Raw genomic sequence first — 56,436 nt, forward strand, 5'->3', positions numbered from 1 at the left:
GGACGCTGCCGCGCAGATCATCACACGAAGTGTGATGGCTACTTTGTCATGCCCATCTGCCAGAGGATGAAGGCGGCTTCCTCGGCGGCTTCGTGGAGGCGCTCGAAGCGGCCGGATTTGCCGCCGTGGCCAGCGCCCATGTTGGTCTTCAGGAGGAGGAGATTTTTGTCCGTCTTCAGGGCGCGCAGTTTGGCGACCATCTTGGCGGGTTCCCAGTAGGTCACGCGTGGATCATTCAGGCCGCAGGTGAAGAGCATGGGCGGATAGGCGCGGGCCTGGACGTTGTCATACGGGCTGTAGCTGCGGATGAAGTCGAAGGCGGCTTTGTCAGTGATGGGGTTGCCCCATTCGGGCCATTCGCCGGGAGTCAATGGCAATGAATCGTCCAGCATGGTGTTCAGCACGTCCACAAAGGGCACATGCGCGACGACGGCACCAAACAACTCGGGCGCTTGATTGACCACGGCGCCCATGAGCTCGCCACCGGCGCTGCCGCCGGAGGCGGTGATGCGACCCTTGGAGGTATAACCAAGTTCGATCAAAGCGCGGCCGGCATCGACGAAGTCATTGAAGGTGTTGGTGCGCTTCGTGAGCTTGCCATCAAGATACCATTGATGCCCCATGTCATCACCACCGCGGATGTGGGCAATGGCATAGGCGAAGCCACGATCCACAAGCGTCAGACGATTCGCATGAAAGTCAGGCGGCGTGGCCATGCCATAGGCACCGTAGGCGTAGAGATGCAGCGGATGACTGCCGTCCTTTTTGAAACCTTTTTTGGTTAGGATGGACACTGGGATCTGCACACCGTCACGCGCGGCAATCATGATGCGCTCGGTCTCATACTGGCTGGCATCATAACCGGAGGGGATCTGCTGTACCTTCAGGGTCTCGAGCTTCTTCTCCGCCACATGATAATCATACACGGTGCCCGGCGTGACCATGGACTCATAGTCAATGCGCAGCTTGCTGACGTGATACTCGGGATTGTTGCTGAGGTCGGCGGTGTAGCTGGGCTCGGGGAAAGCAATGCGCTCGGCCTTGGCAGGTTCGGAGTAGCTGCGGACCTCGATCTGATCCAGCCCCTCGATGCGGCCTTCGGTGACGAAGAAGTCCTGAAACAGCGTGAAACCGGTGAGGTAATGCTTGTCAGAGCCGGGGATGAGCGGCTTCCACTCACCAGGCTGATCCAACGACGCCGTGGCGATGCGGAAGTTCACATGCTCGTCATTCGTGTGGATAAAGAGCGTGCGGTCACGCACATCCACGGTGTATTCGCGGCCAGTTTTGCGCGCGCTGACGAGGATGGGTTTCGCGGTGGGATCACTGGCCGGGATCAGGCGGATCTCGCTGGTAACCTGGTCGCCGGTCTCGATGATGATCCAGTTTTCCTGCGCACTGAGATCCACATCACAGCTGAAGCCGATGTCAGGCTCTTTGTAGAGCAGCTTCGCCTTCTTCGGATCATCGCCGAGGTGATGAAAGTGAATGTTGTCTGTGCGCCAGTTTTCGTTGGCGAGACCATACACAAGGCCCTGGCTATCGGAGGTCCAGACGAGGCTGGAGAGGGTGCCGGGGATGATGTCTGGCAGGTCCTTGCCGGTTTCCAGATCACGGAAATGCACCTCAAAGCGCTCGGACCCATCATCGTCATAGGCATAGGCCATGAGCTTGCCGTTCGGGCTGATGACGAGGTCGCCGAGCTGGAAGTATTCTTTGCCTTCAGCGAGCTTGTTTTCATCGAGGATGAGGCGCTCATCACCACCGCTGACGGGCTTGCGATAGTGCAGCCGATACTGCAGGCCTTTGTCAAAGCGCGAGGAGTAGAGCCAGTCGCCGTCCTTTTGCGGCACGCTGCTGTCATCTTCCTTCACGCGACCCTTCATCTCCTGGAAAAGCTTTTCCACGAGTGGCTTCTGGTCCGCCATGTGCGCCTCATAGTAGCGGTTCTCCTCCTTCAGATAGGCAAGCACATCCTTGTCCGTGATCTTGGGATAGCCGGGGTCCTTCAGCCAATGCCAGGGATCACTGAGCGTGATGCCGTGATGAGTGGAGGTGTAAGGACGCTGGGCGGCGACCGGGGGCTGAAGAGAGGCGGGCATGGTGTCTGGGGCGCTTTTTCCTGAGTCGGCGGCCATCGCCGTGAGTGCGGTGAGCAGGAGCAGGCCTTGGATCGTAGCAGGGTTCATGGTGGAGACATCCGGAGGGATGAGCGGTCTCTGATAACCAGGGGCCGGAAGCTGCTCAATGCAAATGGCGTGAAAGGCAGTGAAGGTTTTTTGTCCGGAAAACCGGTTTCATGTGGAAAACGATGGACGCTATCCGCCGTCTTAGCTCAGCATCCTAGCCCAACCCTCCATCCATGATCATGAACCGCCGCACTCTTTTGTCTGCCCTCGCGCTCCTGCCGCTGGCCACCTGCCCTGCTGCTGATGACTTTCTCACCTACGAACCGAAGGGCGATGCCAAGGGCAAGCACGTGGTGCTGATCTCCGGTGATGAGGAGTACCGCAGCGAGGAAGCCATGCCTATGCTGGCGAAGATCCTGAGCGAGCGCCATGGCTTCAAGACCACGGTGCTCTTCTCCGTGGACAAGGATGGCCACATCGATTCCAACAATCAGGCCAGCATCACGAACTCCGCAGCGCTGGACAGCGCAGATGCGATCATCATGCTGATCCGCTTCCGTCACTGGCCGGACGAGGACATGAAGCACTTCCATGATGCCGTGCAGCGTGGCGTGCCGATCATCGGCCTGCGCACCGCCACGCATGCCTTTAACATGGACAAGGGCAGCAAGTATGGCGCCTGGGCCTGGAATAACCAAGAAGGTGGTTTCGGCCGCATCTTCCTCGGTGAAACCTGGGTCAGCCACTGGGGCAAGCATCGCGCCGAAGCCACGAAGGGTGTGATCGAACCTGCCGCGAAGGACAATGCGCTGCTGCGTGGTGTGACGGACATCTTTGGCACTACAGACGTGTATGAAGCCGCGCCTCCTGCGGACTCAGTGATCCTCGTGCGTGGTCAGGTGGTGGCAGGCATGGAGCCCGGCAGCGCACCTGCGAGCTACAAGAAGAAGAACAAGGCCGGCACCGAGCAGGATGTGAATGAGCCCATGATGCCTGTGGTTTGGAGCCGTGAGGTGAAGAACGAGTCTGGCAAGACCAACAAGGTGCTCTGCACCACCATGGGAGCCGCTTCCGACCTGGTGAATGAAAGCCTGCGCCGCCTGGTGGTGAATGGTGTCTACTGGGGCCTCGGCCTGGATGTGCCTGCCTCCGCCGACGTGGGCTATGTGGGCGAGTTCAAGCCGCTCATGTATGGCACGAAGGACGGCACTGATGAGAAGGATCCACATCGCTTCCGTGGCTTCAAGCGCGGCGTGAAGCCTGCGGATTTGAAGTGAGGTTCATCACATCTTGATTCACACGAAGGGCGGCAGCGATGCCGCCCTTTTTGTTGGGCGGACAGAATGATTCGCGAACGACTTACAATTCCGCACGCATTTTCTCCCACTGCATTTCGTGCTTGAGCAATGAAGGCTTTTACGATGATGTGCGCGCACCATGCCCACCACACGCCGCCGCTGGATTGCCATGACCGCTTCTGCTTCCACATTGCCCTTGGCCCGACTCGGAGCCGCTGATCTCGTTAATGCAGTCTGGCAGCCGAAGCTGGAGGCGATCCGTGCCAAGCACGACCTCCCGGCCATCGGCGCGGCTTTTGTGACCGTTGAGGGATTGCAAAGCGCAGCCGTGGCCGGTGTGCGCAAGAAGGGCGGCAAGATCGATGTCAAACTGGATGACTGCTGGCACCTGGGTTCAAACACGAAGGCGATGACCTCCACCCTGGCCGCCATCGCTGTGGACGAGGGCAAGGTGAAGTGGGACAGCACGCTGGGCGATGTGTTTCCAAACAACAAAGACCTCAAAGGCAAGCCGCTGGCAAAGGCCACGCTGACGCAACTGCTCAGCCATTGGTCAGGCCTGCCAGCCAATGCCATCTGGGGCCTGCTGGCGCTTTCAGGGAGCGATATGATCTCACAACGCGAAGCAGCACTCACGCTTGCCGCACGCACACCGGACCTGCCTGCGCCGGGTGAGAAGCATCTGTATTCAAACTGGGGTTATGCGCTGGCCGGTCACATGCTGGAAGAGGTGTGGAACGCACCCTGGGAGGAGCTGATGCAGAAGCGTCTGTTCAAGCCGCTGGGCATCAAGGACGCTGGCTTCGGCGGTCTCGGCACTCCTGGGAAAGTCGATCAACCCTGGCCTCATGTGGAGGATGGCAAGCCCGCCAACATGAACGGACCGGACATGGACAACAGCCCCGTCGTCGGACCGGCGGGCACGGTGCACATGCCGCTCAGTGATTGGGCCAAGTTCATCGCCGAGCATCTCGCGGGACCGGTGGGCAAGGGCAAGCTGCTGAAGACCAAGGAAGCGTATCAGCACCTGCACAAACCCACGCAGGCAGGCGAGAACTATGCCTTCGGATGGATCGCCTTGGAGCGCGGATGGGGCGGGCACGTGCTCTCTCACAATGGCAGCAACACCATGAACCACAGCGTGGCCTGGGTGGCGCCGGAGAAGGGTTATGCCATGATCGCCTGCACGAACAGCGGACAGGCTTCCGGGCCGAGAGCGCTGGATGACGCGGTGACGCTGGCCGTGTCGGAGAATGTGAAGAAGTAGCATTCCCGCATGATTGGTTAGACACGGCAGGGCGTTCGTGTTTAGCGGACTCTCATTGCGCACGCTGAAGCGTGAACAACGTACGGCAGCGGCGCGCTTACGGTCTGAAGCGCCGCATCACGCAGGCCCTTCCCACCTAACAAAAAGCGCGATCTCCTCACAGAGATCGCGCCTTGAGATACGGTGGAAGCACCGGTTGAACCCAGTGCCAAATTATTACAGACCGGCTTCGATCAGCTTCTCCAGCTTCACGATGTCCTTGCCGAAGTTGCGGATGCCTTCGGCCGTCTTCTCAGTGGCCATGGCGTCTTCGTTGAAGAGCCAGCGGAAGGTCTTCTCGTCACCGCTGATGCGCTCGATCTTCTGGGACTTGGCGGCGGCAGCATCCAGCTTCTTCGCCAGAGGCTCTTCAGAAGCTTGAAGCTCGGCGAGGAGACCGGGGGAGATGGTGAGGAGATCGCAACCCGCGAGCTCGGTGATCTCGCCCTTGTTACGGAAGCTGGCACCCATGACCTCGGTGTTGTAGCCGAAGTGCTTGTAGTAGTTGTAGATCTGGGTCACGGACACCACGCCTGGATCTTCCACGGCGCCGTATTCCTTGCCGGTGCTCTTCTTGTACCAGTCGAGGATACGACCGACGAAGGGGGAGATGAGCTTGATGCCACCCTCGGCACAGGCCACGGCCTGGGCCAAGCTGAAAAGGAGCGTGAGGTTGCAGTTGATGCCTTCTTTCTGAAGGATCTCGGCGGCCTTGATGCCTTCCCAGGTGGAGGCGATCTTGATCAGCACGCGCTCGCGGCCGATGCCAGCCTTCTCATACATGCCGATCAGGTGGCGGGCTTTGTCCAGATTGCCTTGAGTATCAAAGGACAAGCGGGCATCCACCTCTGTGGACACGCGGCCGGGGACAATTTTGAGGATCTCCAGACCGAAGAGGATCAAAATGCGGTCCATGATGGCTTCCACCTTGGCTGCGCCGCTCAGGGAGCCGCCCTTGTACTCGGCGATCGCCTGATCCACCAGGGACTTGTACTCCGCCTTCTGGGAGGCCTGGAGAATGAGGGAAGGGTTCGTGGTGGCGTCCTGAGGCTTGTAGGCCTTCATGGCCTCGAAGTCGCCTGTATCGGCCACGACGGTCGTGAATTGCTTGAGCTGGTCGAGCTGGGTCATATTCTTGGTTTTTAAGGGGCGCGAGAGTAAGGGCACCCCGGCCGGATGCAAGCGGCAGTCTGGCCCCGGGGCCCACCGGTGGATGATGTTTTCACATACTTCCCAGCAGCCGGATTCATGGGTCAGAGGGGGTCCCAGGCCCCTTTTTCTCCCCTGCGATGGCCTCCTTTTCCCCTTGCTAATCCGGGTTTTACCCCGACTTTCGCGGCCCTCTTGCCTCCCGGCCCTCTGGCCGTGCGGGGCGAAAGCCCGCCTCAGCCCTCAGGAATGGAAGGTTGTGCGCGGTTTCCCCAACACCGGCATTCCCAACCCTACATAGCTAATGAGCACCCAAACACTCGCGGAGATGATCGCAGGATCCTTCCGTGAACTCTCCGAAGGATCCATCGTCAAAGGTAAGATCCTCGAAATCAAGCCACAGGTCATCCTCGTGGACATCGGATACAAATCCGAAGGAGCCATCCCCTCCAACGAATTCGAAGACGAAGACATCCAGGTCGGTGACGAGGTCGAAGTCCTCCTCGAAAAACTGGAAAATGATGAAGGCATGGTCGTCCTCTCGAAGGAAAAGGCCGCCTACAAACAGAACTGGGACAAGATCGCTTCCGTCTTCCGCGACGGTGGTCTCGTCAAAGGCAAGATCAAGAGCGTGGTCAAAGGCGGTCTCACCGTCAACGTCGGCGTCGAAGCCTTCCTTCCTGCCAGCCAGATCGACATCATCCCGCCGAAGGATCTCAACGAATACGTCGGCAAGGTGTTCGAGTTCAAGATCGTCAAGATCAACGACGACCGCAAAAACATCGTCCTTTCCCGCCGCGAAGTCATCGAGGCAGAGCGTGCCGAGCAGCGCCAGAAGTTCCTCGACTCCGTCGCCCCTGGCGACAAAGTCACCGGCGTGGTCAAGAACATCACCGACTTCGGTGTGTTCGTCGACCTCAACGGCATGGACGGTCTCCTCCACATCACCGACATGTCCTGGGGCCGCCTCAACCATCCTACCGAACTGGTGGGCATCGGCCAGAAGCTCGATCTCCTCATCCTCGAGGTCAATCGCGAGAAGGAGCGTGTCTCCCTCGGCCTCAAGCAGCTCCAGAACAATCCTTGGGAAAACATCGAAGGCCGCTACCCAGTGGGTCAGCGCGTCCGCGGCAAGGTCACCAAGCTCGTCGCTTACGGTGCCTTCGTCGAAATCGAAGAAGGTGTGGAAGGTCTCGTCCACGTCTCCGAGCTCTCCTGGGTCAAGCGCATCGCTCGTCCTTCCGACGTGCTCAATGTCGGCCAGGAAATCGAAGCCGTCGTTCTTGGCATCAACAAGGACGAGCGCAAGATCAGCCTCGGCGTGCGTCAGCTCGACACCAATCCGTGGGATGACATCGACCTCCGCTACCCAGTGGGCACCCAGCTCAAGCGTCCGGTCCGCAACCTCACCGCTTACGGTGCCTTTGTGGAACTGGAAGAAGGCATCGATGGCATGATCCACGTGTCCGACCTCAGCTGGACACGCAAGGTCAACCATCCTTCCGAGATGCTCAAGAAGGGCCAGGAAGTCGACGCCGTCGTTCTCGGCATCGACAAGCCAAACCAGCGCATCAGCCTCGGCATGAAGCAGCTCGATACCGACCCATGGTCCATCATCGACAACCGCTTCAAAGTCGGCGACATCGTCAAGGGCAAGGTCGCGAAGATCGCCAGCTTCGGCGCCTTCGTCGAGCTCGATGGCGACATCGACGGCCTCATCCACATCTCCCAGCTCAGCGAAGATCATGTGGCCAAGGTCAAGGACGTCATCAATGTGGGCGACGAAGTCGAAGCCCGCGTCATCAAGGTCGACAAAGTCGAGCGCCGCATCGGTCTCTCCGTCAAGGCACTCAACTACAACGAAGCCGAGATCCAGAAGGAAAGCGCCGCTTTCGAAGCCCTCCGCCCAAGCACCGACCTCGTCGGTCTCGAGCAGGCCTTCAAGTTCGCCACCGAAGAATGGCGTCCAGGCGAGTAATCCTCGCCCCGCGACACATCTTATCTCAAAACTCTACTCGGAGAGGCACCGCAAGGTGCCTCTCTTTTTTGTGCCCCTCAGCGCCAGTCAAAGTCTCTTGGCCCATCACCAAGGACCTTCGCCCACCGCCATCCTTTCTGTCGTTTCTGTCCTTGGTGTCCTTCCTCCCAGCCCACGTTCCTCAAACCCAACCTTGATCCACCTGGATTAACCGAGATCTGGACCGTCTTCAGTCAACTCATCAGCGCCAACGGCGCGCCCCATACCAGCCTAGGGCGTCAAGCCCTAGGCTAGCGTGCCGACACAGCGCCAAGCGCTGAAAGCGCGTCCCATGATCGCCCAATTTCTCTCCTCCCCCTAACCCCGAGCAGGTCGGACCCGGTCTGATCGACTCGGATCCACTCCAAAGTGGCCAACTTTCTCCAAAAGTTGCGCCCGCCCTGCCATCTCGCTCTTCCTCATCCATCCAACCAACCTGGATCGGGTTGGATCCACTTGGATTCGCCTTGAGCACCCCGCAGCGAAGCGCGCCAGCAAAGTAGCCATCACACTCCGTGTGATGAGCCCACGACCCCGCAAACACGCTCACTTTCCGAATCTACCCAGCGGAGGTCGGATCCACTCGGATTGGCTCAGATCCCCCACGTAGCGGCAGGCGTCAGCCTGCCGTTCTCCGAACTCTGCCAAGCTCCCCCAACCTGGATCTACCTTGATCAGCCTGGATCGCCCTCTGCAAACTCCCCAGCGCCAACGTTCGCACCCCATACCAGCCTCGGGCGTCCAGCCCTAGGTCAGCGTGCCCGCCAAGCGCTGAAAGCGCGCCCCATGCTCACCCGATGCCTTTCTTCCCACGATCCCCCAACTCGGATCCAGTCGGATTCACTCGGATCGCCTTCTCTTCCCAAACCACCGTCAACAATCGTCAACCACTGTAAACGACCGTAAACACCTTCCATCTCCGCTCACACCACTGCCTTCGAAACCCAACGGGTTTCCGCATCATAGCTAAGGGTTGGCGAGCCCTAGCGAGCCTACCCTGGTAACCCTATCCACCAACCTCTCAATCAAAGAGGAACCCCAACGGCGGTTCCGTATCGGCTTCACGGAGAACCATCCGTGGATCACCCCGGACGTCAATCGCTCCATCCCTGGCCACCCTGGCAGCAAATAAAAGCACATTCATAGCCCCGCACCATCCACCACCCCACCCTCTCTCCAAAGTGACCCAAGCGGACCCATTGGACACCGCAACACTCCCTCAAATCTCGCTCCTTCCAGTCCCCCTCAAAGCACGCAACCCCTCCGCGTTCATTCCACACGCCGACGCCAATAGTCCGGCTCACGATGCAGATGCATCACGGCCACGATTTCAATCCAACCGGGTTCTGGCTCATGATAAAGAAGCCCATAAGGGAACTGTCTCAATAGCTTGCGTCGATAAGTCGCGTCGAGAGGTCTCCAGGCTTCGGGATGCAGCAGAATGTCATCTTCAGCAGCTTCAACCTGCTGCTTGAACTCTCGCCCAAGCTTCTGGGAACAGCCGCGATAGTACCTCGCCGCATCCACCAGCTCCATTCGAGCCTCAGCCGTGTAGGTCAGACGCATCAGCCGATGATGGCTTCCATTTCGGCACGCACTTCTTCCTGGCTATAAGAACGGGTTTCACCGCTCTGCCGACGCTGGACACGCGCATCCAGTTCAGCCCGCCAGGCAGGTGAAAGCTCGGCATCGTCCTCATCTAAACTCACAATCAGCTTTTCAGCGAGGTACGACCGCTCGGGACGTGGCAAGGATAGCACGTTCTGCAGGACACTATTGATGTCGATGGCCGCCGCATTCATGCCCTCAGTGTATCAGGGGCAGCCATGGTTTCAACCAGGGATCTATGCCCCAAACAGTCCTCTCCTATCCGTGTCTTCCGTAGGCCCTCATGCCGGAAACGTCCACCTCTCCTCTCACACCCCCCCCGCCCCCTCGGAAGATCCCCACCCACCCACCGTTACCTTCCCCCGCATGAAACCCCTCTTCGCCCTCGCCGCCGTTCTCCTTTCGTCATTCGTCATTCCGGCTTCCTCATTCAGCGCCGAAGGCGCCAACGCACGCCCCATCCTCTGCTGTGACTACGGCGGCGGCAAAATCACCATCCTCTCCGCCTCCGGCGAGATCGAATGGCAGGAAGAAGCCAAGAACCCGCAGGACTGCTGGAAGCTGCCAAACGGAAACATCCTCTTCGCCTACGTCGGCGGCGCCAAGGAAATCACGCGAGATCACAAGCTCGTCTGGGAATACAAAGCCCCCACCGATGTGAAGGTCGAATGCCACGCCTGCCAGCCCCTGCCGGATGGCAATGTCCTCATCGTCGAATGCGGCACCAGCCGCATCATCGAGGTCGACCGCGCTGGCAAGATCGCCAAGGAGATCAAGCTCGTCACCAAGGACACCGTCAAACTGCACAACCAGTTCCGCGGCACCCGCAAGACCAAGGATGGCCACTACCTCGTCTGCTTCAAAGGCGAGGGAAAAATCGTCGAGCTCGACACCACCGGCAAAGTCCTGCGCGAAGTCCCCGTCACTGGCGATCCCCATGAAGTCGTCCCCCTGCCTAACCAAAACCTTCTCATCACCTGCGGCGATGGCCACAAAGTCGTCGAGATCGACCCCGCCGGCAAAACCGTCTGGGAACTCAACGAGAACGACCTCCCCGGAAACACCCTCCGCCTCATGGCCGGCTGCCACCGCCTGCCGAATGGAAACACCCTCTTCGCCAACTACCTCGGCCACGGCCACCTCGGCGAACAACCCCAGTTCTTCGAGCTCACCCCCGACAAAAAGATCGTCTGGACCTTCGAAGACAAAGGCCGCTTCAAAACCATCAACCAGCTCATGGCCCTCGACGACACTGGTGACGTCACCAAAGGCGAGGTGCTGCGATGAACATTGAATTCATCGGTCTTGAGCAGGCACTTAAGTCTGCCGTCATACAGGCCATCAGTCTTGTGAAGCGAGATTCATTAGAATAGACGAAAACTTTGACCCTTGGCAGTTCTCCAAAGGTCGTTTGACGTCTGTTCCATTTCTTTTCACTTCTTTTTTGGAGTGGTCTGAGTGTTATCCCCAGCCGGAGGAGGGGTTGAATTTTGTTTTGTCTCCTGGGCCGATTTCTGTACCGCCGCGTGGTATCCAACACTCATCCACTGCGGCCTCGCATTAAAGGAATTAGCGGCTTCGGACAGGTTGCTCTTGAGCCAGTTACCTTGCAGTTTCATATAGTCTTAAGAAGTTTGGATTGAATAATTGAGTCGAGTAATACAGCGTTTGTTTCCTCCCTCTGAAGATAAGCCAAAGGGTCTTCACTAATTTTTGGCAAGCGGCCCTGGGCTATCCACTGGACGGCCGTTCCATCGCTCTTTCGAGGTTTATCCATTGAAAAAAGATCGAAGCATTGGCGACTAGAAACCCCAATAAACGGATCAAATCTAACACGCTTCTCAGAGCCCTTGGTTGAGTCTACCTCAATTGAATCACTGTGAAGGAATTTTGCGAAACTCTTCGGATAGGGTTCGACATAAACCACTCTGTTAATTCCGCTCGCAACGATATGTTTGGCGCAGTTATGGCAGGGGAAAGTTGTTGAATAAAGAACGGCACCTTTAAGAGCGATGCCACGCTTTGCCGCATCTGTAATCGCGGCCATCTCCGCATGCACAGCACGGCCATATTCGGTAATATCCATCAATTGGGACTTCCTAATCTGGGAGCTCTTTGACAAAGCTATCTTTAAAAGCTCTTTCTCAGAGAGGACTGATTTATCATTTGTTAACCAACCTTCGTTCTTCAAACATTTTAGAAGGTCCGCTAGCACCTGTTTTTTTATCATGTCGTTTGAGTCTTCTTCACGCACATGATCTCTATCATCACCGTCGTCACCATCCCAATAGAGCCCCCCTCCTGCCGTAGGAACATCGTTACAACCTGTCGAAATAAGATCGCCGTCATCAGTTAAGATCGCAGCGCCTACTTGCCTTGCAAGTGATGCAGACCGAATCCCCGCAGCGAACGCATGCAGCATGCCTATTTCATCACGTAACGGAGTGTGTCTAAAGTTGCCGAAAATTAGTTCGATCAATCGATCTATGGATCGCTTTGTCGAAGAATCGTCTGCACTTGCATCGACAAAGAAATCAGCGAGAGGAAACGCCTCGCGAAGGTTTTGACCTCCTTTTACTCCCTCAGCTTCCTGCTCATCACGTTCAACTAGCTTGACTGCACTTGCGACATGTTCAGCCTTTGCCTGGGACAGATTGTAGGATTTAGCGATGCGATGAGCAAATCGACGCTCTCTTTGCTCTTTTGAAGCAGAGGCAGCGATCACAAAAAAGCTTTTGCCGTACACTTCCCTTAACTTAGCTATTTCTTCAGGGGTTTTCAGAGAACGGAGAATGAATGCTTTATTATTTACAATGGTTTTTGGGGTGCCGTCTAATTGCTTTCTGCTTTCGCGGATTTGAGTTACCGCGAGCAATGCAATTGCATCATTTCTATCAATTGACTGCCTAAACTCGGTGCCTGCGGTCATCAATGCTGAAACCCGCTTGTCCAACGGTTCTAACGGGCAGTCTTTCCAGCGCTCGAATTGCACAACCGGATCAATGAGATGGAGAGGATATGAATCATATTGGACAGCTTTGAGTGATTGCTGAAGGTATTTCGAAACCTTTTCAAGATCTGTGCCAACAGCACCCAGCAGCCCAAAAACGATTTCTGCACCCTCAGATTTTTTTGTTTGCTCAAAAGTGCTTGTGGCAGCTTTAGCATCCTTTCCGGAGATTGAAGTCTCGCCCAACGGAGGTGGGGCCGCAGCTACGGTTGTGGAATCAACAGCGTCCATTTGTAAGGCACCGGGAAAGCAGTTTTAGAACCATACGGTTTTACAAAAGCACGGAATATTTGGCAAGACTAACGTTGGGAAGGGCAGGCGTAGGTGCCGGGAATTCAACGGCATCTCATTATCGTTTCACCGAACCGATACGCAATGAATTTGCTCCCCCTTACTATACAAACAGGCGTTTTGCCTGAGACAATCAGCGTCGGTGATACAGACTGAAGCCTTGGGACATCAATCAGCAATAACCGCGAATTGAGGATGGTCAAAACGAGTCCAAGTTGCACTAACTGGGTTTCCATGTCTTCAGAAAGCGCTCATTTTTGAGCGCTTTCTTCACCTCACCGCCCAAAGCACCTTCACCGCCTGCGCCGCCGCCTTGACGTTACGCACGCGGTAGATCTGCGCTCCACGCTGAACCCCGGCGCTGATGCACGCCAGCGTCCCCGCATCACGATCCGTCGCCTGCGGCAGGTCCAGCACTTGGCCGATCACCGGCATGAGCACCGGCTGCCCCCATTTCTGCAGGCGATCCGCATCCCAACAATTCGTTAGGTTGGTAACCATGGATCGCCCTGTCAATGCTCTTCATTGTCTCGGTGATTCCGCTCCAAAAGCTTGGCCCGTTCCTCTCGCAGTCGCTTGAGTGAATCATCCCGGCTCACAGAGGGAGCCTGAACCTCCACAACTCCCAGCTGCCACTCGACCTCGCGTCATTGAACGCTCAATAGATCCCGTGAACGCACCTTGGCACGCTCGCTACGAATCTGGCTCGAGGCACGAACCGCTGCCTTCAACTCCGTTTAGGCGAGTAAATCCTCACCCCGCGATACATCTCATCTCGAAGCTCTTCCTCGAGGAGGCACCGCAAGGGGCCTCTCTTTTTTGTGAGTAGCCGTCACCGTGTCCACTCAATGAACTTTTAAACTCAGCTCACGAGTCCCCCGCCTCCTTTGGCAGTAGGCCATCCATACAGCCACACCCAGCCTACCTTTCGATATGTTTTCGGAGGCCCGCCCACCGGCTTTCCAAACCGCAGTGTTGAGCTTCCTCCCGAGTTTTTATGACGTCCGCCCCGATCCCTGCCCCCATTGAACCCCAGTCAAACCGCTGCCCCATGGGCGTGGAGGGCCTGGACAACATCCTTCATGGCGGCCTGCCAAAGGATCGCCTGTATCTGATCCAGGGGGATCCTGGCGTCGGCAAGACCACCATGGCCATGCAGTTCCTCATGGCTGGCGCAGCCCAGGGGGAGAAGGGGCTTTACATTACCCTTTCAGAGACTCGGGAAGAGATCGACATCGTGGCGAACTCCCACGGCTGGAATCTTCACAACATCGAGTTCTACGAGCTCTCCGCCATTGAGGCGCAGATCCGCCATGATAGCACCAGCACGTTCTTCCATCCCTCCGAGGTGGAGCTGAGCAAGATGACCGATGCCCTGGTGGCCGAGGTGACGAGACTCAATCCGTCACGCGTCGTTTTTGACTCCCTTTCCGAGATGCGCATGCTCGCGGAGACCCCTCTGCGCTACCGCCGCCAGATCCTCCAGCTCAAGCAGTTCTTTGCCGGCAGAAAATGCACCGTCCTGCTGCTGGATGACCGCAGCTCCGGCCCGGGCGATCTCCAGGTGGAGAGCATCGCCCATGGCGTCCTGGCCTTTCAGCGCACCACGCCAGACTACGGCATCTCCCGCCGCCAGATGAGCGTGGTGAAGATCCGCGGTTCCCAGTTCCGGGAGGGCTACCATGATTTCATTCTGCGCAAAGGCGGCATGGAGATTTTCCCACGTCTCGTGGCAGGGGATCATCACCGTGATTTTGCCCGGGAAAACTTCGCCAGCGGCATCCCGCAACTGGACTCCCTCCTGGGCGGTGGCCTGGGGCGCGGCACCACGAACATGTTCATGGGCCCGCCTGGCACAGGGAAGTCCACCATGGCCGTCAAGTTTGCCGTCACGGCGGCAGAGCGCGGTGAAAAGGCGCGCCTGTTTGTGTTTGATGAGACCATCGGCACCCTCATGGACAGAGCCCGGCATCTGGGCATGGCCCTGGAGCCGCATGTGGCCAGCGGCATGATCACCATCGACCAGGTGGACCCGGCGGAAATCTCCCCCGGTGAAATGGCCCACCGCATCCGCAAGGCGGTGGAAAACGGTGCCCGCATGATCGTCCTGGACAGCATCAATGGCTACCTGAACACCATGCCCGTGGAGCGTGATCTCACCCTCCAGTTGCATGAGCTCCTGGCCTACCTGAACCAGCAGGGCGTCGTCTCCATCATGATCCTCGCCCAGCAGGGCCTTGTCGGCATGATGCAGTCCACCGTGGACCTCACCTACCTCGCAGACACCGTGGTGCTCATGCGCTTTTTTGAGGCCCGTGGCGTGGTCAAGCAGGCTATCTCCGTCATCAAAAAGCGTAACGGTGATCATGAGCGCGCCATTCGCGAGGTCACCGTCGGCAAAGACGGCATCATCCTGGGCGAGCCTCTCCGGGAACTGCAGGGCGTGCTTTCCGGCGTGCCTTCCTTCATGCACGCAGGCCAGGGCCACGAGGCTGAACCCGCCAACCTGGCAGTCCCATGTCCCCCAGTCACCCAGGCATGAACCCATTGGGTGAGAGCGCGTTCAGGGAAAACGAGTTTCGCATCCTCGTGCTCGCCCCTTACAGCAACGACAGCCGCCTCTCCGCCGAGTTTCTTCGCAAGGCCGGCCTCAGCGCCCTGGCCTGCCGGGACTGCGCTGAGATGTGCAGTCTCATCGCCACCGGCTGTGGCGGCCTGCTCCTCGCGGAGGAGGCCCTCGGTCAGGGAGCCGCCCAGCAGCTCACGGCAGTCCTGCAAAACCAGCCCTCATGGTCAGACATGCCCATGGTCGTCATCACTGGCAATGGGGATGCTGCCGTGCGGGACATCATCCTCGCCAGCCTGGGCACCGTGGGAAACGTCTCCCTCATCGAGCGGCCTTTCCGTCCCGCCACACTCGTCACCACCTTCGTTGCCGCGCTTGCTTCACGGCGGCGCCAGTATCAGGTCCGCTCACTTCTCGCCGAACGTGAAAACATGGTCGCCTCCCTGCATGAGGCCGACCACCGGAAGGACGAGTTTCTTGCCATGCTCGCCCATGAGCTGCGCAATCCCCTGGCCTCCATCGCCAATGCTACCAAGCTGCTGAAAACCGCCTCGGACATTGAGAGTCACACCTGGGCCACGTCAGTCATTGACCGGCAGGTCCGCCAGCTCGCCCATCTTATTGACGACCTGCTGGACGTCTCCCGCATCACCCAGGGGAAGATTCGTCTGCGCATGGCCGTGCTGGATGCCGCCACCATCCTTGATCGTGCCTGCGAGTCCGTGCGCCCGCTCATCGCCAAGCGCCACCACCGCCTCACCTGTGACTACTCTCAGGGCAGCCTTTGGCTGGAGGCAGACGCCACCCGGCTGGAGCAGATCATCAACAATCTTTTGACGAACGCCGCCAAGTACACACCCGATGGCGGCCACGTCATCCTCTCCGCCGTCCTTCAAGGCGCGGAAGTCGTCATCTGCGTGAAGGACAACGGCATGGGCATCCCTCCGCAGCGCCTGCCGGAAATGTTCCAGCTCTTCACCCAGGGAGAGCGCTCCATCGCCCGCAGTGAAGGCGGCCTCGGCATCGGCCTGACCATTGTCCAAAAACTCACCGAACTGCACCACGGCAGCATCGAAGCCCAGAGTGAAGGCGCCGACCTCGGCAGCACCTTCACCATCCGCCTCCCCGCTGCCAGCACGCCCCCTGCCCGTGAAGCCACCGCGCCCGTCACACCCGTGGCAGCGCCATTCGTGCCCCGGCGCATCCTCATCGTCGATGACAACGTCGACTCCGCTCATGGCCTGGGGAGATTGCTCGGCAGGGCAGGGCACCACATCACCCTCGCCCATGACGGGGCGGAGGCCCTCGCGCAGATGCAGACCCGCTCGCCCGAGTCCATCATCCTGGACATCGGCCTCCCCGGCATGGACGGTTATGAAGTCGCCCGCCGCATCCGCAATGACGAGCAGGGACACAAAGTGCAATTGATCGCCCTCACCGGCTACGGCCAGGAAGAAGACCGCCAGCACGCCCTGCGCGCCGGTTTTGATCATCACCTCATCAAGCCCGTCGACGTGGCCGAGCTCAAAAAGCTGCTCTCACTCCCCCATGCACAAGGCAGGGGGAAAGAATGATCAATGAGAAGAGCTCCAGAGTTCTCGCGAACCTTGGGACATCATGGATCAAAGCCTAACTAACGATCACGGAAAGTTCATCGCACTCATGAGGTGGCCATCGTCCCCTCTCGCGAACGGTAGCCTCTTTGAAAAGTATATAAATCCCTGCACTCACCTCACCGCCCAAAGCACCTTCACCGCCTGCGCCGCCGCCTTCACGTTGTGCACGCGGTAGATCTGCGCTCCACGCTGCATGCCAGCGCTGATGCAAGCCAGCGTCCCCGCATCACGATCCGTGGCCTGCGGCAGGTCCAGTACCTGGCCGATCACCGTCTTGCGCGACACCGGCATGAGCACGGGCCGCCCCCATTTCTGCAGGCGATCTGCATGACGATAGATCGTGAGGTTGTCCTCACGCTGCTTCGCGAAGTCGATGCCGGGATCCAGGATGAGATGTTCCGGAGACAGCCCTGACCTAACAGCAAGTGCGATCTTCTCGTCAAAGAAGGCTTCCAGCGTCTGCATGATGTCCTCATACTGCACATGCGTGTGCGGCACCTTCGGCTGGCCCACGCTGTGCATGATCAGCAGGCTGGCACCGTGGCGCGCGCAGAGTTTCGCGTTCGTGTCATTCGGCAGGGCGCTGATGTCGTTGATGATGTCCCCCCCATGCGGCAGCACGGCCTGGATCACCTCGCTGCGCCAGGTGTTGATGGAGAGCAGCGGCGGCCAGAGCTGCTGCGCATCCCACCGGGCCAGATCCAGGGACTCGACCACGCGCGGCCAGGCCTCGATGAACGGCAGCAGCCGCTGGATCTCCTCCTCCACCGTGATGGCACCGCGATTCGTCCGCGCGCTCTCCGCGCCGATATCGATGATATCTGCGCCATCACGGATCTGCTGCTCCGCCTGCGCCAGCGCCTGCTGCGGATCCAGCGTGCCGTCACCGCAGAAGGAGTCGTCGTTGATGTTCACAATCCCCATCACCAGAGGGCGACGGGGAAACTCGATGCGGTGTTGGCGGGCCTGCAAGATCATGGACGGAGGGGCTGAGGTCAACAGCACGGTCCCCGCGTGGTCAAGAAGGCACCGCAAAAGAGTTTACGATGACCGCCTCGAGTTCAGCTCGCTGATCTGCGTGTTCAGCGTGCAGAAATCATAGACCACGCCGATGAGGAGGAAGCCACCCGTGAGCAGATACAGGATGCCCGTGCCCCACTTGCCCATGTAAAAGCGGTGCACCCCCAGCACGCCCAGGAAGGTCAGAAGAATCCACGCCAGCGAATACTCCAGCTGCCCCGTGGCGAAGCGGCGGTCCGCCTCCCGGTCCATGGAAGGGATCAGGAAAAGGTCCACAATCCACCCGACGAGGAACAGGCCCCCGGTCAGAAACCAGAGAATGCCCGTCTTCGGCTTGCCGAAGTAGAAACGATGAGCGCCCGTGAATCCGAAGATCCAGAGGATGTAACCAATAAACTTGTTATGCGTGGAGGGAGCGAGTGTTGCCATAGCAACCCTACGCTGCAAAGCCCCCAACAAGATGCCATTCCAAGGTTGAGTCGAATTTGGAACGCCCTCGCCCGGCGCCTCAAAGCACCACACCTCTGACGAGCCGGAGGCTCGAAGGCCGGTAGCCGGTGGTGAAGCGAGGCTTGGCGAGCGAGAACCACCGGAACGAAACACACCTCTTTGAGTTCAGTCCCGCGTCCCGGAGGGATGCCGGAAGTCCCCGCCAACTCCAACCACTAGACACTTTGATTGTTAGGCCACGTCTCCGGCAGCGGCACCACCTTCTTCTGCCGCTTCTCAAACCGGATCGTCTCGGTATAACCAACACTGCGCACAAGCTCCAGCGCCTTGTTAAAATCCACACCGACATCCGTGGGCAGGTGCGCATCCGAATTGATCACGATCGGTACCTTCGCCGCAAAGGCCATCTCCAGCATCTCGCGCGCCGGATAGATCTCGCGCACATCCTTGCGCAAACCCGCCGTGCTCACCTCCAGCACACCGTTCGTGTCCACCAGCGCTTGAATCACCGGCGCGTAGTAAGGCCGCAGATCACCTTCCGGACGCAGCGCGAAACGCTTCGCCAGATCCGGATGCGCATAGAAATCAAACATCCGCGTGCGGATCATCTGCTCATAGAGCTTCCAATACATCCCCCACATGTGCTCGATGTCCGTCGCCGTCTGCCAGCGTGACACATGCTTCGGATCATCCACCGCGATGCCGTCATGGATGTAATGCACACTGCCGATGAGATAATCCCACTCCGTCATCTTCGCCGTCTCCTCGATCCACTTCTCACGACCTTCCAGATAGTCACACTCCAGCGCGATGCGGATGGGGAAATCCGGCAGCGCCTCACGAGCCTCCTGCACCAGCTCAAAGTAGCGCGGCAGATCACCGATGAGCATGCGCCAGTTGTCAAAATACTCCGGCATCGGGTTGTGATCCGAGAGTCCGATCTCCGCCAGCCCGATCTTCTGCGCGTGGCGGGCATAGTCGACCGGGTTTCCTTCCGCGTGCAGGCAGAGGGGCGTGTGCGTGTGGTAGTCCGTGAGCATGGGTGGGGGTGCCCCTTCCCTGCTCCACAACCAGCCCGGCGCAAGCAAGGTCTGGTGAAAAGGGTGAAGGAAAAGTACCTGCCACTTGATTCACCACAGAGCACACAGAGGGACACAGAGACAGAGATTCAGAACCTCTGTGCTCCTCAGTGTCCTCTGTGGTGAACAAGGATTTCCGTTTCCACTGGACGACTAAAGACGCGCCTCCACCCACGCCAGTTCCTCATCCGTCAGACGCGTCTCATTCTTCGCCGACTTTCGGCGCAGCAGAGCCATGATATGCGCCTTCTTGGCCCCACGCTGGTCAGAAGTAAAATTCTCCACCTCGTTGTCGATCCACACCAGCAGGTCCTGCTCGCGGCCGGACCACAGCACATTCCCCGGATGCGCGTCCACATTCAGGTAGCCGGAGTCCAGCATGTGCCTCATGTCATGCGCATACTTCTCCAGGAACTGCGTCTTGATCTCGGAGGTCGTGCCTTTGGTCAGGATGAACGCATCCCCGGGCTTCAAGTCCGGCACAAACTCCGCCACGAAGACCGAGTCCACCGTGGAAAAGGGATTCCAGTTTCGGAAGCTGGCCACCGGCGGTGCCACCTGCAGGCCGATGCCCTCCAGCTTTTGCGCGGCCGCATGCTCCAACCCTGCCTTGCTCGCGGTCAGGGAGGTGAAAAAGCGCAGGTAATCCCGTCCCTTGCGGCGGTTGATCACCTTCACCACCAGATCACCCGCCGTGGTGCCGTCCACCCGGTACACCTCGGCAGATTTGCGCTTCGTCAACTGACGCACCTGGGGCTGCGGTGGACTCGCAGGCGCCTCACCCGCTCCCTGGATCGTCGTGGCGGTCCGGGGATTGATGAAGGCCGAGGAAGTGGGCAGCAGTTGCAGCAGGGATCTAAAGGACAGCCAAGCCATGAAGAGAGACGAAATGTGACGATACTGTCACCTGGGAAAAGAGACAGAGAATCTCTCGGATGAGGTGGGAAATGAACCAAATTCGCCCAGACAACACGCCTGCCTAAAAAGGACCATGAGCCCTTTTGATCCTGACGGATCGCCCCTTGTAGCGGCTGGCATGAGCCTTCAGTTCCGTGGAGGTCGCCTACTCCCTCCCGCCACCGTGGTTCCACATCCCTCCGACTGCTGCGTGGACGGAACATTTCCTTGTCGACATTGAGGCTTGGTCCTGGGCATTCCCAAGATCCCCCGCGCTGTTTGTGCTAACCAGATCAGGACCCAAAGCGCCCGAAGTGAGCTCATCGAACAGCGTGAACGCCTAACCAATTTCATCACAATCCACCACTCCTGAGTCCCCCCTGAATCAGGACTCAGGAATCAAAGATCGGGAATCCCAATCACTGCTTCAATCTCAGCGGCACGTGCTCCATCGTTGCATCCTTCACCTTCAGCATCTGGGAGTGCCAGAAGGCATCCGGATCCGTCGCGCCCCAGGGCATGTGATGCACTCGCTGCAGCTCGGCGCTGCCCACATCCGGCAGCATTAGCTCCGGATTTTGCATTCGCAGCCGCTCGATGATTCTTTGCTCCCGCACCTCTGGCGGAAGCGGCTGTGCCAATCTCGTCGCTGGATTCGTCGCCGACCCGTTGGCTTCGTTTGAAACTGTGGTCACGACTTCCGCTGCATCATCCCGCTCCCGATAAGAAGGAGTGGGCCAAAACACCTCGATCAAGGCCGCCCCGCCGACGGCCGCTGCTAATAAAAGCAGAATACGGTTCATCGTTTTCATAGGCATAAGGTGTGTACATCCACCCTCCTGGCAAGCCCCAAAACATGGCCCCAAGCCTGCTACGAAGCCCTTCGTTTTGAACAAAGAGCGTCTTTCCACGACTCCACCCAGCCTCATTGAGCGCACTATAAAGCTGCTCAATTTCTGCCTTCCCATCCTGGCGCACCCATTTCTTCACTCAAGGTCTCCGAAATATTGACCCCATCCCTGACAGCCCATCAGGCCGCATCCTGAGAAATCTCGTTTACACCCGGCCCGTTAAAACGTAAGAACGTCACACCACCCACACATGAGCGCCCCCGAAGAGCCTACCAACAACCGGTTGAAGCAGGCGGAGAAAATCACCAGTCATCCCGAACAGTATAAAGTTTGTGAGGCCTGTGGTTCCATCGTGGTCACGCGCGCCGTGACCTGCCCGAGCTGCCATGGTTACCGCTTTGATGCCTCCTCCTTCCGCGTGGTCTCCCAGGCAAAGGATCTGGCCATGCGCGCCGCGCACTCCGTGCTGGCCTCGGACCTGATGTGAGCCGCGCCCCGGCTTCTCCGCATGTCTGCTCCTGCGCCCACCCTCGCCTGTCTCGGCCCGGACGGCAGTTTTTCCCATCTGCTCACGCAGATGCGCTTCCCGGACGCCAGCTTCCAGCTCCTGGCAAACATCGGCGAGGTCTTTGACTACCTCGCCTCCCACCCGGAAGCCCTCGGCCTCGTCCCCATCGAAAACAGCTCCGGCGGCTTCATCATTGACACCGTCGACCGCCTCGTGGATGAGCGCTGCCCGCTCAAGATCGTCGAAGAACTCACGCTCGATGTGAAGCTCGCCCTCCTCGGCCGCCCCGGCGTGGAGATCCAGACCATCCACAGCCACGCCATGCCCTTCTTCCACAGTGATGAATGGCTGAAGGCCAATTACCCGCACGCGAAGCGCATCATTGAGGCCAGCACCGCCAAGGCCGCCGAAAAGGCCGCCACCCAGCCCGGTGCCGCCGCCATCGGCCCCCGGCAGAATGCCGAGCGCCACAGCCTCTCGCTCCTGCACTTCCCCATCGCTGGCGAGGTGCCAAACATCACCCAGTTCTACGTCCTCAGCACCCGCGAGAACGCCCCCTCGACCGCGAACAACCGCACCGCCCTCGTCGTCGAGCTTCCAGACCGCCCCGGCAGCCTCTGCCGCTTCCTCACGCCTCTGAGCGATGCCAGCGTGAACCTCAAGCGCCTGGAATCCCGCCCCATCCGCGGCCAGCCAAATAAGTACCGCTTCTACATCGAGATCGAAGGCAGCCCCGCCGAGCCCCGCTTCCAGTCCGCCCTCGACCAGACCCGCGCCGACGGCGCCACCCTCCGTAGCATCGGCTCCTACCCCGCCGGCCGCCGCTTCGAGTCTTAAAGGACGTTCAACCCCATTCCAATGGGGTTGCGCTGAGGAGTCCTTTCGAGCCAGCATCCTCCCTTCACCCGCGAAAGCCACCTCCGGCCATCCGCGCCCTCTAAGGACGTACCACCCCATTCCAATGGGGTGGCGCTGAGGAGTCCTTTTGAGATGGCACCCGCCCACCACCCGCGAAAGCCACCTCCGGCCATCCGCGCCCTCTGCGTTGTCTGCGGTTAAAATCAGGGGTTTCTCCCCCCAAACCGCACCGAAGCATGTGACCGGGTCATTTGTCGATCAGGTGGGCACGGAACCTGCCCCGTATGACAAAGAGTGCGTCTCCACGGCGTATGTTTACCCCCCGTCTGTCAGCATGCGCCCTGTCCTCACGCATTTCCGAGCCCTCGTCCTCGGCGGTTTGACCGCCGGAGCAGCGGGCCATGTACTGGCCGCCGGCCCCGATGCCGCCGCCCTCGAGTTCTTCGAGAAAAAGGTCCGCCCCGTCCTCGTGGAGCGCTGCTTTGAGTGCCACTCCACCACCGCCAAGGTGAAAGGCGGCCTCTCCCTCGACACTCGCGAGGCCATCTTCACCGGTGGCGATAGCGGCCCTGCCCTCGTCGCAGGCAATCCGGACAAAAGCCTCCTCATCGAAGCCATCGGCTACAAGAACCAGGACATGCAGATGCCGCCGAAGAAGCAGCTCCCGGCCGCTGAGATGGAAGCCCTGGTCCAGTGGGTGAAAATGGGCGCTCCCGATCCGCGCACCGGAGCCGCCACCGCGAAAGCCGCCACAGGCATGGACCTGCAAACCGGCCGCGGCTTCTGGTCCTTCAAGCCTCTCGCCGCCCCTGCCACGCCTTCCGTCAAAAACACGGCCTGGGTCAAAACACCCATCGATGCCTTCCTGCTCTCGCAACTTGAAGCCAAAGGCGTCTCCCCGGCCCCGCCTGCGGACAAACGCACCCTCATCCGTCGCGCCACCCAGGATCTCACCGGCCTGCCCGCAACACCGGAGGAGGTCGAAGCCTTCCTCAAAGACGAGTCCACCGAAGCCTTCTCCAAGGTCATCGAGCGCCTGCTGAACTCCCCCGCCTATGGCGAGCGCTGGGGCCGTCACTGGCTGGATGTCGCGCGCTATGCCGACTCCAACGGCATGGACGAAAACGTCGCCTTCGGCCATGCCTGGCGCTATCGCGATTATGTTGTTCGCGCCTTCAACAACGACAAGCCCTACGACCAGTTCCTCATCGAGCAGGTCGCCGGAGATCTCCTGCCCGCGCAAGACACCGCCGACCGCAAAGAAGCCCTCGCCGCCACCGGCTTCCTGGCTCTCGGCGCCAAAGTTCTTGCCGAACCAGATGTTCAGAAATTTAAGTACGACACCATCGACGAGCAGCTCGATACTCTCGGCAAGGCCTTCGTTGGCATGACTTTTGGTTGCGCACGCTGCCACGATCACAAGTTCGATCCCGTCACCCAGGCAGACTACTTCGCGCTCGCGGCCATCTTCCAGAGCACCCGCTCCATCGCAGACGAAAAGCTTGGTGCCATCAAGTTCTGGTATGAGCACGCCCAGGCCACGCCGGAGCAGCTCGCCGCCAAAAAAGCCCACGAAGCCAAGGCCGCTGAGAAACGAAAAGTCGTCACCGCCTTCTCCACCAAGGCCCGCGCCGAACTCAAAGCCGAACTCCACGGCAACGCCGCCGAATACCTCACCGCAGCCGCACAGTTGCCCGATGATCCCGACTTCGCCGATGTCGAAAAACTCGCCAAGGCCAGCAAGCTTCGCCCGCGCTATCTTCTGACCTGCCGCCAGTATCTCACGCGAAAGAGTGATCATCCCTTCTTCGCCGAATGGCGCACCTCTACCACTGCCAAGAAGCCCGCCGAAGTGCGCACGCACTACGCGCCACTCTTTGCCGCTGCCTTGAAGATCGACCCCAAAGCCAAGGACGCTCCCAAACCCGCCGCCGAGGTCCCCGAAGCCCGCGCCGCGCTGGATGACCTCGCCGGCTTCCTGGCCATTCCAGATAAAGACGCAGATGCCTTTGATGCCGAGACGTTGGCGAAGGTCACCGTGATGATGGATGACCTCATGAGCGTGGAGGATGCCACGCCAGATCCACCCGCCTTCATGGGCGTGGCCGAGAGCACCGTCACGCGCACCATGCCCATCCACATCCGTGGCAGCTACCTGACCTTGGGCAAGGAAGTCGAGCGCGGCTTCCCGGAGGTGATGCGCACCTCCTTCAACAAGCCCGTTTTCCCTAACAAACAAAGCGGTCGCCTCGAGCTCGCGCGCTGGCTCGCCAGCAGTGATCATCCACTCACCGCTCGCGTCATGGTGAACCGCCTCTGGCGCTGGCATTTTGGCAAAGGCATCGTCACCTCCACGGACAATTTCGGCGTGCTGGGAGACAAGCCCTCGCATCCTGAATTGCTCGACTGGCTCGCCCGCGTGTTCATCGAAAACGGCTGGTCCGTGAAGGACATGCACCGCCTCATCATGAAGTCGAGTGCCTACCAGATGGCCTCCAGCCATCCGAGCTCCGGCACCGCCTCCTCCGCGCCAGATCCGGCCATGCTCGATCCCGAAAACCGCCTGCTCTGGCACTTCAACATCCAGCGTCTCGAGGCTGAGCAGATCCGCGATTCCCTGCTTCATGTCAGCGGCACGCTCAGCCAGGAGATCGGCGGCAAGACCATCCCGCTGCGCAACCGCGAGTTCGTCTTCAACCACACCTCGCGCGACCACACCACCTACGAGACCCCGCGCCGCGCGCTCTACCTGCCCATCATCCGCAATCATCTCTATGACATGCTGGAGCAGTTTGACTATCCAGATCCCACCATGCCCACCGGCAGCCGGAACGCCACCGTCGTGGCCCCGCAGGCCCTCATCATGCTGAATGCCCCGGTCGTGCTGGATGCCTCCGCGAACCTCTCCAAGCGCATCGCCCAAGACACGAAGGGCGGCACCATCGAAGCCCGCCTCCAGCGCGTGTATGCCCTGGCCTACAACCGCGAACCAACTTTGCGAGAAATTGATCGCGCGAAACATTTCATCCAGGACAGCCCGAACCAGGAAGAAGCCTGGAACCTCCTCTGCCAGTCCCTCCTGGCCGCGAACGAGTTCATGTACCTCCGCTAACGTACCACCCCATTCCAATGGGGTGGAGCCTCGCAATCTCCCCAGTCTCTCCTTCCATAGGCCGTCTACCCCCGCATTCTTCCGCCTAATCTATTGTGTTATTCACCCACCACCCCATTGGAATGGGGTGGTACGTTGCCCGCCCCATGAACCGGCTTTCAGAACCTTCCCGAGTTCCCCCGAAGCCTTCCTTCATCGGTGTGGAAGATGAGGATTGCTGGAACCCGCCGGGATACGTCCGCGGCCTGCCTCATTGGCGATTGATCGGAGCCACCTACTTCATCACCTTTCGTCAGGCAGACTCGCTACCCGAAGCTGTTCTCAAAGCCTGGGAACAAGAAGCCACCGCATGGCTTTGGTCTCACGGCATTGATGATCACTGGAAGAAATCAGACCCCGAGAAATTTAAATCCGCATTCCTGGCGCTTCCACGTGAAGTGCGTGAAGCCAGGCAGCGTGAGGAAGCAAAGCGGTTTCTCCACGAACTCGATCTTTGTCACGGTTCATGCCGCCTTCAAAAGCCCGAGGCGCAGGACATCGTTTCTGAAGCCTTGAACCACTTTCACAGCCAGCGTCTCTGGGTGGGTGATTGGGTGGTCATGCCCAATCATGTGCACGTCATTGCCCAGCCTTTTGAAGGAGTGAAAATCGAGGAGTGGCTCTATTCCGTAAAGCGTTACTCGGCCTCCACCTTGCACAGGGCTGGTCTTATCCAGGAAGCAGATTTCCGAGCCGGACACTTCTGGCAAAAAGAGTCCTTTGATCGGGTCACCCGAGATTTGGCGGAGTTGGGCCGCACTCGAAAATACATCGCCGACAACGGCAAGAAACTGCATCCCGGCACCTTCCGCCACTTGGCCTCCCCCTGGCTCAACGAATTCGCGCCCCTGGACGTACCACCCCATTCCAATGGGGTGGAGGGTCGATAACTCTCACCATCACTTCACAAAGCTCCAGCCCGCCATCTCCACTCGCTCCACCTCCCAAAGACCCCACTCATTTCCCACCCGCTCCACCCCCACCCCATTTGGAATGGGGTGGTACGATTCAGCCGCAATCCCCCGTACATCTCTCATGTCCCTGCTATCCCGCCGACAACTGCTGCAAAACACCTCCGGGGGTTTTGGCTACCTCGCGTTGAGCGCCATGCTGGCCCAACAAGAAGCAGCGCAAGCCGCCGTGGTGAATCCCTTGCTCGCGAAGAAGACTCACTTTGCTCCGCGGGCGAAGCGAGTGATCTTCCTCTTCATGAAAGGCGGTCCCTCGCATGTGGACACCTTTGATCCTAAGCCGCTGCTGCAGCGTGACGACGGCAAACCCTACCCCTTCAAAACACCGCGCGTGACCTTCGCGGAGACCGGCAAGCTGCTAAAATCCCCGTGGAAATTCCGCCAGTATGGCGAAAGCGGCCTGCCAGTCAGCGAACTCTTTCCAAACGTCGCGCAATGTGCCGATGAGCTCTGCGTCATCCGCTCTCTTCACGGCACCAATCCCGCGCATGGCGGTGCCTTGCTCAAGCTGCACACCGGCAGTGACACCCAGGTACGCCCGAGCATGGGCTCCTGGATCACCTACGGCCTCGGCACGGAAAACAACGACCTCCCCGGCTTCATCACCATCTGCCCCACCCTGGCGCATGGCGGCGTGAACAACTGGGGTGCAGCCTTCCTGCCCGCATGGACTCAGGGCACGCCGATTGGCAATGCCAGCGTCCCTTCCAGCCAGGCCTTCGTGAAACACATCCGCAATGCGCGGCTCAATGAATCCATGCAGCGCCGCCAGCTCGATTTCCTCGCGGAAGCCAATCAAGAGCATCTGCATCTCACCGGTGCTGATCTCGCGCTCGAAGGCCGCATCAACAGCTTCGAACTCGCCTTCCGCATGCAAGGCACCATGCCCGATGTACAAGACATCACGCGCGAGACCGCATCGACGCAAAAGATGTACGGCCTCGACAATCCCGTGACGGCGAACTTCGGTCGCCAATGTCTCATGGCCCGCCGCTTCCTGGAGCAAGGTGTGCGCTTTGTGCAGGTCACGCATAGCGACAGCGAAGTGCAGTGGGACCAGCACGGCAATCTCTACAAAGGCCACAGCAAAAACGCCGCCGAGGTCGACAAGCCCATCGCCGGACTTCTCAAAGACCTGCGCGCTCGCGGCCTGCTGGATGACACCCTCGTGATCTGGGGCGGCGAGTTCGGCCGCACGCCCACCGCGCAAGGCAATGATGGTCGCGACCACAACCCCTACGGCTTCACCATGTGGCTCGCAGGCGGTGGTGTGAAGCGCGGCCACGCCCATGGCGCCACGGATGACTACGGCTGGTTTGCACAGGAGGACAAAGTCCACATCCACGACTTCCACGCCACCATCCTCCACCTCCTCGGCATCAATCACGAGCGCCTCACCCACCGCTACGCCGGCCGCGACTTCCGCCTCACCGACGTCCACGGCCACGTCGTGAAGGAGATCCTGGCCTAAGCTGGTGCAGTGCAAGCTTCCAGCTTGCTCATCTCTTTGCTCAGTCGTCCGATGCCAGGGCCAACGGCCCGCCCCATACCAGCCTGGCCCAACGCGCCAGGTATCATCGAGACCGCACCCTCATCTCAGCCGAGGGCTGAAAGCCCGACCTGTGCACACAATTTATCATTTCCCCTAGCCCCCACCCCCAGAGGCCCCATGATAATGCATGGCAGACTATGTCCCCGCTTTGATATTCTTCTCGATCTTCATCGGCATTCCTCTTGTCGCGAAGTATCTTGAGTATCGCCGCTACGCCGGGAAGACAGCCGTCAAAGAAGGCATCGAATATCGAAACAACCACCATGTCCTCGGCGTCGGCTACTACCATGCGTCCACAGGCATGTGGCATCTCCATCCCTGGAATGAATACCGTGAAGACCGTGGCTACTACTGGAGTGGCGAATGGCACGCCGAACCCGATCAGCGTCCCACCACCCCGACCACACCCTCACCCGCTGAGATTGATCGCGTGAACAAGGCCTGGCGAAAGGCCGATCCGCAAAAGATGGTGAACTTCTGGGCTCACGTGGACCGCTTTGGATTTGGCCATGCCGTCGACCGCCACGAAGGCTCATGAAGCGCGTCACCTGCGAGGTCAGACCCCACTGGCAGCAGCTCTGCGAGCGCGAAGGCTACCGCTGGCACACCGAACCCAGCGGCCCCTGCTGGCGTGAAGGCGCTGCCTATGAGCTCAGTGCCGCAGAAGCCGCACGCCTGCGTGACACCGCGAACCAAATCTACGCCCTGCTGCTGCAAGCCGCCGACCGCGTGGTGCGCGACCACGAATGGCAGCGCGCTGGCATCCTGCCAGAGCATGTGCCCATCCTTCGCCAGTCCTATGAGCGTGGTGAACTCCCCTTATGCGGACGCTTTGACTTCCTCATGGATGAATCCGGCCAGCCCAGGCTGCTTGAGTTCAATGCCGATGGCGCGCTCACCATGCTGGAGACCGCCATCATCCAGCGGCAGTGGCTGCAGCAGGTGATGCCGGAAGCTGCGCAATTCAACGGGCTCCACGAATCCCTGAAGAAAGCCTGGCAGACCTCCGGCCTAACCAAAATTCATTGCGTCTGGCGACCCCGTCATCCCGAGATCGAGGGCACCGTGCGCTACATGACCCGCGTCATTCGCGAGGCAGGCCTCACCGCCAGCATGCAGGCACTCCACTCTCTTGGCTGGGACCGTCAGCGCTCCTGCTTCATCGACATGGATGGCGCGGAGGTGGAGGTCTGTTACAAGCTTTACCCCTGGGCCTGGATGCTCCGTGAAACCTTCATCGATCATGTCAGCCACGCCTCCTGCCGCTTCATCGAACCCGCCTGGAGCCATCTGCTGACGTCCAAGGCCATGCTCGCCCTCCTTTGGGAATGGTTCCCCGATCACCCTGCACTCCTGCCCTGCTATCACGACGCTTCAAAGCTGACTGGCACCCTGGTCACCAAACCCATCTTCGGCCGCGAAGGCCACAACATCACCATCCGCGATGAAGCCCGGCTGATCTCGCAGACTTCTGGCGACTTCCCAGACGCCCCCTGCATCCACCAGAAGTACGTCACCAGCCCCAGGTTCGATGGCTTCCTCCCCCAGTTCGGTCTCTGGATGGTGCGCGGCAAAGCAGCCGCCCTCGGCATCCGCGAATCCCCGGCCGACATCATCGACCAGGACAGTGCCTTCGTTCCTCACTTCATCGCCCGCTGACCTCTTTTGACCCTCGGGGGGATCTGGAAAGCAAAGACCTCCGCTCCCGGACTGCTTCTGAATTTGACCCGCGTCTCCCCAGCATATCGCTTGCCTCGACATAATCCCGGGCCACGCCTCGTAAACTATCCCTCATGTCCGAATCCGCTTCCCCCCCACCGCCTCCCTCCCGCGCCGCATTCTGGCAGAACGAAGACTGGCTCGCCGTGATCGCCGCCGTGCCATTGATCGCCGCCGTCGTGCAGGGCTGGAAGGTGCAGCTCCCCACGCTGGCCTGGAAGTCTGGGGCGGACATCGGCGCGGTCTTCTCCAGTGCAAATCTGACCGCCATCGGCACCACTTCGATCATCCTCATCGTCCTCGGCGCCATCGTCCTGGCCGCCTCCCTGGGGAAAAGGGTTCTCTCCTTCCTATGCGGAGCATGCATCGTCTTCTCCCTCGCCTGGCTGGCCCAGATGCTGGCCGCCAATTCCACCCTCAAAGCCTACGGCCTGGAATACGTCATCTTTGCCCTCTCCCTTGGCCTCCTCTGGAGCCACCTCCTGCCAGTCCCGGAATGGCTCATGAGCGCCGTCCGCACCGAGTTCTTCATCAAGATCGGCATCGTCATCCTCGGTGCTGGCATGCTCTTCCCTGAGCTCATGAAGGCGGGCCTCCCAGGCCTCATCCAGGCTGCCCTCGTCATCCCCGTGGTCTGGCATTTCACCTTCTACTTCGCCCGCAAACTGAAGGTGGATGACGAGTTCGGTGTCATGCTTTCCACCGCCGTCTCCATCTGCGGCGTCTCCGCTGCCATCGCCGCCTGCGGTGCTATTCAGGGGGACAAAAAGAAGCTCTCCTACGTTACCTCCGTGGTGCTGCTCTGCGCCGTGCCCATGCTCATCTTCATGCCCATGCTGGTGAAATGGATGGGCCTCAGCGAGGCCGTGGGCGGTGCCTGGCTCGGCGGCACCCTGGATACCAGCGGCTCCGTGCTCGCCGCCACGGAAATGGTCGGCGAGATCGCCTCCAAGACCGGCACCGTCGTCAAACTCTCCCAAAACGTCCTCATCGGCATCGCTGCCTTCGTCATCTCCCTCTGGTGGTCCATGCGCGAGCGCAGCACGAACCCGAATGCCCCTCGCCCCAGCGCCGGTGTGATCTGGGAGCGCTTTCCCAAGTTCGTCATCGGCTTCATCGTCGCCTCCCTCGTCTTCTCCTACGGCTTCACGCCGGAGGTCGCCAAGAGCTTCGACAAACCCCTCAAAGGTCTGCGCGAGATCTGGTTCGCCGCCGCCTTCGTTTGCATCGGCCTCGAAACCCGTCTCGGTGATCTCGCCAAGCTTGGCGGCGGCCGCCCCGCCCTCGCCTTCCTCGCCGGCCAGTTCATCAACATCCTCTGGACCCTCCTCCTCGCCTGGCTGCTGTTTGGCGTTTTTGCCTCCAAAGCAGCCTGATATTGAGTTCTTTGCCATTGATGTTAAGATCATGACCATGATCCTCGAAACCATTCCTGCGCTCCGAGAGCTGTCGCTTGATCACAAGATGCGACTTTCGTGGGAATTAGCTCAGGAGGTGTCCAACTCGGTCGAGATGCGACCGGACATCATGGCGATGCTGAATGAGCGTCTGGATGCCTATGAGGCCAACCGCGAAGCGGTCAAAACAACGGACGAAGTCACCGCTGGTCTCATTGCGATCAAGCAGCGTCTTTCTGCCGCCAAATGAAGGTTCACGATGTTGTGTGGACCTTGGCCGTGGAGGCCGATGTTCAGGCGATCTACGAAGACTATGAGCAGCGCGAAGAGGGCGCTGGCGACGTCTTTTATGCCGACCTGCTGAATTGTGTTCAGCTGCTAGCCCGCCATCCCCTTCTCGGCTCCAGTTTGAAAAATCGACGTCTTCGTCGCGTGCTGGTCTACAACCGCCACTTCGGACTCTTCTACGTTCCCGAATCACGCGGCGTCGTTCTTCATGCACTCATCGACCTGCGTCGCGATCCAGAGATGCTCGCTCGCCGACTGCGGGATCTTTGAAGGCTTCGCAGCCCTGCTTGGTCATCTGCGTCCATCTGCGCTATCTGCGGTTAAAAAATCTGAGAGAGCCCAGCCCTGCTAATACAGCGCCGTCTCCCCCTCATGCAGCAGCCGCACGCGGTCATTGAAACCTCGCGTCAGCGCTGATCTCGCCAGCCACTCCGCCGGCTCATGGATCGGCTCGCCGCCCAGCGGAAAAGTATCGTGGTGCATCGGCACCATGTGCCGCGCGCCCATCATCTCAAACGCATCCAGCGCCTCCTCAGGATTCATGTGCACCGGCCGCCCGCTTGGGGCCAGGTAGGCCCCGATCGGCATCAGCGCCAGATCGATCGCCGCCCGCTGCCCGATCTCCTGAAACCCACCGAACATGGAGCTGTCACCGCAGTGAAACAGCGTGCGTCCGCCGCCCTCGATCAGATAACCACCGAATCCGCGATGCGTGTCATGGATCATCCGCGCACCCCAATGGCGCGCTGGCGTGAGCGTGATGTGCAGATCCCGGAACTGCGCGCTCTGCCACGTCTCCAGTTCCACAATCTGGCCAAACCCGCACCTCTTCACCACACTGCCCACACCTTTCGGCACGATGATCGGCTGGCCGCGCGCGATCCGGCGCAGGCTCGGCAGATGCAGATGGTCAAAGTGCGCATGCGTCACCAGCACCAGATCCACCGGCGGCAGATCACTCGCCCACAGGCTCGGATGCCGCACCCGTTTCACCGGCCCATGCCACAGCGCCCAGTTCGGATCGATCGCCAGATTCACCCCGTCGATCTGCGCAAAAAAGCCCGCGTGCCCCAACCACGTCACCCCGATCTGGTCGGATCCAGCCTGAGGCACACCATCCGCGATCACCCGGCCCGGCCGGCGCGGTGCCAGCAGCGTGGGGATGAACACCTCCTTCAAAAACTGGAAGTTCCTTTGCTGCCACCCTTCCGTGGGCCGCAGCCCGATCTGGTTTTCATCCCGCTCGCGACGGAAAAAGAAGCGTCGCTTGGCGGGGCGCCCCAGCAGGGACGTCCCTCCGTGGTCCGGAGAGGGGTGATGGATCATCGTGGCGGGGGACTGCCTGATTGTTATAGAAAGTAAACGACTTCCAAGGCTGGCTGACAACCCCGATTTTCATCGGAACCCTCTCTGACAGCCAGGTCAGGCGAAGATTCACTCTCCCCCTGTAAAATCTAAGTTAGAGCCCAGCTCCTCGGACCTTGGACCTTGGACTGCGGCAGCCCTGCTGCCGCTTTCTCCAGGCCAGCCCTGCTGGCCGCCCGCCAGCACCCCAAAACCCCACCCCTCCCCTCCATCGGTTCAGCCCTGCCTTCCAAGCCACCAAAAACCAATCTGCTGGCCTCCCTGAATCTGCTGGAAAAACCTGCCCTCCATCACTCCAATACTCCACCACCCCTTCATAAAAGCCCCCACCATGCCCGAAACCGACGATCTCTGGACCAAAGACGCCGTGCGCCGCTCCATCCGCGCCCGGCTCAAAGCCGCCCCAGACAGCACCCTGCGCCGCTGGTCCGATCTCCTCGTCGAGCGCCTGAAAGCCCGCACCGACCTCTGGGAGACTCCCGGCATCGTCGCCCTCTTCGGCGGCCTGCGAAACGAGCCCGACCTCGTCACCCACTTCATGCCCTGGCTGCATGAGCGCGGATGGCGCACCGTCTTCTTCGGCGTTGAGGGCACCCAGCTCATCCCCATCGAGGTCAAATCCACCGCCGACCTCCAGCGCGGTCCCCTCGGCGTCTGGGAGCCTGTCCCCGGCACACCACTCAAACCTTCCGAACTCGACCTCATCCTCGTCCCCGGCCTCGCCTTCGCCGCCCGCGATGGCGCCCGCCTCGGCCGAGGCGGCGGCTACTATGATCGTTTGTTAGGAAACCCCGATGTCCGCGCCCGCCTCGTCGCCATCGCCTTCCACATCCAGCTCCTCCCGGACATTCCCTGCGAGCCGCACGACATCTGCGTCCCCGACCTCGTGACAGAGATTTAGCGCATCATTCCAAACAGACATGCGCCATCAGAGGCTCGCCCTGTCACCTCGGCGCCCCGTGCTCTTTGTCATAAGCCTCATTCCATTCGCGTAACTCACGCTGGCACTCCGCGCACACAAGCATCAGCGCCTCCTTCGGGTTCTTGGCATCAACCAAGCACCCGCCCTCCAGCGGTATGCCCGCATGCGGAAACCGCTTCCCGGTCGCCGCGCCACGCGCCCTCGTCCGCTCATTAAAGTCAGGCAGCCCATACATGATCGGCAAAGACTTCTTCTCCATCGCCACCTCATGCACCTCGCAGGTCGATGACCTCCCCTTTGTGTGATCCGCCACCTTCGTCGCACACCCGACGATGCCAAGCACGACCATCAACGGCAAAAACAGCGGAAACAAAGCTCGGTAAGATTTCATAACGTGAAGGGACAACGGACAGCTCAACTCCTAAATCAGGACTTCGGCCTCAAGATTCATCTACGTCCCGACCTGCGAAGCAGCAACGCCGCACCCGCAAACAAAAGCGCAAACACCGAGCTCAGCAAAACACCCACTCCGCCCCCGGCGACTCATCCCACCGTAAAGCGAACTTCCAAGTTCGCTCAGGCGAATCCTAAAGATCGAATCTCTTACCTTCATTGGATAAGCCCCCTTTCACAAACCTCCCGAAGATAGCTCTCGATCTTCTGCTCCCTCCCGGGATACGCACGGTCCCCAACCGCCATGATGCCATTCGCTATCCATAGCATTCCATAGGCCGCTAATGGCATGACAATCGTCCAGACGAAGAACAAAGCCATGAGAACAAGCGCGCCGCACCAGAAGCCGTGAAAAATTTGCACCAACAAATGGTGTGACATGCGCCCCCGGATCCGCGAACCCTCGGGTGTTGCCTCCACCTGGCCGTGAAAGACAGGCATGAAACTATCCCGAAACATGCCCATGGCCCAGTAAACACGGAGGCTTGAACCTCGCACATAGCCCGCAGGTCCATGATAGTCCCAAGAACTCGAATGGAGACCCGCACGGCAACGTTCGAGCAGGTCGCTTTCAGAAGCCGTGGAATGAAAGGTGATCTCTGACTTTTTGCTGAAGAAAGCTCGGATCCTGGGAGGCACCCATTTCAGCCATTTTGAGTTAAAAAAGCTCATCTGAATATCCATCATGGTAAAAATAGCGTCACTCGCGCCCCCTCTTCAGCGCATACGCTTTCAACTCCCCCGACAAAACCAACAGCAGGACAAATCCGGCAAACACTGTGAGCACGCAAAGCACCGCTCCCCAGAAACTACCGGTCGGCTCCGAGCGCATCCATCTCGAGGTGAAGCCGCCTAACAAACTGAGCGGTCCTATCAGCGCCCCAAGCAAGCCGACATAGTAGCCAATGTCTCCAAGCCTCCAAAGCAGCGCAAGAAACCACCGCTTCCGCTTTTTCAGCTCGACATACTCGGGGTAATCAAGGGACATGGTAAATGGTTCAACGAGTGTAGCTTCTACAACCGCAGACATCAATAGCTCCATAAAAACCCAATTTCACGGCCACTCACCATCATACGACTCAGGATGCACCTCATCACTGACCGTTCCCCGAACCCCAAACGGCCAGACCGACGGCAAAATCAGCCGCCGTTGCTTCTGCGCGTCCAGACGACTCAAACTGCGGCTGCCATCTCTCGCGGCGAACCTCCGCGCATGCCCCACACAAAGACGGCCCAGCCCCCGATGCACCAGCCAAGCCATGTAGAGCAGCACCGGAACGCCGATCACGAAGACAAGGATCAAAAGCATGAGCGGCATAAGTCTGATGAAGCAGGGTGAACCGAAGCCACACCTCTGCTCAACATAACTCTGGCACAAGCCTGGCGCATAGGGGAAGCGCAACACTCAAGACTCCCGCACAATCCGCCAAACCAGCATTGTCACGGCTTGAGGTCGAGAGAGGCTTTGCCTGTCTCCATGTCAAAAGGAACCGAGCTATGAAGATGCGTCACCCACCATTTTCCATCCGTTTTGCGACAGCACACCGTGGCACGCCACCACATATCGATCGCTTGACCACCGGTCTGCGTGCCTTTCACATGGTTGAGACTGTGACAGAAACCCGTGTCTCCACTGGCGGTGACACTCAGGTCGTGAATCTCATACGTGAAAGCACCCTCCCACGATGAAAACCATTGGGTCGCTCGTTGCGCCACAGCATCGGCACCGGCGTATTGCATGGGGTTGATCAGGTCAAATGCGACGACATCTTCCGCATACTGCGCCGTCAGCGCGGCGGCATCTTTGTTCTGACAAGCGATGACCGTGCCTTCAATGAGTGCGCGTATCTCCCTCTCTTCCGTGGTGGGGATATCTTGTGACTTCATACCCGGAGTTCGGATCTCGCCACCCTTCGGCCGGATCAATCTCACGCTACTCGCGACGCTTGACGCCGCACCATCCGCGCAACACGCCCACGATTCCACCGCTGCGTGATGAGCGGATAAAAATGCACCAGGAGCGTGATCACCGCAAAAGCCAGCCCCACACTCCGATGACCAGTGCCGAAGAATCCCACCGACAACCCGAGCGTGATCACACCTCCGATCAAATGCGCCCCTTCCGCAAAGTTCATCTGCCGCAGCAACTCCTCGAGACTGGACCTGCGAATCGTCATCTTCATGCCCGGATTCAGCCAGCCTAACGGCGTGTGCTTTAATACCCAGCGGAACACATTCACCCCTACCCAGCGATACACCCGCCCCTCGCATTCCCAGCGCCTGAAACGAAACCGCCAGGGATCCATCCCCAGCAGAAACTTCTGCGCAAACAGTCCCGTAACCCCCCCGATCACCCAGGTGAGCGAAGTCGCAAACATCACCGGATGCCCGTCCATGTCCGGCACCGAGATGATCATCCCCACCATCGCCAGCATGGAGAAGACCAACGAGGTCACGATCCACCTCGTGTGAGCCTTCGGATCAAGTTTCGTGCGCCATGCGTTCATACGGGAATGGTGCGTGCCTAAGCTGTGCCGACATGGCTAAGCGTCCGATATCTCATCGAGATATTTGACCATCCAATCTTCGTATGTCAGCCATCCTTCCTCGGCCCAGTCATCGGGAACTGTTTCATGCCAGATCGATGCAGCTCGCTCATCCTGTGGTCGAATAATCCACACCTCTTGCAGTCTTGGAGAAAAGCCGAACGGGAAGTAACGGGCAAAAAGATCGGATGGCTCATCAAAGAATGATTTCCACGCTTCTCGAATCTGCTCTGGATGATAAATCTCGTGGCCCTCGTCAATCCGCCCGTATCCAAGCTCGACCAGGAGCTTTCTGTACATACCAGGGATCGTCACTTGCATTCTCGATTCCATGAGGTCGATTTCTGGGTTACTTACTGTAGTCATGATGATCGTGTCCCGAGGACCTAACTGATTGATGGCGACAAAAGGTCAAGCGCGTCAACGGCTTGATGGAAAGACACACTTTAAACAGCCCTCGCGCTTAGGCTTTCAATGGTTAGGGTTCCTTTGCTGTCCGGATCTGCCCCAGCGCCGGCCCCGCCGCGCTCACGCCACCAATGCGGTTCCGAAACTCATACACATCCGCCCGATACAGCGTCTGCTCACGCCACAGTGGTTTGTCGCCATCAATGTAACCCGTGGCGATGATGAGAAAGCACGCCGTGCCCACCGGCACCTTCAAACGTGAGGCCTGCGCCTTCGTGGCATTCACCGCGTGGATGATCTCCTCGGCACCAGACAGCGTCAGCTGGCACTTCGTGGTCCAGAAGCCATACAGCGAGCCTTTCGCATCGGTCTTCGTCATGCCGGGGCAGTGCCGCGCGATGACATAGCGATGCTCATAGATCACCGGCAGCCCGTCCGCCAGGCGCACGCGCTCCAGATGCAGCAGCGGTTCTTGGGCGGAAACTTGCAGGGCGGTGGTTACATCCGCCGATGCCTCCGCGGCCTTGAGCTTTTGAAAGGTGATGACCTCCGTGCCGGGCTTGCGCCCCACCGCACGCGCCTTGTCGGTGAAGCTCACGAGGCGCTGCAGATCATAATCCAGCACGCTCTCCCGCACAAAGGTGCCCGCTCCCTGGCGGAACTCCAGCAGACCTTCGGACACCAGGCTGCTCAGGGCCTTGTTCGCCGTCGGGCGGCTAGTCTCGAAGAGCGCCGCGATCTCGCGTTCCGTCAGAAACTTCGCCCCGGGCGCGAAGTTACGGCTGCGGATCAAGGTCCGGAGCTTCTCGATGAGCTGCTGGTGAAAGGTGGCGTCCTTTGGCATGGATGGATGAAGAGACACAGCTTCGCGACAAAATGCGCTTTGACAAGTGGCTAAGCCAATTCATAACGTGGCTAAGCCACTTTCTTCACCCCCCCTTTCCTCATGAAATACAGCTACTCCGACCTCGCCAAGATGATCGACCACAGCCTCCTGCATCCCGCCATGACGGACGCGGACCTCGAGGCAGGCTGCAAGCTCGCCGCGAAGTATCAGGTGGCCTCTGTGTGCATCAAGCCCTACGCCGTGAAGCAGGCCGTGGAGTGGCTGCAGGGCTCCGGCGTGCTCGTCGGCTGCGTCATCGGCTTCCCGCAGGGCAACAGCACCACCGAATCCAAGCGCTACGAAACCCAGCTCGCCTGCCAGGACGGCGCGAACGAGATCGACATGGTCATCAATGTCGGCAAGGCCCTCAGCGGCGATTGGACCTACGTGGAGGCCGATGTGAAGGCTGTCAGCGATGAGGCCCACAAGCACGGTGCAAAAGTAAAGGTCATCTTTGAAAACGACTACCTCACCGCCGGTGGCGCCGGTCTCTCCAGCGATGATTTCAAGCGCAAGCTCTGTGAGATCTGCGAGCGTGCCGGAGCGGACTGGGTCAAAACCAGCACCGGCTACGGCTTCGTGAAGCAGGCGGATGGCAGCTACAACTACAAAGGCGCCACCGAGCACGACCTCGCCCTTATGCGCGCCAGCTGCAGCCCCAAGGTGCAGGTCAAAGCCGCCGGTGGCGTGCGTGATCTCGACGGCCTCATCCGCGTCCGCGACCTCGGCGGTACCCGCTGCGGCGCCACCGCCACCGCCGCCATGATGGACGACTACCGCAAGCGCGAAGCCGCTGGCGAGACCGGCGAAACCGCCGGAAAGATCGGCTCCGGCGGTTACTAAATAGGCCACCCAAACCCCCGTCAGGGACGCGCTCCGTTCTCCGTAGCATGACTGCGGAGGATGAATGCTGCGCGTCCGACTTTTTCCTGCCGCTCTCTCCCGACCTCCACCAACCCCATCCGTCCCCTCTTTCGAGCCGGAGGCTCGACGGCTTGTAGCCGGTGGTGAAGCGAGCGAAGCTTGCGAGAACCACCGGAAATCGCCGCACACACCTCTCAGCTCAGCACGCGCCCCGGAGGGACGCTGGAAGCTAACGCAAGCATCCAAAACCTCTCCCTTCCCAGGCACCCCCGCCAAGAAATCACTGGCACGCCCCACCACCGGCGCATAACTCCCCTCGTTCATGCCCAAGCCACTCATCGCCGTCACCATGGGCGACCCTGCCGGGGTCGGCCCTGAAGTCTGCCTGCAACTCCTCGCCAACGAAGCCGTGCGCGAAATCGCCACGCCGGTCATCTTTGGCGATGCGCGCCTGCTTTCCCGCTGCGCCCGCCTGACCAGTCTTCCTGCCCCGAAGCGCATCATCTCAGAGATCGAGTGGGCCGAGAAATACAGCAGCATCGACGAGCCCGCCGTGCTCGACATCTTCGGCTTTGACGCCACCGACTTCACCCCGGGCAAGGTCAGCGCCAAAACCGGCGCCGCCGGTTATCGCTATGTCGAGAAGAGCATCGAAGCCGCGCTCGCCAAGCAAGTCGCCGCCGTCGCCACCGCTCCGCTGAACAAAGAAGCACTGCACGCCGCAGGCATCACCTATCCGGGTCACACGGAGATGTTCGCGGAGAAGATGGCCTCCGAGCGCTCCTGCATGACCTTCTACTCCGAGGAGATGATCTGCTCCCTCGTCACCGTGCACATCGGTTACCAGGATGTCGTCCCCGCACTCACCACTCAGCGCATTCTGGATGTCATCGAGCTCACTGTGGACTCTGTGAAACGCGTCAAGGGAAGAGCACCAAAAATCGCCGTCTGCGGCCTCAATCCGCATGCTGGCGAGAACGGTCTCTTCGGCCGCAACGAGGAAGAAACCATCATCGCTCCTGCCATCGCCGCCGCGAGAGCCAAGGGCATCCAGATCGAAGGTCCGCTGCCACCCGACACCGCCTTCATCGCCACCAAGCGCCGCACCGTCGATGCCTACATCTGCATGTATCACGACCAGGCGCTCATTCCGCTGAAAGCACTCGCCTTCGACACCGCCGTGAACACCACGCTCGGCCTCCCCGTCCCGCGCACCAGTGTCGATCACGGTACTGCCTGTGACATCGCCTGGCAGGGCAAGGCGAACGGCACCAGCCTCGTCGAAGCCGTGAAGCTCGCCGCAAAAATGGCCTGATCGTACAACCCCATTCCAATGGGGTTGCATCCCGATCCACCCACAAGCCGGAAGCTCCTCAAAGGCATCTTCTGAACCATGGACAGCCTCATCCCGACCACCTATGAGTGGCCGCGATGATTCTTGAAACCATGCTTCAGCGGCTGTTCGCCAGCCTCGTCCACGGCCCGTCGATGAATGCACGTCCGCATCGCTCACGCCAGCGCTGCGACTGGAATGATCTCAGTCTCCTGAAAGGCATCGAGCCCGCCAGTGCCCTGAAGACGCTGATGGAAAAGCGCAAGCTCGAGTTCCCCGCGAAGGTGCCGCCCTTTTCCGCGCCGACCTATCCAGAAGCCGAATGGTCCGATGATCAAAAGCAGGCCCGCGATGCACATCAAAAACAGACCAAGCTCCTCAAGAAGCTGCGCGATATCGCGGACGATGCCACGGAGTACATGAATGATCATGGTGAGTCCTGCCTCGCCATCGGCTTCCCACTCGTTTCCATGCCACCAACCGGTGAGGAGAAATCCGTGCGCGGTTCCAGCCGCGTGTTTGCACCTCTGCTGCTCATGCCGGTCAACCTCCAGGTGCGCACCGGCTCACGCATGGGCGTGACCATCGAGTGCGCCGCCGAAGGCGCGGACCTATTGGTCGCGAATCCAGCCCTCATCGCCTGGCTGGAGCGCCAGACCGGCAAGAGCCTCGGCGAGATGTTTCTCGATGAAGACGCCTCGGATCCCTGGCGCGAGGTCGATGAGCTGCTGAAGCAGATCAACACCCTTCTGGACCTACCCGCTGTCGCCGAATTCCACGCCGATAGTTTGTTAGGCGAGGTGCCTACTTTGGAAAAGCTGCCCAAAACAGCGTCCGTGCTTCCCTCCGCCGTCCTCGGCCTCTTCCCTCTCTCAAACCAGTCCCTGCTCCGCGACACCAAATGGATGATGGAGCATGAAAAAGAGCTCCAGGAACCCGTCTCCGCCTTCTTGAATCCCCAGGCCCTTCACGAAACTGACGAGCCTGAGGCGAGCGAGGCACCCGTGCCCGTGCAGAAGCGCGATTTCACCGCCGAATGGCTCGTGTCGAACGCTGATCCTTGCCAGGCGAACGCCGTGCTGGCTTCGCGTGAGGCCAAGGCGCTCGTCGTCCATGGTCCGCCCGGCACCGGCAAGAGCCAGACGATCACCAACATGATCGCCGATCATCTCGCGCGTGGCGAGCGCGTCCTCTTTGTGTGCGACAAACGCACCGCGCTGGATGTGGTAAAGTATCGCCTCGATGCTGTCGGCCTCGGTGACCTCTGCGGCGTGGTGCATGACCCCAGCGGTGACCGCAAGGACTTCTACATGGGCCTGCGCGACCGGCTGGAGAACCTCGCCGATGCCGTGCCCATCCAGGATCCACGGCCACATCTTGAATCCACGAACAAGCAGCTCGCCGCCATCCACACCGAACTCGAAGGCTACCGCAAAAAACTGCATCTCAGTGAGCACAGCTCCGCCGACAGCTTCCACGCCTTGCTAGGCACTTGGTTAGGCCTCGCGACTCGTGAAGACGTCCCCGCAAGCTCACCCATGCCGGAGCTGAAACCGCAGGAGGTGGAGGAAGCCAGCACCACCCTGGATGAAGTCTGCCGCCGAAGCGAGAAAGCAGGCTATCCCACGAATCCTTTTCGCGGCCTCCTTGGCATCAGCCTGGGTGATTTCCTCCCGCGCACCGATGTCCGCCTCACCTTGGAAGCCATTCATGCCGCTGCCGAAACAGCGGACTCTGCCAAACCAGCCACGCTCTCGAGTCAAACTTCCGCCACCCAGCCTCTCACTGGCCAGGCCGCTCAGCGTGAGGGCATCGTTACGTTGCTGCGCAGTCTGATCGCAGATCACGATGAGACCTTCCTGCGTTCTGTCATCACGCTTCCAGCCTCATCACGCCAGGAACTGGCCAACGAAGTCTCGGATGTGAATACCTGGCTTGAGCAAGCCAAAGCCACCTCGCTTGATCGCGCCCTCATGAGCAGTGCACGCAGCGCTGGCGTGCTTTCGCTCGGTCCCGTGAACCAGCATCTCACCGCCCTGAAGGCCTGGGAGCCGATCTCTTGCAGCTTCTTCAAGAAACTCTTTGCCGGTGCTGCCAAGAAAGCCGCCACCACAGCTCTCGCACCGCTCGGCCTCGGCCTTGATGCAGGCTGGCAGCAAGGCCTCGCCTTCTATCAGGGTCTCAAGCATCGCCTGCTCGTCGCGGACTGGCTTTCACGTGCCACCGGTTCCAATGCCGTCACGCTCCCCGATGACGCCACCTTGCTAAAGCAGGTTGGCCTCGCTCAAAACACCTGGCAGGCCCAGGCCGGCCTAACCAAAATCGGCATCACCTCATTACCTGCCGAAAGCGCTGATCTAACCGAACTTGCTTCATCTCTCGAATCCGAAGCCAAATGGCTCCGACAGCTGGATCACGTTGTCTCGCTGGCGCAGAAGAGCGGCCTCTTCATCCAGGACATTGCCTCAAAACTCATCCCAGGCTGGCTGGATCAAACTCCTGCCAAACAAACCACACAGTCCTGGCTCACACATAGCGCGAGTCTGGAGGACATGGTGCGCCTGCAGCATGGCCTCAGCCAGCTCCCTGCCATCATGCGTGCCGCTGTGGATGAGCTGCTCGCACATGGCACAGCCAAAGATGAACTTCTCTCCAGCCTGCGCCGTCAGGCCGTGGAGAATGTACTGCGTGCTCGCTTGAAGAGTGATCCCGAACTCGCCGCCATCGATGGCGAGCGCATTGAAGCAGCCTTCGATAGCTTCTCAAAACTCGCTCAGGAGAAGCTCACGCTGGTGGGAGACTACGTCCGTTATCTCTGGCAGAATCATCAAAAGGGCCGCTTGCTTGCCACGACCGGCACACAGCTCAACAAGCTCGGCTCCGGCCTGCGTCAGCGTCTTTATGTGAAGGGCAAGAAGGCTCTGAAGCTCCGCCAGATGCTCGCCACGGGCGCGGATGTGGAAGGCGGAGATCCCATCTATGATCTTTGCCCCGTGTGGATGGCCAGTCCCTCCACCGTCGCGCAGATCTTCCCGCGCCACGCCATCTTCAATGTGGTCATCTTTGATGAGGCTTCGCAGTGCCGCTTGGAAGAAGCCCTGCCCGTCCTCATGCGCGGCGAGCGTGTCGTCATCGCCGGCGACCAGAAGCAGCTTCCGCCCACACGCTTCTTCGAGTCAGCCCTCGCCGATAGTGGTGACAGTGATGCTGAGACCGCAGAAGAGCTGTTCTTCCAGCAGCAATCCGAAGCCGAGGACCTGCTCACCGCCGCACTGAACCTGGATGTTCGTGAAGCCTATCTCGATGTGCACTATCGCAGCCGTAATGAGGCCCTCATCGGCTTCTCCAACGAGCACTACTACGGCTCACGTTTGCAACCCATCCCAGGTCATCCGCGCAACAAGGCGCTCAACACCCCCATCCAGCTTCATCGTGTGAATGGCGTGTATGCTGAGCGTGCGAACGAGAAGGAAGCCGAGGCCGCCGTAAACCTCATTGCCGAACTTTTGGCTGGGCCAAACCCGCCCTCCATAGGTGTGGCCTGCTTCAACCTCACTCAAAGAGAAGCCATTCATGAAGCTCTCGCAGAGCGAGTGGATCGCGATGCCGAGTTTGCCCGCCGTTATGAGGAGGCGAAGAACCGCAAGGGTCGTGACTCCTTTGAAGGTCTCTTCGTGAAGAACCTCGAAAACGTGCAGGGAGACGAACGTGATGTCATGATCATCAGCACCACCTTCGGGCCGGATGCGCAGGGCAAGTTCCGTCGCAATTTCGGCGCTCTCTCCCAGCGTGAAGGCGGTCGCCGGCTCAACGTGCTGGTCACTCGCGCGCGCGATGCCGTGCATGTGCTCACCTCCATCCCTTCGGCGGAATTCAGTGCCGTCGAAGCTGCGCCTCCCGGGCAGATCCCGAACGGTCGTCTGCAGCTCTACGCTTACTTGCGCTACGCGGAGAAGCTCGCCGAGTTCTTCGCCAGCTATCAGGACGAGCTGGAGAAGATGCGGCGCGATGCCAAGCCCGAGCTCAAGGAGTGGGAGAGCGCCACACCGTCGCCCCTGGCCAAAGCCATCGGCACTACCTTGCTGGAGCGGCATCAGACCGGCTCGCACATTCATTGGGGCAATGAAGGCTTCTGTGTCGATGTGGCCTGCATCCATCCGCTGATGCCAGCGGATGTCACGGTCGGTGTGCTCACAGACTTCAGCCGCTTCCACAAGACCCCGGACCCTATCGAGTGGGACATCTTCCGCACCCGCGTGCTGCGCGGCCAGGGCTGGGAGCTGGAGCGCCTCTGGTCACCCGTGCTCTTCCGCCGTGCGGAGGAGATGATGCAACGCATCAAAGCCGGTCACGATCGCCTTTCCGTTCCTCCAACATCCCGGCAACTCATGCCTGAAATGTCCTGGCGAGCTGCGTTTGATAGAAGCATCCCTCGATTATGAAATCACTGCTCACTCTCTTCTCGCTCATCACCCTCGCCGCATCCGCGCAGGACGTCACCCTTTTCACGGGCGACAAGCTCACCGGCATCAAGGAACCTCACGGCACCTGGCAGGCCGCGCAGAGCCTCGCTCTCGATCCGGCCAATCCAAAAGCCTTTCAAATCACCCCGGGAACCGGAGTCTTCGTCAACAGTGCCGCTGGCAAGACTAAGGATCTCTTCAGCGAAGTGGAGCATGGCGACTGCGAGCTCCACGTGGAGTTCTGCGTGCCGCAGGGGTCAAACTCCGGCATCTACCTCATGGGTCGCTATGAGGTGCAGGTCTTCGACAGCTTCGGGCACCAGGAGCTCAAATACAGTGACTGCGGCGGCCTCTACCAGAGCCATCTCCCGCCGCCCGCCTTCACCGGCAAACCACCCGCCGTGAATGCCAGCAAGGCTCCCGGAGAGTGGCAGAGTTTTGACATCACCTTCCGCGCGCCTCGCTTTGATGCCGCGGGCAAGAAGATCGAGAACGCCAAGTTCATCAAGGTCATCCACAACGGCCAGGTCATTCACGAAAACGTCGAGGTGAATGCCCCCACACGCTCCGCTGCCTTTGATGAAGAGAAACCTCTCGGCCCGCTGAAGTTCCAGGGCGATCACGGCCCTGTGGCCTATCGAAATGTGGTTTTGAAGAAGCTTCCCTGATCCCATGTCTCCCGTCATCGAAACTCTCGCCGATCTTGTGCGCATCAACAGCGTGAACTCCTCCTATGAGGGCGGCCCCGGCGAAGGCGAGATCGCCGCGTATGTGAAGCGCTTCTTTGATCAGCGTGGCATTGAAACCTCCGAACAAGAAGTGTTTCCGGGGCGGCCCAATGTGATCGCACGCCTGCCAGGACGTGATTCAAGCCGCCGCATCGTGCTGGAGGCCCACACGGACACTGTCTCCGTCAAAGGCATGACCATCCCTCCCTTTGAGCCGACCATCCGCGATGGCAAAATGTATGGCCGCGGCTCCTGCGACACCAAGGCAGGCCTTGCAACGATGATGCATGCGCTGGCCTCGCTAAAGGAAGAAGGCATTACATCTCAGTGCGAGGTCCTGCTCGCAGCCGCCGTGGATGAAGAGTACTCCTATCGCGGTGTCGTGCGGCTCTGCGAAGGCTTGAAGGCAGATGCTGCAATTGTGGCGGAGCCCACCGAGCTTCGCGCCGTCATCGCCACCAAAGGTGTGCTACGCTGCCGCATCGTCGTGCACGGCCGTTCAGCGCACAGTTCAAAGCCACATCTCGGCGTGAACGCCATCACCCACATGGCCCGCGTCATCGCCGCCATCGAGGCGGACAACGAGCGCATGACCACCATAACACATCCTTTGGTAGGCCACGGCACCTGCAATGTCGGCGTGATCAGTGGTGGCGTGCAGGTGAACTTTGTTCCGGATCGCTGCGCCATCGAGATTGATCGCCGCTTGCTGCCCGGTGAACGTGCCAGCGATGCCGTGGCGCACTACCGTCAGCTTTTGAAGAGCATTGATGGCATCACAACCGATGTCGAAGAGCCTCTCTTGCTCGTCGATGAAGCTCTCGATACACCCGCCGAAAGCGCTGTGGTGAAGACAGCCACGCGCGTGCTGCGTGAGATGGGGCTGAATGCCGAGCCCTGTGGCGTGCCCTTCGGCTGTGATGCCAGCAAGCTTTCGCGTGCAGGCATCCCCAGCATCGTCTTCGGACCGGGTAGCATCGACCGCGCCCACACGGCGGATGAATACATCGAGCTTGATCAAGTGGAGCGCGCTTATGAGTTCCAAAGAAGATTCCTCCTCAGCTTCGCGTAACCGATTTCACCACCATCGCCATGAACAACCGCCGCCATTTCCTCACGACCACCCTCGGTGCCGCGCTCGGCACGCAAGTCAGCAGTTGTGCCGCGCTCACCAGCGCTGGAGGCCACATCGATGCGCACGTGCATGTGTGGACGCCGGATACCGAGAAGTATCCTTTGGCGGCAGGTTATAAGAAGGCAGACATGGCTCCGCCGAGCTTCACGCCCGAGCAGCTCTTTGCCCACTGCAAACCGGAAGGCGTGAACCGCATCGTGCTCATTCAGATGAGCTACTACAAGACGGACAACCGCTACATGCTGGACATGATGGCGGCGCATCCCGGCACCTTCTCCGGTGTCGCGATCATTGATGAAAAGGCCCCGGACATCCGTGGCCGCATGAAGGCGCTGAAAGCGCAAGGTGTGCGCGGCTTCCGCCTGGTGCCGCAAGGCGCAGATGCCACCGCATGGTTTGACTCTCCCGGCATCACCGAGATGTGGAAAGTGGCCGCTGATGAAAACCTGAACATGTGCCTGCTCATCAACCCCGAAGCCCTCGGCCCCGTGGCGAAGATGTGCGAGAAGAATCCGCAGACCCCCGTGGTGATCGACCACTTCGCGCGTCTCGGCATGAAGGGTCCGGCGGACCGCGCGCAGCTTGATCGCCTGCTGCACCTTTCCAAGTATCCCAAGGTCACCGTGAAGACCTCCGCCTTCTATGCCCTGGGCAAGAAGCAGCCGCCCTACCTCGATCTCGGCCCCATGATCAAGGAGTGCCGCGATCACTTCGGCGCGGACCGCCTCATGTGGGCCAGCGACTGCCCCTTCCAGGTCGATCCCGGTCACAACTACCACGACTCCATCTCCCTCATCCGCGACCGCCTGGACTTCCTGACTGCCAGTGAAAGAGCCGCCATGCTGCACGGCACCGCCGAGCGCGTGTTCTTCAGCTAGCACCGAATGACCGGCCTCTGGCGTACAACCCCATTCCGATGGGGTTGCATCCCGCACGCCCCATCAGTTCGTCCCCATCGCCGACCATCAAAGTCGCGCCAGCCAGAACGACGGCCCTATTCATTCTACCGCATCACCCCCGTCCGGATTTCCGTGTCTTCCACGTGTTCCGTAGGCCCTCAAAGAACCTCTCTGGAATCTTGTTCATCCTGCCATCCTGTTAATCCTGTAAAAAACAGCCCTCGCACCTCCCAACTTCCATGTGCGATGCCTGCTGAACGTGCGTATTGGCTGCATGACCTTGTCCCGATTCGTCCTTTCCTCCGCGCGGCACTACTGGCGCGGACACCTGGGTTTGCTGCTCGGCGCCTTCCTGGCCTCGGCGATTCTCAGCGGCTCTTTGCTGGTCGGTGACTCAGTTCGCGCCAGTCTTCGTCGTGTGGCGGAACTGCGTCTCGGCAAGGTGCAGTCCGGCCTGCTCGGTGGTGACCGTTGGTTCACAGCCGATCTCGCGAAGAAGGCTGGCTCTGAGCCAGTCATCATCGCTGTCGGCTCCACCGCCAATGCGAATGGCAAGGTGCGTGTGAATGGAACGCAGGTTCTGGGTGTGGATGCAGGCTTTTGGAAGCTGAGCACCAGTGGCACACCCCGCACCTTTGGCCGTGGTGAAGTACTCGTGAATGAGCCGCTGGCTCGCAAGCTCAGCATCAAGGGTGGTGACACCGTCATCGTCCGTCTTGAGCGCCCCAGCGCCATTTCGCGTGACGCACCGCTCTCCGGCAGCACGAACCAGGATGTCTCTCTGCGCCGCCAAGTGGCCGGCATTGTGAGTCCAGAAGACTTCGGCGCCTTCCAGCTCATTGCCTCCCAGATCACGCCTGACACAGTGTTTGTTGGGTTGGAGGACCTGCAGAATCAAATTGAAATGGATGGAAAGGTGAACGCGGCACTCAGTTCACAGTTCTCAGTTCCCGGTTCTCAGTTGGAGCAGGGCAAGACACTCGATGACCTTGGCTTGAAGCTCACGCGCGTCGCGGGTTCACAGAAGGAATGGGAAGTCAGCACCAGCCGCGTCTTCATGGATCACAGTCTCGCCTCGAAGCTGCTGAAGCGTGAGGGCAGTTATGGTGTGCTCACCTATCTGGTAAACGGGCTGAAGTCCGCGAAAGGTGGCACACCTTATTCCATGATTACTGCGGTGGATCGCATCGGCGGCTCAGCAGAATCAGGGATTACTATTTCTCAATGGCTCGCGGAGGATCAGAGCCTTGCGATCGGAGATGAGGTGGAGGTTTTCTACTTCGTGGTCGGACTTGGCCGTGAACTGAAGCAGGAGAGCGCGAAGTTTAAAGTGCGCGGCATTCTGCCGATGACCGATCCCGAAGTCACACGCGCCTGGACTCCTGAGTTTCCGGGCGTGTCAGATGTGGACAACTGCCGCGACTGGGAACCCGGCATCCCGATGGACATGAAGGCCATCCGCGACAAAGACGAAAAGTATTGGGACGATTACAAAGCCACGCCCAAAGGTTTCATCTCTCTCGCCGAAGGGCAGAAGCTTTGGGCGAATCGTTTCGGCAATCTCACCGGCATCCGCTTTGCCGATACCGGCCAGGATGAGGCCGCATTGAAGAGCGAACTGCTCGCCACGCTTCAGCTCGCCGACATCGGCCTCACACCTCGCGACTTCAAGAAGGACGCAGATGCCGCCGCAAAAGGCAGCGTGGACTTCGGTGGGCTCTTCATCGGCCTGAGCATGTTCCTCATCGCCGCGGCATTGGTCTTCGCGGCACTGCTCTTCCTCTTCACGCTGGAGCGTCGCGCCTCGCAGGTTGGCTTGCTGCTCGCGCTCGGCTGGACGACCAAGCAAGTGCGCAGGGCCCTGCTAGGCGAAGCAGGTGTCATCGCCATCATTGGAAGCATTGTTGGTTTGGCCGGTGGCGTGTTTTACACCAAGGCTGCGCTTGCTGGATTGAGCGGAGCCTGGTCCGGAGCCTCGCAGGGACTGCCGTTGATCTACTCCGCCAGCATCGGCACTCAGATTGGAGCAGCCGTGGGTTCGATCTTGATCGTGCTTCTTACCTTGTGGTGGGCCAGCCGGAAGATGTTCCGCGCGCAGACCCGAGACTTGCTCACGGGTGAAACGGATCGCGCTTTGACAAGCGCGCCCACGGTTGGCAAGCGGAGGACAATCATCTCTGTGTCACTGGTGGTGCTGGCGATTGGCCTCGTCTTCGGCGCAAAGTCAGCGAAGGCACCCGAAGCCGTGGCAGGTATGTTCTTTGGCAGCGGCATGATGCTCATGATCGCGGGTCTGAGACTCGCAGGCGACTGGATGCGCCGTGATCGTGGCGCCTTGGCTCAAACACTGACGCAGATCGGCAGGCGCAACATCTCACGCCGTCCTTCGCGCAGCCTCGCCGTGATCGGCATGATGGCCGGTGGCATCTTCCTCGTCACCGCCGTGAATGCCTTCCGCATGAGCGCGGGAGATGTGACGAAGCGCGACTCCGGAACCGGAGGCTTTGCACTTATCGGCGAATCATCCCTGCCCATCTATGAGGACCTCAACACCAAGGCTGGCATCGAAGCCTTCGGCCTGGATGAGGAGCTCATGAAGGGAGTGAAGATCGTGCCCTTCCGTGTGCGTGAAGGCGATGACGCGAGCTGCCTAAACCTCAACCGCGCGCAGAAGCCCGTGCTGGTGGGCGTGAACCCTGCGCTTTTGGACAGCCGCTTCCGCTTTGCCGGAGGCGAGGGTTGGAACGCTCTGTCTCCAACAGAGCACAATGAACCGGGAACCCGGAACCCCCAGGCCATCGCCGATCAGGCCACCGCCATGTGGGGTCTCGGCAAAGGTGTGGGCGGAACGGTGGACTATCAGAACGCTGCCGGTGAAACCTTTGGCATGCAGATCAGCGGCCTCGTCGGCGGCTCCGTGCTGCAGGGAAAGATGATCACCAGTGAAGCAGCCTTCTTGAAAGCTTATCCCGATGCCTCAGGCTATCGCTTCTTCCTCATCGATGCCCCGGCGGACAAGGTGAACGAGGTCAGCGCGCATCTCACGCGCCAGCTCGAGCAGCGCGGCCTCGCTCTCGAACCTGCGAAGCAACGCCTCGAGGCCTTCCTTGCCGTGCAAAACACCTACATCGGCATCTTCACCATCCTCGGTGGTCTCGGCGTGCTGCTCGGCACCGCCGGTCTCGGCGTGCTTGTGGCACGTCATGTCCTGGAACGACGCGGCGAGCTGGGCCTCATGCAGGCCCTCGGCTTCATGCCTGCGGCTTTGCGCAAACTGGTGTTAGGCGAGCATGTGTTCCTGCTCATCGCCGGCCTGCTTCTCGGCGTCGTCTGCGCCCTTATCGCCGTCTGGCCCAGCGTGTCTCAGGGCGGCGGCGATCTGCCTGTCTGCTTCCTCGGCGCGCTTCTCGGCGGTGTCCTCATCTTCGGCCTTCTCACCTGCTGGCTCGCCGTCACCGGTGCCGTGCGTGGAAGACTGCTAGAAGCGATCCGGCGGGAATAGAGCCAGTGTGGAATGCCGGCCGCTTACGTGTTTGGATTGGCCTGCTTGATTGGAGTTCCAGGAGGAGGCTCATCGAAACTCTTCAGCCATTTTCTCCCGCCTGAGGAAAGCAGCAATTTTAGATAGGCCGCGCTTCTTTGAGGCGGGCAGGCTTCCACTGCGGCGATGTATTCTGGCGGGGGCTGATACCAGTGTGCGCCGATGTAGTGCAGGATGTTCATCGGCGAGACGTAGATCCGATCACCGGCCGGAATGAACAACTCCGAGTTGGATGAGGAGCCACACTCATGATCTCCATGCCGGGCACTCGATCTGCCAAACTGGCAGAGGTCGCAGTCGTGAAATCCCGCGCAGGCGTAAGGCGGCCTCCACGCGGATCTGGCATGAGAAGACAGAGTATCAAAGAAGCTCTTGGACACCGATCCTTTCGGATAGTCCATATTCACGCTCAACCAGCCTATGGCGATCAAGGACGACCCTTCAGAGAAAGGGACTGCCAGAGAGGAATCTCCATCGTTCAAGCCAGGCATAGATTAGGTGACATCAGGTCCGGAGCCAGTATGTGCGGGGAGATAACAGTCGGCCAGATGAAACACGACTCACTGAAGCTCGAAGCTCGTTTCCTGCGATTTTCCCGAAGTCGTGCAACTGCCCTGAAGAATGGCTCGCCAAGGGGCGTTCCTTCGTCTCCTAATCCCCTCTTGCCCAACCATGAAACGCCTCCTGCTTCCCTTTTCCCTTCTTGCCGTCCTGGTCACCTGGACGGTGATCGCCGCTGACCCTGCCAAGCCTGCGCCGCTGAAGGTGCTCATGGTCACGGGCGGCTGCTGCCATGACTACGAGAACCAGAAGATGATCCTGGCCGAGGGCCTCAGCGCCCGCGCAAACGTGGAGTTCACCGTCGTCCACGAGGAAGGCCCCGAGGGCAAGAAGGACAAGACCCACCGCATCAGCATCTATGAAAAGGACGACTGGGCCAAGGGCTACGACCTCGTCCTGCATAACGAATGTTTCGGCGGCATCGAGGACGTCGCTTTCGTGGAGCGCATCGCCAAGGCGCATCGTGACGGCGTGCCTGCCGTGATGCTGCACTGCTCCACGCACAGCTACCGTGCCGCGAAGACCGATGAATGGCGCAAGTGCATCGGCCAGACCTCCATGAGCCATGAGAAAAACCGCGATCTGCTGGTGAAAAACGTGGCCCCTGAGCATCCCGTGATGAAAGGCTTCCCAGCTGAGTGGCTGGATGCGAAGGACGAGCTCTACAAGAATGAAAAGCTCTGGGAAAACTTCGTCCCGCTGGCCAAGGCCTACGGTGAAGAAACCAAGAAGGACCACTTCCTCATCTGGGTGAACACCTACGGCAACGCCAAGGTCTTCGGCACCACCATGGGCCACAACAACAGCACCATGGAAGACCCCGTTTTCCTGGATCTCGTCGCCCGCGGTCTCCTCTGGGCCACTGGCAAGCTGGGTGAGGATGGCAAGCCCGCGGCTGGCTACGGCCCCGTGCAGAAGTAAGTCTCCTTCATCCATCCACTTCATGGAGAGCACCCGGAGTCATCCGGGTGCTTTTTTATACCCCCGCGGAAAGCCTCATAGTTTTACCCGTCACGCCATTGCATGTGCGCGGTGCTTGGTATCATGCACCTCATGCTGAACTTCGAATCCCGGGAAAGCCCCCTGGCGCCGAACCATGTGTTTGCCTGGCGTTTTTTGAAATTCTTGTTAGGCGCGCTGGCGCTCGGCGGCTTTGCCCTGGGCATCGGGGTGCTCGGTTATCATTACATCGCCGCGTTCTCCTGGGTGGACTCGCTTTTGAATGCCTCCATGATCCTCGGCGGCATGGGTCCCATGGGCGAGCTGCCATGTGATGAGGCCAAGATCTTCGCCAGCGCGTATGCTCTGTTCAGCGGGCTGATCTTCATCACCGTGACCGGCATTGTGCTCACTCCCCTGGCGCACCGTGTGCTGCATCACTTCCACCTCGATGACGACGACGAGCCCGAAAACAACAACGACAAACCTTCCTCATGAGCTCTTCCTCCGAACGCGTGGTCATCGTCGGTGCCAGTGACAAGCCTGATCGCTATGCTCACAAAGCCCAACTGCTGCTGAGCCAGCATGGCCATGAAGTAGTGCCCGTGCATCCGAGGTTGGAAAGCATCGAAGGCGTGCCCGTGGTAGCGGATCTCACGCAGATCACGGGCACCGTGGACACGGTGACCATGTATGTCGGACCGGCGATCTCCCAGGGCCTCGGAGACAAGCTCGTCACCGTGAAGCCGAAGCGCGTCATTTTCAATCCAGGCTCAGAGAATGCCGAACTCGAGGACAAGCTCTCCCAAGCAGGTATTGAGGTCGAAGAGGCCTGCACGCTCGTGTTGCTACGCACCGGGCAGTTTTGACACTCGGAGCCACCAGTAGGCCTCACCAAATACGACAAGTGTCGTATTTCATACTGGACAAATCCGACATTTGTCGTCAATCTGATGAAATATGGCCCGAAAATCACTGCCGCCCCTTTCCGCCGCCGAGCAGGCGCTGATGGACATTCTTTGGAAAAAGCACCCTGCCTCTGTGCTTGAGCTTCTGGAAGGTGTGAACCAGGGGCGACCTGAGCCGGTGACACGAAACACGCTGCAGACCCAGCTCACCCGGCTGGAAACCAAGGGCTGGATCAAGCGCGATGACTCCAGCCGCACTCATGCTTACACGCCGGCCGTGCAGGAGCAGCCTGGCCGCAACAGCGTGCTGAAGGAGCTGAAGCAGCGCTTCTTTGGCGGCAGCAGCCTGGCCCTGGTGCGCTGCCTGGTGGAGAGCGGCGAGATCAGCGAAAGCGAGCTCGCGGAACTGCGCAAGCTGGTGAAGGGCGGCAAACCCGGCGGGAAAGGAGGCGAGTCGTGAATGCGGACTCTGTCTTTCTCATCAACTTTGCCCTTCATAGTCTCATTCTTGGTTCGGCAGGATGGGGTGTGACTTTGCTGCTTCGTGATCCCCTCTGCCGGAGCGCTGCAGCCGGGATCGCGCTGGCTTTCTGTGTGATCGGGCCTTCCGTGATCTCCGAGTGGTCGTACCCTTACATGGGCAAGGCACCTCTGCTCACCGCCGTGCGTGAGACACTGGAGACGGACTGGCGCATCGTGGTGCCTGCGGTTGAGAGCACGACCGCAGCAAAGCCAGTCACCGCCAGTCCCGTATCATCACCTATGCCGAAGCCCGCTTGGAGCATCGATGACCTAGTGCATGCCCTGCGCTACCTCTTCTGGATCGGATTGATCACCCTGCTGCTGCGCCATTTTTGGCGGACGGCACGGGTGCTGCGCTGGAGCCTGACCTTGCGTCGACCTAACGAAATGGAAGTCTCGTCTCTGCCATCCGGCATGGATGCAAGCCGCTTGCGGGTCTTTGAACGTGAAGGATCGCCCTGTGCGGTGGGCTGGCTGAGGCCGGTCATTGCCGTGCCCGCTTCCGCATTTCAAACACTGACATCCACGGAATGGCGATGGATGATGGGCCATGAGCAGGAGCATCTGCGCATGGGAGACACCCTTCACTCCTGGATTCAGGAGTGCCTGCGCGCCTTTCTCTGGTGGAACCCTTTTGCCCATCTGCTGATGGAATGCCACGCGCGTGCTCGTGAGGAGGTCTGTGATGCCGCCGCCCTGCGCCACAGCGAAAGCCGCGATCACCGCGCGTATGCAGACTTCCTGCTCATGTGAGCCCAGCCTCGTCTCCATGCAGGCTGCGTCACACCTATGGCCCATTCCCTTCCTGCTCGTCGGTTGAAAGCACGCATCGTCGCGCTCATGCAAGCACGCGGCGTGCGGCAGAGACTGGGCGCTGCCTTCTGCCTGTGCTGTGCCGTGCTGGCTCTGCTGCTGCCCATGATCGCCGCCTCTTTTGGCATTGCGAGAGCCTCGGCAGCAGATGTGCCTGCCGCTGTGCCAGCCAGGACCGCCACCACCAAAAAACACGCATCGATCCTTCTGACCCAAAAAGTCATTCGAGCGAACGTGTTTCTTCACAGTGACCGCAGGATTCTCCAGCCTCATGAGGTCACCACCTTCCTCGGTGATTTTTCGCGCATGAAGGAGGCCGAGCTTCTCGGAGCCCCGAATCTGACAACCTCGCTGAAACAACGAGAAGTCATGGGCCTGCATGAGCTGAAACCCGGATCACAGGAGGAGCTGGCCGGTGTGCGCACCAGCATCGTGGCTTCAGATGTGAACCAAGGCAGGGTCGTCATCGAGACCACGGTCGAGCTGGGCATTGAAGAAGGGCCTCTGAAGGCAGGTCCGCCAACGCTGGGTGAGATTCACTGGGACCGCGTGAAACGGTATGAGGTGAGCGCCATGGCGGAACTGGCCACGAACGAAGGTCTCATCATCCACCTGAAGACTGCGGAAAAGCCTGTCACGATCCTGCTCGTGGCACGGGCGATTGAATCCAACTCATTGGCGGGGGTCAATCAGTTCAGCGAATATGAAAAATCAGCCACCGGGAACCAGGTGCGCCTGAGTTTGTACGGCTCCCTGATCTTCAGCCGTGAGGAGATCCAGAAGCAGCTGGAGGAGACCCAGGCGGCAAGCGCCAGGATCAAGGCCGCGAAAGACCCCAAGGCCATTCGAGAGATGCTGGACTACTTCCAATCTCGCAGGGTGAGCTACTCACAGCCTCCGCCGCAGATCGTCACCATCGGTGACTCGGCGGTGTTCCAGACAAAGCTTGGCGAATGGCGGCTCACGCCGACCCTGCGGAAGGGTGACGATACCCTTTTGATCCGTGTGGAGCCGCTGAATGAAATCCCGCCTGCAGGCCAGGTGCGGTTTTCGACCCTGGGCAGTAAAACCGAGTTTTTGACAGGGCCGGACATGAACCAGGAAATGGCGGGGAAAAGCATGCTCACCCTGTATCCCGAAAAGCCTTCCGAAGGTTTCGGGGAACGTGTCTCTGTCAGAGCCGAGCGTGTGATGAAAATGACCGAGTAAGAGGCCCCTCAATCAAACACGAAGGGAATGTTCTGCGCCTTCATCATGTCCCTTTCCTTGGCGAGGTACTTGTCCGCGAGCTTCGCAAAGGCGCCGTCCTTCTTCATCTGGGCGATGGTTTCATTCACCTTCGCCTTCAGATCATCACGACCTTTCTTGAGGCCCACGGCCCACACTTCCTCACGCAGCGGCGCCAGCAACGCGCGGGTT

General features: G+C 59.7%; 52 protein-coding genes (1 of these 52 only partly in view). 30 read left to right on the forward strand and 22 right to left on the reverse strand.

What is annotated here, in order from left to right; genetic code table 11:
• Positions 1-38 precede the first annotated feature (38 nt).
• Positions 39-2,102 (reverse strand): prolyl oligopeptidase family serine peptidase, encoded by a 2,064-nt coding sequence (locus BGE01nite_RS22505; protein ID WP_146854034.1) that lies wholly within the window; start codon positions 2,100-2,102, stop codon positions 39-41.
• A gap of 266 nt (positions 2,103-2,368) precedes the next feature.
• Between BGE01nite_RS22505 and BGE01nite_RS22510 the strand changes: the two genes are divergently transcribed.
• The gene (locus BGE01nite_RS22510; protein WP_246145781.1) at positions 2,369-3,406 is read left to right on the forward strand and encodes a ThuA domain-containing protein; all 1,038 of its coding nucleotides are present in this window, start codon (positions 2,369-2,371) and stop codon (positions 3,404-3,406) included.
• 160 nt (positions 3,407-3,566) lie between these two features.
• Entirely contained in the window at positions 3,567-4,694 is a 1,128-nt protein-coding gene (locus tag BGE01nite_RS22515; protein ID WP_146853936.1) for a serine hydrolase domain-containing protein, read from the forward strand.
• Between the two features lie 216 nt (positions 4,695-4,910).
• Here BGE01nite_RS22515 and tal read toward each other — a convergent pair whose 3' ends face one another.
• Complete coding sequence (gene tal / locus BGE01nite_RS22520) at positions 4,911-5,864, reverse strand: transaldolase (RefSeq protein WP_146853938.1); 954 nt, start codon at positions 5,862-5,864, stop codon at positions 4,911-4,913.
• A 322-nt stretch (positions 5,865-6,186) separates the two neighbouring features.
• On the opposite strand from tal, the gene BGE01nite_RS22525 reads away from it, so the two are divergent.
• Complete coding sequence (locus BGE01nite_RS22525) at positions 6,187-7,860, forward strand: 30S ribosomal protein S1 (protein ID WP_146853940.1); 1,674 nt, start codon at positions 6,187-6,189, stop codon at positions 7,858-7,860.
• Between the two features lie 1,308 nt (positions 7,861-9,168).
• Here the strand turns inward: BGE01nite_RS22525 and BGE01nite_RS22530 are convergent.
• Together BGE01nite_RS22530 and BGE01nite_RS22535 are read right to left on the reverse strand one after the other, a co-directional pair.
• Positions 9,169-9,465 carry a type II toxin-antitoxin system RelE/ParE family toxin gene (locus tag BGE01nite_RS22530; protein ID WP_146853942.1) on the reverse strand — a complete coding sequence of 99 codons (297 nt, stop codon included), beginning with the start codon at positions 9,463-9,465 and terminating at the stop codon, positions 9,169-9,171.
• Complete coding sequence (locus BGE01nite_RS22535; protein WP_146853944.1) at positions 9,465-9,701, reverse strand: addiction module protein; 237 nt, start codon at positions 9,699-9,701, stop codon at positions 9,465-9,467. Before BGE01nite_RS22535 ends, BGE01nite_RS22530 begins: the two co-directional genes overlap by 1 nt.
• A 172-nt stretch (positions 9,702-9,873) precedes the next feature.
• Here BGE01nite_RS22535 and BGE01nite_RS22540 point away from each other — a divergent pair, with 172 nt between their 5' ends.
• The gene (locus BGE01nite_RS22540) at positions 9,874-10,794 is read left to right on the forward strand and encodes a YncE family protein (RefSeq protein WP_170266984.1); all 921 of its coding nucleotides are present in this window, start codon (positions 9,874-9,876) and stop codon (positions 10,792-10,794) included.
• Between the two features lie 328 nt (positions 10,795-11,122).
• On the opposite strand, the gene BGE01nite_RS22545 is transcribed toward BGE01nite_RS22540, so the two are convergent.
• Together BGE01nite_RS22545 and BGE01nite_RS22550 are read right to left on the reverse strand one after the other, a co-directional pair.
• Positions 11,123-12,748: an anti-phage dCTP deaminase gene (locus BGE01nite_RS22545; RefSeq protein WP_146853948.1), complete on the reverse strand. Its 1,626-nt coding sequence runs from the start codon at positions 12,746-12,748 to the stop codon at positions 11,123-11,125.
• Between the two features lie 330 nt (positions 12,749-13,078).
• On the reverse strand, positions 13,079-13,309 hold the full coding sequence (locus tag BGE01nite_RS22550; RefSeq protein WP_146853950.1) for a pterin-binding domain-containing protein: 231 nt from the start codon (positions 13,307-13,309) through the stop codon (positions 13,079-13,081).
• A gap of 496 nt (positions 13,310-13,805) precedes the next feature.
• Between BGE01nite_RS22550 and BGE01nite_RS22555 the strand changes: the two genes are divergently transcribed.
• The gene (locus BGE01nite_RS22555) at positions 13,806-15,350 is read left to right on the forward strand and encodes an ATPase domain-containing protein (protein ID WP_246145782.1); all 1,545 of its coding nucleotides are present in this window, start codon (positions 13,806-13,808) and stop codon (positions 15,348-15,350) included.
• The gene (locus tag BGE01nite_RS22560; RefSeq protein ID WP_146853952.1) at positions 15,326-16,948 is read left to right on the forward strand and encodes a response regulator; all 1,623 of its coding nucleotides are present in this window, start codon (positions 15,326-15,328) and stop codon (positions 16,946-16,948) included. The genes BGE01nite_RS22555 and BGE01nite_RS22560 overlap by 25 nt, the downstream gene beginning before the upstream one ends.
• Before the next feature lie 153 nt (positions 16,949-17,101).
• Here the strand turns inward: BGE01nite_RS22560 and folP are convergent, their stop codons facing one another.
• From folP to BGE01nite_RS22585, 5 genes are all read right to left on the reverse strand, one after another.
• A complete protein-coding gene (gene folP / locus BGE01nite_RS22565) occupies positions 17,102-17,968 on the reverse strand; it encodes a dihydropteroate synthase (protein ID WP_246145783.1) in 867 nt (288 codons plus the stop codon).
• A 63-nt stretch (positions 17,969-18,031) separates the two neighbouring features.
• Positions 18,032-18,439: an NINE protein gene (locus BGE01nite_RS22570; protein ID WP_146853954.1), complete on the reverse strand. Its 408-nt coding sequence runs from the start codon at positions 18,437-18,439 to the stop codon at positions 18,032-18,034.
• 236 nt (positions 18,440-18,675) lie between these two features.
• Positions 18,676-19,500 (reverse strand): histidinol-phosphatase, encoded by an 825-nt coding sequence (locus tag BGE01nite_RS22575; protein ID WP_146853956.1) that lies wholly within the window; start codon positions 19,498-19,500, stop codon positions 18,676-18,678.
• 192 nt (positions 19,501-19,692) lie between these two features.
• Positions 19,693-20,415, reverse strand: a complete 723-nt coding sequence (locus BGE01nite_RS22580) for a hypothetical protein (RefSeq protein ID WP_146853958.1) — start codon at positions 20,413-20,415, stop codon at positions 19,693-19,695.
• Between the two features lie 440 nt (positions 20,416-20,855).
• Positions 20,856-21,239: a hypothetical protein gene (locus BGE01nite_RS22585; RefSeq protein WP_146853960.1), complete on the reverse strand. Its 384-nt coding sequence runs from the start codon at positions 21,237-21,239 to the stop codon at positions 20,856-20,858.
• Between the two features lie 298 nt (positions 21,240-21,537).
• On the opposite strand from BGE01nite_RS22585, the gene BGE01nite_RS22590 reads away from it, so the two are divergent.
• The 10 genes from BGE01nite_RS22590 (at position 21,538) to BGE01nite_RS22635 (ending at position 32,001) form a co-directional block, all read left to right on the forward strand.
• Positions 21,538-21,774, forward strand: coding sequence for a hypothetical protein (locus tag BGE01nite_RS22590; RefSeq protein WP_146853962.1), 237 nt, complete (start codon positions 21,538-21,540; stop codon positions 21,772-21,774).
• Between the two features lie 21 nt (positions 21,775-21,795).
• Positions 21,796-22,632: a prephenate dehydratase gene (locus BGE01nite_RS22595; protein ID WP_146853964.1), complete on the forward strand. Its 837-nt coding sequence runs from the start codon at positions 21,796-21,798 to the stop codon at positions 22,630-22,632.
• A gap of 355 nt (positions 22,633-22,987) precedes the next feature.
• Entirely contained in the window at positions 22,988-25,765 is a 2,778-nt protein-coding gene (locus BGE01nite_RS22600) for a PSD1 and planctomycete cytochrome C domain-containing protein (protein WP_146853966.1), read from the forward strand.
• Positions 25,766-25,860: 95 nt separating this feature from the next.
• Positions 25,861-26,694, forward strand: coding sequence for a transposase (locus tag BGE01nite_RS22605; RefSeq protein WP_146853968.1), 834 nt, complete (start codon positions 25,861-25,863; stop codon positions 26,692-26,694).
• A 145-nt stretch (positions 26,695-26,839) separates the two neighbouring features.
• Positions 26,840-28,246: a DUF1501 domain-containing protein gene (locus tag BGE01nite_RS22610; protein WP_146853970.1), complete on the forward strand. Its 1,407-nt coding sequence runs from the start codon at positions 26,840-26,842 to the stop codon at positions 28,244-28,246.
• 208 nt (positions 28,247-28,454) lie between these two features.
• On the forward strand, positions 28,455-28,865 hold the full coding sequence (locus BGE01nite_RS22615) for a hypothetical protein (RefSeq protein ID WP_146853972.1): 411 nt from the start codon (positions 28,455-28,457) through the stop codon (positions 28,863-28,865).
• Complete coding sequence (locus BGE01nite_RS22620; protein ID WP_146853974.1) at positions 28,862-29,986, forward strand: glutathionylspermidine synthase family protein; 1,125 nt, start codon at positions 28,862-28,864, stop codon at positions 29,984-29,986. The genes BGE01nite_RS22615 and BGE01nite_RS22620 overlap by 4 nt, the downstream gene beginning before the upstream one ends.
• Positions 29,987-30,120: 134 nt before the next feature.
• Positions 30,121-31,422: a YeiH family protein gene (locus BGE01nite_RS22625; protein ID WP_146853976.1), complete on the forward strand. Its 1,302-nt coding sequence runs from the start codon at positions 30,121-30,123 to the stop codon at positions 31,420-31,422.
• A 31-nt stretch (positions 31,423-31,453) separates the two neighbouring features.
• Positions 31,454-31,693, forward strand: a complete 240-nt coding sequence (locus BGE01nite_RS22630) for a hypothetical protein (protein ID WP_146853978.1) — start codon at positions 31,454-31,456, stop codon at positions 31,691-31,693.
• Positions 31,690-32,001: a type II toxin-antitoxin system RelE/ParE family toxin gene (locus BGE01nite_RS22635; RefSeq protein ID WP_146853980.1), complete on the forward strand. Its 312-nt coding sequence runs from the start codon at positions 31,690-31,692 to the stop codon at positions 31,999-32,001. Before BGE01nite_RS22630 ends, BGE01nite_RS22635 begins: the two co-directional genes overlap by 4 nt.
• Before the next feature lie 78 nt (positions 32,002-32,079).
• Here BGE01nite_RS22635 and BGE01nite_RS22640 read toward each other — a convergent pair whose 3' ends face one another.
• On the reverse strand, positions 32,080-33,057 hold the full coding sequence (locus tag BGE01nite_RS22640; protein WP_146853982.1) for an MBL fold metallo-hydrolase: 978 nt from the start codon (positions 33,055-33,057) through the stop codon (positions 32,080-32,082).
• A 370-nt stretch (positions 33,058-33,427) separates the two neighbouring features.
• Between BGE01nite_RS22640 and BGE01nite_RS22645 the strand changes: the two genes are divergently transcribed.
• Positions 33,428-33,997 (forward strand): 5-formyltetrahydrofolate cyclo-ligase, encoded by a 570-nt coding sequence (locus BGE01nite_RS22645; protein WP_146853984.1) that lies wholly within the window; start codon positions 33,428-33,430, stop codon positions 33,995-33,997.
• A 43-nt stretch (positions 33,998-34,040) separates the two neighbouring features.
• On the opposite strand, the gene BGE01nite_RS22650 is transcribed toward BGE01nite_RS22645, so the two are convergent.
• The 8 genes from BGE01nite_RS22650 to BGE01nite_RS22680 all read right to left on the reverse strand — a co-directional run bounded on the left by BGE01nite_RS22650 (position 34,041) and on the right by BGE01nite_RS22680 (position 38,269).
• Positions 34,041-34,409 (reverse strand): hypothetical protein, encoded by a 369-nt coding sequence (locus BGE01nite_RS22650; RefSeq protein ID WP_146853986.1) that lies wholly within the window; start codon positions 34,407-34,409, stop codon positions 34,041-34,043.
• Positions 34,410-34,627: 218 nt separating this feature from the next.
• The gene (locus tag BGE01nite_RS22655; RefSeq protein ID WP_146853988.1) at positions 34,628-35,158 is read right to left on the reverse strand and encodes a hypothetical protein; all 531 of its coding nucleotides are present in this window, start codon (positions 35,156-35,158) and stop codon (positions 34,628-34,630) included.
• Positions 35,159-35,171: 13 nt separating this feature from the next.
• Entirely contained in the window at positions 35,172-35,459 is a 288-nt protein-coding gene (locus BGE01nite_RS22660; RefSeq protein WP_146853990.1) for a hypothetical protein, read from the reverse strand.
• A 66-nt stretch (positions 35,460-35,525) separates the two neighbouring features.
• Positions 35,526-35,780: a hypothetical protein gene (locus BGE01nite_RS22665; protein ID WP_146853991.1), complete on the reverse strand. Its 255-nt coding sequence runs from the start codon at positions 35,778-35,780 to the stop codon at positions 35,526-35,528.
• Between the two features lie 131 nt (positions 35,781-35,911).
• Positions 35,912-36,358, reverse strand: coding sequence for a YybH family protein (locus tag BGE01nite_RS29110; RefSeq protein ID WP_170266986.1), 447 nt, complete (start codon positions 36,356-36,358; stop codon positions 35,912-35,914).
• A gap of 41 nt (positions 36,359-36,399) precedes the next feature.
• Positions 36,400-36,927: a glycosyl-4,4'-diaponeurosporenoate acyltransferase CrtO family protein gene (locus BGE01nite_RS29115; RefSeq protein ID WP_170266987.1), complete on the reverse strand. Its 528-nt coding sequence runs from the start codon at positions 36,925-36,927 to the stop codon at positions 36,400-36,402.
• Positions 36,928-37,014: 87 nt separating this feature from the next.
• Positions 37,015-37,383, reverse strand: a complete 369-nt coding sequence (locus tag BGE01nite_RS22675) for a hypothetical protein (RefSeq protein WP_146853996.1) — start codon at positions 37,381-37,383, stop codon at positions 37,015-37,017.
• A 112-nt stretch (positions 37,384-37,495) separates the two neighbouring features.
• Complete coding sequence (locus tag BGE01nite_RS22680; protein ID WP_146853998.1) at positions 37,496-38,269, reverse strand: GntR family transcriptional regulator; 774 nt, start codon at positions 38,267-38,269, stop codon at positions 37,496-37,498.
• A gap of 102 nt (positions 38,270-38,371) precedes the next feature.
• Here BGE01nite_RS22680 and deoC point away from each other — a divergent pair, with 102 nt between their 5' ends.
• The 7 genes from deoC (at position 38,372) to BGE01nite_RS22715 (ending at position 51,235) form a co-directional block, all read left to right on the forward strand.
• Entirely contained in the window at positions 38,372-39,154 is a 783-nt protein-coding gene (deoC, locus tag BGE01nite_RS22685) for a deoxyribose-phosphate aldolase (RefSeq protein WP_146854000.1), read from the forward strand.
• Between the two features lie 343 nt (positions 39,155-39,497).
• Positions 39,498-40,490: a 4-hydroxythreonine-4-phosphate dehydrogenase PdxA gene (gene pdxA / locus BGE01nite_RS22690; RefSeq protein ID WP_218033071.1), complete on the forward strand. Its 993-nt coding sequence runs from the start codon at positions 39,498-39,500 to the stop codon at positions 40,488-40,490.
• 116 nt (positions 40,491-40,606) lie between these two features.
• Positions 40,607-44,950 (forward strand): AAA domain-containing protein, encoded by a 4,344-nt coding sequence (locus tag BGE01nite_RS22695; RefSeq protein WP_146854002.1) that lies wholly within the window; start codon positions 40,607-40,609, stop codon positions 44,948-44,950.
• On the forward strand, positions 44,947-45,639 hold the full coding sequence (locus BGE01nite_RS22700; protein ID WP_146854004.1) for a 3-keto-disaccharide hydrolase: 693 nt from the start codon (positions 44,947-44,949) through the stop codon (positions 45,637-45,639). Before BGE01nite_RS22695 ends, BGE01nite_RS22700 begins: the two co-directional genes overlap by 4 nt.
• Positions 45,640-45,643: 4 nt before the next feature.
• A complete protein-coding gene (locus tag BGE01nite_RS22705) occupies positions 45,644-46,771 on the forward strand; it encodes a M20 family metallopeptidase (protein ID WP_146854006.1) in 1,128 nt (375 codons plus the stop codon).
• Between the two features lie 20 nt (positions 46,772-46,791).
• Positions 46,792-47,712 (forward strand): amidohydrolase family protein, encoded by a 921-nt coding sequence (locus BGE01nite_RS22710; RefSeq protein ID WP_146854008.1) that lies wholly within the window; start codon positions 46,792-46,794, stop codon positions 47,710-47,712.
• Between the two features lie 295 nt (positions 47,713-48,007).
• Positions 48,008-51,235 carry an FtsX-like permease family protein gene (locus BGE01nite_RS22715; RefSeq protein WP_146854010.1) on the forward strand — a complete coding sequence of 1,076 codons (3,228 nt, stop codon included), beginning with the start codon at positions 48,008-48,010 and terminating at the stop codon, positions 51,233-51,235.
• Positions 51,236-51,258: 23 nt separating this feature from the next.
• On the opposite strand, the gene BGE01nite_RS22720 is transcribed toward BGE01nite_RS22715, so the two are convergent.
• Positions 51,259-51,765 carry a DUF7919 family protein gene (locus tag BGE01nite_RS22720; protein ID WP_484479028.1) on the reverse strand — a complete coding sequence of 169 codons (507 nt, stop codon included), beginning with the start codon at positions 51,763-51,765 and terminating at the stop codon, positions 51,259-51,261.
• Positions 51,766-51,946: 181 nt separating this feature from the next.
• Between BGE01nite_RS22720 and BGE01nite_RS22725 the strand changes: the two genes are divergently transcribed.
• The 6 genes from BGE01nite_RS22725 (at position 51,947) to BGE01nite_RS22750 (ending at position 56,226) form a co-directional block, all read left to right on the forward strand.
• Positions 51,947-52,756, forward strand: a complete 810-nt coding sequence (locus BGE01nite_RS22725) for a ThuA domain-containing protein (RefSeq protein ID WP_146854014.1) — start codon at positions 51,947-51,949, stop codon at positions 52,754-52,756.
• Between the two features lie 132 nt (positions 52,757-52,888).
• Positions 52,889-53,272, forward strand: coding sequence for a hypothetical protein (locus BGE01nite_RS22730; protein WP_146854016.1), 384 nt, complete (start codon positions 52,889-52,891; stop codon positions 53,270-53,272).
• Positions 53,269-53,643 carry a CoA-binding protein gene (locus tag BGE01nite_RS22735; protein ID WP_146854018.1) on the forward strand — a complete coding sequence of 125 codons (375 nt, stop codon included), beginning with the start codon at positions 53,269-53,271 and terminating at the stop codon, positions 53,641-53,643. The genes BGE01nite_RS22730 and BGE01nite_RS22735 overlap by 4 nt, the downstream gene beginning before the upstream one ends.
• Before the next feature lie 91 nt (positions 53,644-53,734).
• Positions 53,735-54,142, forward strand: coding sequence for a BlaI/MecI/CopY family transcriptional regulator (locus tag BGE01nite_RS22740; protein WP_146854020.1), 408 nt, complete (start codon positions 53,735-53,737; stop codon positions 54,140-54,142).
• Positions 54,139-54,957, forward strand: coding sequence for a M56 family metallopeptidase (locus BGE01nite_RS22745; RefSeq protein WP_146854022.1), 819 nt, complete (start codon positions 54,139-54,141; stop codon positions 54,955-54,957). The genes BGE01nite_RS22740 and BGE01nite_RS22745 overlap by 4 nt, the downstream gene beginning before the upstream one ends.
• 36 nt (positions 54,958-54,993) lie before the next feature.
• Positions 54,994-56,226, forward strand: coding sequence for a hypothetical protein (locus BGE01nite_RS22750; RefSeq protein ID WP_146854024.1), 1,233 nt, complete (start codon positions 54,994-54,996; stop codon positions 56,224-56,226).
• 8 nt (positions 56,227-56,234) lie between these two features.
• Here BGE01nite_RS22750 and BGE01nite_RS22755 read toward each other — a convergent pair whose 3' ends face one another.
• Positions 56,235-56,436 carry the 3' portion of a transporter substrate-binding domain-containing protein gene (locus BGE01nite_RS22755; protein ID WP_246145784.1) on the reverse strand. Its footprint extends 578 nt past the window's final position, so 202 of the gene's 780 nt are visible here — the last part of the coding sequence; the start codon falls outside the window, past its right edge; its stop codon occupies positions 56,235-56,237.

Source organism: Prosthecobacter gellanilyticus (genome assembly GCF_007992435.1).
In the GTDB taxonomy this organism is placed as follows: domain Bacteria; phylum Verrucomicrobiota; class Verrucomicrobiia; order Verrucomicrobiales; family Verrucomicrobiaceae; genus Prosthecobacter; species Prosthecobacter gellanilyticus.

What these genes read in the sequence shown, in the direction of transcription:
- BGE01nite_RS29110 (WP_170266986.1), bottom strand. Translation starts at nt 36,358, where the DNA reads ATGAAGTCACAAGATATCCCCACCACGGAAGAGAGGGAGATACGCGCA.
- BGE01nite_RS22590 (WP_146853962.1), top strand. Translation starts at nt 21,538, where the DNA reads ATGAGCGCCCCCGAAGAGCCTACCAACAACCGGTTGAAGCAGGCGGAG.
- BGE01nite_RS22535 (WP_146853944.1), bottom strand. Translation starts at nt 9,701, where the DNA reads ATGAATGCGGCGGCCATCGACATCAATAGTGTCCTGCAGAACGTGCTA.
- BGE01nite_RS22585 (WP_146853960.1), bottom strand. Translation starts at nt 21,239, where the DNA reads ATGAACCGTATTCTGCTTTTATTAGCAGCGGCCGTCGGCGGGGCGGCC.
- BGE01nite_RS22515 (WP_146853936.1), top strand. Translation starts at nt 3,567, where the DNA reads ATGCCCACCACACGCCGCCGCTGGATTGCCATGACCGCTTCTGCTTCC.
- BGE01nite_RS22630 (WP_146853978.1), top strand. Translation starts at nt 31,454, where the DNA reads ATGACCATGATCCTCGAAACCATTCCTGCGCTCCGAGAGCTGTCGCTT.
- BGE01nite_RS22570 (WP_146853954.1), bottom strand. Translation starts at nt 18,439, where the DNA reads ATGGCAACACTCGCTCCCTCCACGCATAACAAGTTTATTGGTTACATC.
- BGE01nite_RS22710 (WP_146854008.1), top strand. Translation starts at nt 46,792, where the DNA reads ATGAACAACCGCCGCCATTTCCTCACGACCACCCTCGGTGCCGCGCTC.
- BGE01nite_RS22730 (WP_146854016.1), top strand. Translation starts at nt 52,889, where the DNA reads ATGCTGAACTTCGAATCCCGGGAAAGCCCCCTGGCGCCGAACCATGTG.
- BGE01nite_RS22635 (WP_146853980.1), top strand. Translation starts at nt 31,690, where the DNA reads ATGAAGGTTCACGATGTTGTGTGGACCTTGGCCGTGGAGGCCGATGTT.
- BGE01nite_RS22720 (WP_484479028.1), bottom strand. Translation starts at nt 51,765, where the DNA reads ATGCCTGGCTTGAACGATGGAGATTCCTCTCTGGCAGTCCCTTTCTCT.
- BGE01nite_RS22680 (WP_146853998.1), bottom strand. Translation starts at nt 38,269, where the DNA reads ATGCCAAAGGACGCCACCTTTCACCAGCAGCTCATCGAGAAGCTCCGG.
- BGE01nite_RS22645 (WP_146853984.1), top strand. Translation starts at nt 33,428, where the DNA reads ATGCCCGAAACCGACGATCTCTGGACCAAAGACGCCGTGCGCCGCTCC.
- BGE01nite_RS22665 (WP_146853991.1), bottom strand. Translation starts at nt 35,780, where the DNA reads ATGCTTTTGATCCTTGTCTTCGTGATCGGCGTTCCGGTGCTGCTCTAC.
- BGE01nite_RS22615 (WP_146853972.1), top strand. Translation starts at nt 28,455, where the DNA reads ATGGCAGACTATGTCCCCGCTTTGATATTCTTCTCGATCTTCATCGGC.
- deoC (WP_146854000.1), top strand. Translation starts at nt 38,372, where the DNA reads ATGAAATACAGCTACTCCGACCTCGCCAAGATGATCGACCACAGCCTC.
- BGE01nite_RS22735 (WP_146854018.1), top strand. Translation starts at nt 53,269, where the DNA reads ATGAGCTCTTCCTCCGAACGCGTGGTCATCGTCGGTGCCAGTGACAAG.
- BGE01nite_RS22575 (WP_146853956.1), bottom strand. Translation starts at nt 19,500, where the DNA reads ATGCTCACGGACTACCACACGCACACGCCCCTCTGCCTGCACGCGGAA.
- BGE01nite_RS22540 (WP_170266984.1), top strand. Translation starts at nt 9,874, where the DNA reads ATGAAACCCCTCTTCGCCCTCGCCGCCGTTCTCCTTTCGTCATTCGTC.
- BGE01nite_RS22580 (WP_146853958.1), bottom strand. Translation starts at nt 20,415, where the DNA reads ATGGCTTGGCTGTCCTTTAGATCCCTGCTGCAACTGCTGCCCACTTCC.
- BGE01nite_RS22555 (WP_246145782.1), top strand. Translation starts at nt 13,806, where the DNA reads ATGACGTCCGCCCCGATCCCTGCCCCCATTGAACCCCAGTCAAACCGC.
- BGE01nite_RS22525 (WP_146853940.1), top strand. Translation starts at nt 6,187, where the DNA reads ATGAGCACCCAAACACTCGCGGAGATGATCGCAGGATCCTTCCGTGAA.
- BGE01nite_RS22705 (WP_146854006.1), top strand. Translation starts at nt 45,644, where the DNA reads ATGTCTCCCGTCATCGAAACTCTCGCCGATCTTGTGCGCATCAACAGC.
- BGE01nite_RS22655 (WP_146853988.1), bottom strand. Translation starts at nt 35,158, where the DNA reads ATGATGGATATTCAGATGAGCTTTTTTAACTCAAAATGGCTGAAATGG.
- folP (WP_246145783.1), bottom strand. Translation starts at nt 17,968, where the DNA reads ATGATCTTGCAGGCCCGCCAACACCGCATCGAGTTTCCCCGTCGCCCT.
- BGE01nite_RS22675 (WP_146853996.1), bottom strand. Translation starts at nt 37,383, where the DNA reads ATGACTACAGTAAGTAACCCAGAAATCGACCTCATGGAATCGAGAATG.
- BGE01nite_RS22715 (WP_146854010.1), top strand. Translation starts at nt 48,008, where the DNA reads ATGACCTTGTCCCGATTCGTCCTTTCCTCCGCGCGGCACTACTGGCGC.
- BGE01nite_RS22695 (WP_146854002.1), top strand. Translation starts at nt 40,607, where the DNA reads ATGATTCTTGAAACCATGCTTCAGCGGCTGTTCGCCAGCCTCGTCCAC.
- BGE01nite_RS22610 (WP_146853970.1), top strand. Translation starts at nt 26,840, where the DNA reads ATGTCCCTGCTATCCCGCCGACAACTGCTGCAAAACACCTCCGGGGGT.
- pdxA (WP_218033071.1), top strand. Translation starts at nt 39,498, where the DNA reads ATGCCCAAGCCACTCATCGCCGTCACCATGGGCGACCCTGCCGGGGTC.
- BGE01nite_RS22545 (WP_146853948.1), bottom strand. Translation starts at nt 12,748, where the DNA reads ATGGACGCTGTTGATTCCACAACCGTAGCTGCGGCCCCACCTCCGTTG.
- BGE01nite_RS22600 (WP_146853966.1), top strand. Translation starts at nt 22,988, where the DNA reads ATGCGCCCTGTCCTCACGCATTTCCGAGCCCTCGTCCTCGGCGGTTTG.
- BGE01nite_RS22560 (WP_146853952.1), top strand. Translation starts at nt 15,326, where the DNA reads ATGTCCCCCAGTCACCCAGGCATGAACCCATTGGGTGAGAGCGCGTTC.
- BGE01nite_RS22510 (WP_246145781.1), top strand. Translation starts at nt 2,369, where the DNA reads ATGAACCGCCGCACTCTTTTGTCTGCCCTCGCGCTCCTGCCGCTGGCC.
- BGE01nite_RS22650 (WP_146853986.1), bottom strand. Translation starts at nt 34,409, where the DNA reads ATGAAATCTTACCGAGCTTTGTTTCCGCTGTTTTTGCCGTTGATGGTC.
- BGE01nite_RS22625 (WP_146853976.1), top strand. Translation starts at nt 30,121, where the DNA reads ATGTCCGAATCCGCTTCCCCCCCACCGCCTCCCTCCCGCGCCGCATTC.
- BGE01nite_RS22530 (WP_146853942.1), bottom strand. Translation starts at nt 9,465, where the DNA reads ATGCGTCTGACCTACACGGCTGAGGCTCGAATGGAGCTGGTGGATGCG.
- BGE01nite_RS22505 (WP_146854034.1), bottom strand. Translation starts at nt 2,102, where the DNA reads ATGCCCGCCTCTCTTCAGCCCCCGGTCGCCGCCCAGCGTCCTTACACC.
- BGE01nite_RS22740 (WP_146854020.1), top strand. Translation starts at nt 53,735, where the DNA reads ATGGCCCGAAAATCACTGCCGCCCCTTTCCGCCGCCGAGCAGGCGCTG.
- tal (WP_146853938.1), bottom strand. Translation starts at nt 5,864, where the DNA reads ATGACCCAGCTCGACCAGCTCAAGCAATTCACGACCGTCGTGGCCGAT.
- BGE01nite_RS22700 (WP_146854004.1), top strand. Translation starts at nt 44,947, where the DNA reads ATGAAATCACTGCTCACTCTCTTCTCGCTCATCACCCTCGCCGCATCC.
- BGE01nite_RS22550 (WP_146853950.1), bottom strand. Translation starts at nt 13,309, where the DNA reads ATGGTTACCAACCTAACGAATTGTTGGGATGCGGATCGCCTGCAGAAA.
- BGE01nite_RS22750 (WP_146854024.1), top strand. Translation starts at nt 54,994, where the DNA reads ATGGCCCATTCCCTTCCTGCTCGTCGGTTGAAAGCACGCATCGTCGCG.
- BGE01nite_RS22640 (WP_146853982.1), bottom strand. Translation starts at nt 33,057, where the DNA reads ATGATCCATCACCCCTCTCCGGACCACGGAGGGACGTCCCTGCTGGGG.
- BGE01nite_RS22725 (WP_146854014.1), top strand. Translation starts at nt 51,947, where the DNA reads ATGAAACGCCTCCTGCTTCCCTTTTCCCTTCTTGCCGTCCTGGTCACC.
- BGE01nite_RS22595 (WP_146853964.1), top strand. Translation starts at nt 21,796, where the DNA reads ATGTCTGCTCCTGCGCCCACCCTCGCCTGTCTCGGCCCGGACGGCAGT.
- BGE01nite_RS22620 (WP_146853974.1), top strand. Translation starts at nt 28,862, where the DNA reads ATGAAGCGCGTCACCTGCGAGGTCAGACCCCACTGGCAGCAGCTCTGC.
- BGE01nite_RS22660 (WP_146853990.1), bottom strand. Translation starts at nt 35,459, where the DNA reads ATGTCCCTTGATTACCCCGAGTATGTCGAGCTGAAAAAGCGGAAGCGG.